This window comes from Flavobacterium sp. (genome assembly GCF_049240005.1).
Classification (GTDB): Bacteria; Bacteroidota; Bacteroidia; order Flavobacteriales; family Flavobacteriaceae; genus Flavobacterium.
The window spans coordinates 57,672-115,342 of sequence record NZ_JBMLTK010000087.1; the positions used below are offsets into that span (position 1 = coordinate 57,672).

At 39.6% G+C, this 57,671-nt stretch carries 34 protein-coding genes (2 of these 34 cut by a window edge); 21 read left to right on the plus strand and 13 right to left on the minus strand.

Annotated elements, in window-relative coordinates:
• The 17 genes from ACOVQQ_RS09180 to ACOVQQ_RS09260 all read left to right on the plus strand — a co-directional run.
• Positions 1-2,229 carry the 3' portion of a TonB-dependent receptor domain-containing protein gene (locus tag ACOVQQ_RS09180; protein WP_421817935.1) on the plus strand. Its footprint begins 555 nt before the window's first position, so only the last 2,229 of its 2,784 coding nucleotides appear in the window; its start codon lies beyond the left edge, outside the window; its stop codon occupies positions 2,227-2,229.
• A gap of 115 nt (positions 2,230-2,344) precedes the next feature.
• Positions 2,345-3,466, plus strand: a complete 1,122-nt coding sequence (locus ACOVQQ_RS09185; protein WP_421817936.1) for a hypothetical protein — start codon at positions 2,345-2,347, stop codon at positions 3,464-3,466.
• A 278-nt stretch (positions 3,467-3,744) separates the two neighbouring features.
• Positions 3,745-4,068, plus strand: a complete 324-nt coding sequence (locus ACOVQQ_RS09190) for a T9SS type A sorting domain-containing protein (protein ID WP_421817937.1) — start codon at positions 3,745-3,747, stop codon at positions 4,066-4,068.
• 108 nt (positions 4,069-4,176) lie between these two features.
• Entirely contained in the window at positions 4,177-5,889 is a 1,713-nt protein-coding gene (locus ACOVQQ_RS09195; protein WP_421817938.1) for a T9SS type A sorting domain-containing protein, read from the plus strand.
• Between the two features lie 86 nt (positions 5,890-5,975).
• Entirely contained in the window at positions 5,976-6,959 is a 984-nt protein-coding gene (locus ACOVQQ_RS09200) for an acyl transferase (RefSeq protein ID WP_421817939.1), read from the plus strand.
• Positions 6,960-7,513: 554 nt separating this feature from the next.
• Positions 7,514-7,792: a helix-turn-helix domain-containing protein gene (locus tag ACOVQQ_RS09205; RefSeq protein ID WP_421817940.1), complete on the plus strand. Its 279-nt coding sequence runs from the start codon at positions 7,514-7,516 to the stop codon at positions 7,790-7,792.
• Entirely contained in the window at positions 7,789-11,106 is a 3,318-nt protein-coding gene (locus ACOVQQ_RS09210; RefSeq protein WP_421817941.1) for a helicase-related protein, read from the plus strand. The genes ACOVQQ_RS09205 and ACOVQQ_RS09210 overlap by 4 nt, the downstream gene beginning before the upstream one ends.
• Before the next feature lie 3 nt (positions 11,107-11,109).
• Positions 11,110-12,255 carry a PDDEXK nuclease domain-containing protein gene (locus ACOVQQ_RS09215; RefSeq protein ID WP_421817942.1) on the plus strand — a complete coding sequence of 382 codons (1,146 nt, stop codon included), beginning with the start codon at positions 11,110-11,112 and terminating at the stop codon, positions 12,253-12,255.
• Entirely contained in the window at positions 12,248-15,841 is a 3,594-nt protein-coding gene (locus ACOVQQ_RS09220) for an Eco57I restriction-modification methylase domain-containing protein (protein WP_421817943.1), read from the plus strand. The genes ACOVQQ_RS09215 and ACOVQQ_RS09220 overlap by 8 nt, the downstream gene beginning before the upstream one ends.
• 142 nt (positions 15,842-15,983) lie before the next feature.
• A complete protein-coding gene (gene pruA, locus ACOVQQ_RS09225; protein WP_421817944.1) occupies positions 15,984-17,612 on the plus strand; it encodes an L-glutamate gamma-semialdehyde dehydrogenase in 1,629 nt (542 codons plus the stop codon).
• A gap of 148 nt (positions 17,613-17,760) precedes the next feature.
• A complete protein-coding gene (locus ACOVQQ_RS09230; RefSeq protein WP_421817945.1) occupies positions 17,761-20,604 on the plus strand; it encodes an SNF2-related protein in 2,844 nt (947 codons plus the stop codon).
• A 9-nt stretch (positions 20,605-20,613) separates the two neighbouring features.
• Complete coding sequence (locus ACOVQQ_RS09235) at positions 20,614-21,948, plus strand: AAA family ATPase (RefSeq protein ID WP_421817946.1); 1,335 nt, start codon at positions 20,614-20,616, stop codon at positions 21,946-21,948.
• Complete coding sequence (locus ACOVQQ_RS09240) at positions 21,945-22,628, plus strand: retron system putative HNH endonuclease (protein ID WP_421817947.1); 684 nt, start codon at positions 21,945-21,947, stop codon at positions 22,626-22,628. The genes ACOVQQ_RS09235 and ACOVQQ_RS09240 overlap by 4 nt, the downstream gene beginning before the upstream one ends.
• Before the next feature lie 48 nt (positions 22,629-22,676).
• Positions 22,677-25,706, plus strand: a complete 3,030-nt coding sequence (locus ACOVQQ_RS09245; protein ID WP_421817948.1) for a site-specific DNA-methyltransferase — start codon at positions 22,677-22,679, stop codon at positions 25,704-25,706.
• A 13-nt stretch (positions 25,707-25,719) separates the two neighbouring features.
• Positions 25,720-27,666, plus strand: a complete 1,947-nt coding sequence (locus ACOVQQ_RS09250) for an ATP-dependent nuclease (protein ID WP_421817949.1) — start codon at positions 25,720-25,722, stop codon at positions 27,664-27,666.
• Positions 27,666-30,827 carry a DEAD/DEAH box helicase family protein gene (locus ACOVQQ_RS09255; protein WP_421817950.1) on the plus strand — a complete coding sequence of 1,054 codons (3,162 nt, stop codon included), beginning with the start codon at positions 27,666-27,668 and terminating at the stop codon, positions 30,825-30,827. Before ACOVQQ_RS09250 ends, ACOVQQ_RS09255 begins: the two co-directional genes overlap by 1 nt.
• A 567-nt stretch (positions 30,828-31,394) precedes the next feature.
• Entirely contained in the window at positions 31,395-32,117 is a 723-nt protein-coding gene (locus tag ACOVQQ_RS09260; RefSeq protein WP_421817951.1) for a porin family protein, read from the plus strand.
• A 19-nt stretch (positions 32,118-32,136) separates the two neighbouring features.
• Here ACOVQQ_RS09260 and ACOVQQ_RS09265 read toward each other — a convergent pair whose 3' ends face one another.
• From ACOVQQ_RS09265 to ACOVQQ_RS09280, 4 genes are all read right to left on the minus strand, one after another.
• Positions 32,137-32,763 (minus strand): hypothetical protein, encoded by a 627-nt coding sequence (locus ACOVQQ_RS09265; protein ID WP_421817952.1) that lies wholly within the window; start codon positions 32,761-32,763, stop codon positions 32,137-32,139.
• Complete coding sequence (gene rpoN / locus ACOVQQ_RS09270) at positions 32,763-34,226, minus strand: RNA polymerase factor sigma-54 (RefSeq protein ID WP_421817953.1); 1,464 nt, start codon at positions 34,224-34,226, stop codon at positions 32,763-32,765. Before rpoN ends, ACOVQQ_RS09265 begins: the two co-directional genes overlap by 1 nt.
• Positions 34,227-34,298: 72 nt before the next feature.
• Positions 34,299-35,732, minus strand: a complete 1,434-nt coding sequence (gene asnS, locus ACOVQQ_RS09275) for an asparagine--tRNA ligase (RefSeq protein WP_094487558.1) — start codon at positions 35,730-35,732, stop codon at positions 34,299-34,301.
• 62 nt (positions 35,733-35,794) lie between these two features.
• Positions 35,795-38,224, minus strand: coding sequence for an efflux RND transporter permease subunit (locus ACOVQQ_RS09280; RefSeq protein ID WP_421817954.1), 2,430 nt, complete (start codon positions 38,222-38,224; stop codon positions 35,795-35,797).
• A gap of 173 nt (positions 38,225-38,397) precedes the next feature.
• Here ACOVQQ_RS09280 and ACOVQQ_RS09285 point away from each other — a divergent pair, with 173 nt between their 5' ends.
• Positions 38,398-40,668 carry a cation:proton antiporter gene (locus tag ACOVQQ_RS09285; RefSeq protein WP_421817955.1) on the plus strand — a complete coding sequence of 757 codons (2,271 nt, stop codon included), beginning with the start codon at positions 38,398-38,400 and terminating at the stop codon, positions 40,666-40,668.
• 27 nt (positions 40,669-40,695) lie between these two features.
• On the opposite strand, the gene ACOVQQ_RS09290 is transcribed toward ACOVQQ_RS09285, so the two are convergent.
• Genes ACOVQQ_RS09290 through ACOVQQ_RS09305 form a run of 4 tightly spaced genes read right to left on the minus strand, consistent with a single transcriptional unit; the run spans position 40,696 to position 45,377 of the window.
• Entirely contained in the window at positions 40,696-43,176 is a 2,481-nt protein-coding gene (locus tag ACOVQQ_RS09290; protein ID WP_421817956.1) for a DUF5686 family protein, read from the minus strand.
• A gap of 53 nt (positions 43,177-43,229) precedes the next feature.
• Positions 43,230-43,793, minus strand: coding sequence for a ribosome recycling factor (frr, locus tag ACOVQQ_RS09295; protein WP_298142865.1), 564 nt, complete (start codon positions 43,791-43,793; stop codon positions 43,230-43,232).
• 15 nt (positions 43,794-43,808) lie between these two features.
• The gene (pyrH, locus tag ACOVQQ_RS09300; protein ID WP_094487563.1) at positions 43,809-44,516 is read right to left on the minus strand and encodes a UMP kinase; all 708 of its coding nucleotides are present in this window, start codon (positions 44,514-44,516) and stop codon (positions 43,809-43,811) included.
• Between the two features lie 54 nt (positions 44,517-44,570).
• The gene (locus ACOVQQ_RS09305) at positions 44,571-45,377 is read right to left on the minus strand and encodes a patatin-like phospholipase family protein (RefSeq protein ID WP_094487564.1); all 807 of its coding nucleotides are present in this window, start codon (positions 45,375-45,377) and stop codon (positions 44,571-44,573) included.
• Between the two features lie 191 nt (positions 45,378-45,568).
• Here ACOVQQ_RS09305 and ACOVQQ_RS09310 point away from each other — a divergent pair, with 191 nt between their 5' ends.
• From ACOVQQ_RS09310 to ACOVQQ_RS09320, 3 genes are read left to right on the plus strand one after another with little or no spacing between them, the layout of a single operon-like run.
• A complete protein-coding gene (locus ACOVQQ_RS09310) occupies positions 45,569-46,129 on the plus strand; it encodes an RNA polymerase sigma factor (protein WP_421817957.1) in 561 nt (186 codons plus the stop codon).
• Complete coding sequence (locus ACOVQQ_RS09315) at positions 46,116-46,811, plus strand: hypothetical protein (RefSeq protein WP_421817958.1); 696 nt, start codon at positions 46,116-46,118, stop codon at positions 46,809-46,811. The genes ACOVQQ_RS09310 and ACOVQQ_RS09315 overlap by 14 nt, the downstream gene beginning before the upstream one ends.
• Positions 46,812-46,829: 18 nt before the next feature.
• Complete coding sequence (locus tag ACOVQQ_RS09320) at positions 46,830-47,867, plus strand: hypothetical protein (RefSeq protein ID WP_421817959.1); 1,038 nt, start codon at positions 46,830-46,832, stop codon at positions 47,865-47,867.
• A 552-nt stretch (positions 47,868-48,419) separates the two neighbouring features.
• On the opposite strand, the gene ACOVQQ_RS09325 is transcribed toward ACOVQQ_RS09320, so the two are convergent.
• The 5 genes from ACOVQQ_RS09325 to ACOVQQ_RS09345 all read right to left on the minus strand — a co-directional run.
• A complete protein-coding gene (locus ACOVQQ_RS09325; protein ID WP_421817960.1) occupies positions 48,420-49,202 on the minus strand; it encodes a class I SAM-dependent methyltransferase in 783 nt (260 codons plus the stop codon).
• Entirely contained in the window at positions 49,199-50,023 is an 825-nt protein-coding gene (gene map / locus ACOVQQ_RS09330; protein WP_421817961.1) for a type I methionyl aminopeptidase, read from the minus strand. The genes ACOVQQ_RS09325 and map overlap by 4 nt, the downstream gene beginning before the upstream one ends.
• Before the next feature lie 126 nt (positions 50,024-50,149).
• Complete coding sequence (locus ACOVQQ_RS09335; protein WP_421817962.1) at positions 50,150-53,704, minus strand: T9SS type B sorting domain-containing protein; 3,555 nt, start codon at positions 53,702-53,704, stop codon at positions 50,150-50,152.
• Between the two features lie 2 nt (positions 53,705-53,706).
• The gene (gene gpmI, locus ACOVQQ_RS09340) at positions 53,707-55,224 is read right to left on the minus strand and encodes a 2,3-bisphosphoglycerate-independent phosphoglycerate mutase (protein WP_421817963.1); all 1,518 of its coding nucleotides are present in this window, start codon (positions 55,222-55,224) and stop codon (positions 53,707-53,709) included.
• 77 nt (positions 55,225-55,301) lie between these two features.
• Positions 55,302-57,671, minus strand: the 3' portion of a protein-coding gene (locus tag ACOVQQ_RS09345; protein WP_421817964.1) for a DUF5916 domain-containing protein. It continues 30 nt past the right edge of the window; the window shows 2,370 of its 2,400 coding nt (coding positions 31-2,400); its start codon lies beyond the right edge, outside the window — the gene reads right to left on this strand; it ends in the stop codon at positions 55,302-55,304.

The window sequence follows — 57,671 nt, forward strand, 5'->3', positions numbered from 1 at the left end:
TTTATTCCTTCAGATCCAAATTTAAAAACGATTCCGTTACAGTTTATTCCAACGGATATTGTTCGAAATATTGATGTATTTAAGACGTTCAATCCGAGTTTATATCAGGATTTTGCGGGTGCATCTATTAATGTATGGACCAAAGATATTCCGTCGAAGGGTTACACCAAAGTAAGTATATCAACAGGTTTCAACACCGACACTTTCGGAAAGGATTTTAAGACGGACGGCAAAAGTGGATCCGATTATTTTGGATTTGGCTCGAAGAGTAGAGAAATACCAACGGTGTTTAATGAGAATAATCCGCGAGGATATACGGCTTCGCCACAGGAATCGCTTGGTTTATTCAATTCCTCTTGGACTCCAGAAGTAAATAGCGCACCGGTAACTGCAAACTTTGGACTCACCACTACAGATGTTTTCAACTTGTCTAACGATAGAAGAATAGGCTATCTTATAAATGTGAACTTTGGAAACAATTATTTGAATCAAACTGGACAGCGCAGAAACCTGAATACGGAAGGAACTGCTTTCAAAGATTTTCAAGTGGGAAGATTCACGTACACCACCCAGAAATCGGCTCTCTTATCTGTAATTTTCAAAAAATCAGGTAAATATGAGTTTTCAAACAATCTTATCTTTCTTCAGAATTCTGAAAATCGAATCGAAGAAATTCAAGGTGAGAACACAGACTTTATCACGATAGATCGACCGTTCTTCTTACGCGATGCTGTTTACTCTCAGAACACGAGTATAGGGTTACAGCACCTTGGAACATTATTTTTCAATGAGAAAAAATCGGAATTCAATTATGGAATTGGCATAACCAGGGGAATCAACGATATGCCAGACCGTAAAATTTTAATTACAGAAGGCGTTGGTGCCGATGCAGATTTTGTTACGTTTAACGGCGCTAACCCGTTCCGTTTTTTCTCAAACCTAGTTAATAATAACATCAACGCGAAAGCTGAATACAGTTTGAATTTCGGAAAGGGAGAAGACGAATTGTACCGCAATAATTTAAAGTTTGGAGTAAACTCTGACTTCACGAACTATAATTTTTTCAACCGTACTATTCGTTTAAATGGCGGTGGAAACTTAGCCGATACTTCAATGAATACGGATGATCCTCAGAGCTTCTTTAATCAAAATTTTCAAAACGGCTCTTTATTTTATCAGAGTACATCTGACCCAACTTATGAAGTTGAAGTGAACCAATTTATTCAAGCAGGTTACGTAACATATACAAAAACTTGGAAAAAACTGATCCTTGATCTTGGTGTTCGTATCGAGTATTTATTTAGAGAGACTAGATATAGAAACGAAACTGATGCTATTACCGCGCCAAAGAAAACAAGCACATACGATCCAATCGATTTTAATCCTGCTTTAAACTTAAAATATCTATTAACAGATAAGGCAAACTTGAGATTTACTGCGTCGAAAACCTCTACGAAGCCAAGATTTAGAGAAATCTTACCTTTTAGATATCAAGATGGAGACGGGAATTTCACTTTTGGAAACAAAGACCTTTTAAATACACAGAATTACAATGTAGATTTAAAATATGAGTACTTTCCAAATAATTCCTCTTTACTATCCGCAGCAATTTTCGGTAAAGTAATTAATGATCCGATAACGCGTTTACTTGAGGGAACTTCTACTGGATTTCTAACTTCGTATGAAAATTTTGACCGTGCAACCTTGTATGGTTTAGAAGTTGAGTCAAATTTCGGATTAGATCTACTTTTTAAGGAAAACGCTTTGGCAAAAAGATTTAATCTAGGTTTAAATGCGATCTTCATGAAGTCTAAAGAAGAAGCAGACCCTACAAAATTCCCTAGACTTACTTCATCAAGCCGATCTTTACAAGGTGCGTCGGACATTATATTCAACGGCGATATCGTGTATGATTTGATTAAAAACACCAACACCGAATCGAAAGTGTCGTTTATTTTCAACACCTTTTCGGAACGAATTTATGCTGTAGGTACAGACGGTGCTGCTGACATTAAACAAAAACCAATAAATACCTTAGATTTTACTTGGAGAAATACATTCAAGAAAAAGTACCAATTGAATTTAACGGTTCGCAATCTTCTCGATGCTGAAATACTTGCCACACAAGATCCAACAAGAGCAATTGCAAATCCAGATGCATTTAGCAACGTGAATAACAGACTCACGCAGGGAACTAATGTTAACTTAGAATTTACATACACATTTTAGCGGTAAACTTTTCTTAATAAAGTTTTGATTTACTGATAACTTAAGCTTAATGATAACCTAAAGTGCCTATTAGTAGTAGCGAGTACTTTTGTTCAAAATTAATAACAACATAAAAATGAAAACTAATTTTCTAAAAGTATTTACCCTTACACTAGCCATTGTAGCAGCTAGTTGTTCATCTGATGACAATGGACCGTCGGTACCTAATTTCGAAGGGACAGTTCTACAAGGTGAAATTGCTACAGACTTAAACATTCCAGAAGGCGATTACAATTTGAAAGGTGCTGTTGTTGTGAAGTCGGGAGCTACGCTTACAATAGAAGCAGGAACAACTTTTACAGTTACCGCTGCAGACCAAGCAATAGGCGCTAATTACCTAATCGTTGAACAAGGTGGAAAGTTGATCGCTGAAGGTACTGCAAGTGCACCTATCGTGTTCACAGCTGAGTCTGCTTCAGTTGGTGCTTGGGGAGGTATCATCTTAAATGGTAAGTCAACCTTAAACGTAGCAGGTGGTACTGAAATCGCAGAAGCCGGAGGGTTAATATACGGTGGAACTATACCTGCAGACAATTCAGGAATCTTGCGTTATGTGCGTGTAGAATACGCTGGTGCAGCAATTACAGGTGGAACAGCAGAGTATAATGCCTTCTCTTTCTTTGGTGTAGGAAGTGGAACTATCCTGGAAAATTTACAAGCTTACAAAGGTGCTGACGACGGATTTGAATTCTTTGGAGGAACTGTAAATGCTACTAACCTTGCAGCTTTTGGTTGTGAAGACGATAGCATTGACTGGGATCGCGGTTACACAGGAACAATTAACAATGTATGGGTTAAACAACCTGCAAACGGCGACTTCGCATTTGAATGTTCTAATTTACCAGGGGAATTTAACAGAACGCCACGCGCTAATGCAACGGTTAACAATGTAACTATCGTTGGATCTGGTAACGCTACAAAAGCTGCCTTCAATTTCAAAGAAGGAACAGCTGGAACTATTACAAATGTAGTCGCTACAAATGTTGGATACGGAGTAGATTTGAGAAATCAGTTAGACCAATTCACCGATTTAACATTGAAAATAAATAATGCGAACATTACTTTTATTACTGCTTTGACCAGAAACGGTATTGCTAACAGTACAGTTAATATCGACAGCATGGTAAGTGTAAATGCTAATGCAAGCGGTGCCAATGTTAGCCCATTTAACAACGGAACTTGGTTAAGAAACTTATAGTAGTTATTAGAATTAGTTACCAAAATGGCTGCTCTCGGGCGGCCATTTTTTTTGCACACACGTAAACACGATTACCCCCACAAGCGATTGCAGCAGAAATCTTACCACAACCGCCGCCTGCAGAATGGTACCCCGACAGCTATCTAGGGCAGCAAAAAGCGCGGTGCCGCGGCGGTACAGAGCGGCATGCGACCAAAAAAACAATCAATTATCCCAAAAAATTATTTTTGGAACGGATTTTGAAATAAAAATTGTAGTTTTACACTATCTTTTGCGTGATGAAAAAAATATACTTCATATTCGTTTTCTTTTTACTTCTTGCTGCGGGCAGTGTCCAAGCACAAGACGGTAAATCGGCATTGACCAATATCGAAGGTTTGAATTTTTATCCGAACCCTGTAAGCAATGGCAAAATTTACATTACCACTGCCAAGCAAAGCTTAGAGAAAGAGGTAACTATTTTCGACGTGCTAGGAAAGAAAGTGCTTAACACTACGCTAACGACTAAAGAACTTAACGTTTCTTCCTTAGCACCTGGCGTGTACATTATCAAAATCAGAGAAGCTGAGGCTACTGCCACAAGAAAACTGATCGTCAAGTAGTTAGCCAACCCGCCCAAAATCATAAATAACGATTCTTTTACACGGCTTTTTTGCATTACTGCAAAAATCGTCGTTATCTTTGCAGCATAAAATATTAATAAGTTTAAAATGAAAAAACTTTACACTTTATCTTTAGTGTTGTTTGCGGGTTTGACATCGTTTGCACAAGTTTTCTTTTCTGAAAACATGGGAACACCAACTGCAACTACAGCCATTGCAGCACACACCTTTCAAAATGCTGCACCATTTGTCTTTACCGGTACAGCAGATGCTCGTGCTACAGCAGCCTCGACAGGATATTCTGGAGCATCGGGTTCAGGAAACATATTTTTTAATGCCGATACTGAATTCTTTCAAATCGACGGGCTAAACACAGCTTCTTACAGTCAAGAAAACATAACGTTATCGTTTGGCTACACAGGAACTAGCGCATTGATATTGGAGCAATCGACAAACGCAACAGACTGGACTCCTATAACGTATACGCTTGCAACGGGAAGTGCTTGGCAACTTGTTGTAGCTGATGCAAATCAAATCATTCCTTCTGCTACTCTGTCACTACGATGGAGAGCTACTTCAACGGCTCAGATCCGAATTGACGACGTAAAACTTAGTAACGGTGGTTCAACTTGTACGTTAGCCCTAGGAGCTTCTTCAGCAACTTGCGATGCGAACACAGCCGAAGTTGACACCTACACGGCTACACTAGCCTTCACAGGCGGAGGAAATACCGCAGTGACAATTAGCACAAACGCAGGAACAGTTAGTGGAGATGATCCTTCAACTGCTGCTACAGGAACTATTACCGTTTCTGGAGTAAGCGAAGGTACTGCTCTTATTATTACTGTTACTGGAGGCGACTGTGATTTGAGCGCAACTATTGCTAGTCCGCAATGTAATGCCATTTTGGATTTACCAATTAACGAACCTTTTGATTATTCTGCAGGTGCGGAATTAAATACTGTAGGAACTTGGACTACATTCAATACCGGAGACAATCCAACCATTCAAGCAGGAAACTTGGCATATGCGGGTGTTGCAGAAGTAGGAAATTCTTTAACCTTTGCGGGTACTGGAGCTGAAGCAGCTTTGCGTTTTCAACCAGTTACTGCTGATTTCATCTATACTTCTTTCCTGTTAAATGTAACCGACTATTCTAACGTACCCGATACCGCAACTTCCGGAAATCCAACTTATTTCGCAACACTAAGTCCAGGCGGTACAAATTACGTTGCTCGTATTTTCATCCGTAAGGCTGGAAATCAGTTCAACTTAGGTGGTTCAAACTCAGCTAATATCGCTGACGGACAGTGGGATGCCAACAACTACGATTTAAACAACCCTGTTTTAGTTGTTGTAGGTTACGACTTCGCTAATAATGTTATCAAATACTGGTTTAACCCAACTGTAGCTGGTTTCAACGCGAATACTCCAGCAACTTTCGAAGTAGTGCCAGCAACAGCAATTACAACCATTAACGGATTCATCTTAAGACAAGATAGCGCCACTTCAACCCCAACCATGACTATCGATGCACTTCGTATTGGTTTAGCTCCTAGCGATGTTCTTACAAGAAATGAGCAAACGGCTATCTCTGGCTTAAAAGTATATCCAAACCCAGTTACAAATGGTATCTTAAACATCGAAACTGCTGCTAACGCAGAGCGTAACGTACAAATTTTCGATATCGTAGGAAAACAAGTAGTAAACCTTACTACTGCTACAAACAACATCAACGTATCAGCGCTGAGAAGCGGCGTTTACGTAGCTAAAATTACTGAAGAAGGTAAAACAGCTACCGTGAAGTTCGTAGTGAAGTAATTCCTTACCTCATAATATTTAAAACTCCGGTACGAAAGTATCGGAGTTTTTTTATGTACCCACTTAAACTTTTATAATTTTACCAGGTGAAAGAATTCCAAGGCAATCCGTTTACCATTCGCAGCAAAAAAGAGTTCGATAAACTCGCGCTCAAAGTATTTCGGTACCAGTTCGAAAACCAGCCCACCTACCAGCAATTTTGCACGCTATTGAAACGAACACCCGATGTGGTAAAAAACGTCGAACAAATTCCGTTTTTGCCCATTTCATTCTTTAAATCGCACCACATTATTACAACCGATTGCCAGCCAGAAATCGTTTTTGGCAGCAGCGGAACCACACAAACCGGCAAAAGCAAACATCCGGTTGCAAAAGTCGAGATCTACCGCGAGAGCTTTTTACAAGCCTTTCAGCTGCAATACGGAAACCCCGAAGATTACATCATCCTCGCCTTGCTTCCCTCCTACCAAGAACGCCAAGATTCATCGCTCATTTTTATGGTCGACGAGCTTATCGCACGTTCGCAACAACCCGAATCGGGCTACTACCTAAATCGAAATCAGGAGCTTATCGAAAACCTACTGGCGTACGACCGTTCCGGGAAAAATGTTCTACTCATTGGCGTTACCTATGCCCTGCTCGACCTCATCGAAACGCAAACGTTCAAGTTACAGAACACGATAATCATGGAAACCGGCGGCATGAAAGGTCGGCGTAAAGAGCTCGTGAAATCCGAATTGCACGAATTGCTCTGTGCCGGATTTGGTGTATCAAACATTCATTCGGAGTATGGCATGACCGAATTACTGTCGCAAGCCTATTCCCTTGGCAAAGGCATTTTCGAGTGTCCGCCTTGGATGGATGTGCACATACGCGAAGTACAAGATCCGTTGCAATTTGTGCCAGCGGGGCGCAGTGGCGGCATTAACGTCATCGATTTGGCTAATGTGTATTCGTGCTCGTTTATTGCCACACAAGATCTGGGAAAAAAATTCGAAAACGGTTCGTTCGAAGTATTGGGTCGGTTCGACAACGCCGACATCCGAGGCTGTAATTTACTGGTTCAGTAGTTTTTTTGGGCGGCATTTCGCGCCTTTCATTGCAATACAACCTCACGTTTGCGGTTCCGGGGCCGCTTTGTTACAGCTTCCGTTGGTCGCTGCACCAAAACTGCCGTCACACGCCACCGCGTCGGCTGTATTTCCATTGCAGTCACGGCCGCGAAAATCGTTACCACGCAACTTCACTGGCTTTAAACGTCTCGCTTTGTGAGACAAACCAATTGGTTTTACTTTTCAAAATTGAAAGTAGAAGTATTCTACAGATACCTTTCCTTGATAATCAATGCTATAGACAATTGAAACAAAAAGCAATTCTCTTTCAGAACTCTTTTAGGGTATGAGAATGTTTTAAAGTTTGATTATTTATCTAGGCTGGAAAGGCTATTCTTTAACTAAAAATAAATAGATGATTTGAGGATTTGTTACGTGGGTGGATATTGTTATTTTTGAAAAAGCGAGTTAGTTGCCATAGGAAAGAACTTGGAAAATTTTAGACTTTATCCAATATGAAAGCGAGAATTTAGATTTACTTTTGACGTATTAGTCCAAACAATTAAAACAAAATGCAAACATTTGGAGAGTATTTACGCGGCAAACGAGAACAAATAGGGCTTCCACTGAGGAAAGTGGCTGCTGAGCTTGACATTGACACTTCAATTTTAAGTAAAATTGAGAGAAACGAGCGAATGGCAACAAAAGAAATGCTTCCAACTTTGGCAAAGACTCTGGAAATTCAAGAAAAGGAAATACAAATAAAATTTATTCAATCCATAGTTTTAAGCGAACTTGGAGACTTGGAGTTTTTGGTTGATGGGCTTAAAAACGTATTGAAGAAAATATGAGTACACAGTTTTTTACTAATAGAGACAATAATAACCTTTTAACAAAATTCCAAGGAGTTCTTGAACACATTCCTAATCTTCATTCATTTGATGCTTTGGTAGGATACTTCCGTTCGACTGGCTATTTTAAGTTAAGGCCGTTTCTTGAAAATATCCAGCATATAAGAATTTTAGTTGGCATAAATGTCGACCAATTGGCGGCTCAGTATACTGCTGTAGGACAACAGTATTTAAAAGATCCCATTGAAACTAAAGAAGCTTTTTTAGAACGGCTCAAAACAGATATTGAAGAAGCGGAATATAATAAGGATGTTGAAAAAGGTATATTTCTTTTTATTGAAGATCTAGTTACAGGCAAAATTCAAATCAAAGCACATCCTGAAAAAAATCTGCACGCAAAAATTTATATTTTTAAACCTCAGAACTTTAATCCTAACTCAACGGGTACTGTTATAACTGGCTCTTCAAACTTTACCGATAATGGACTTGGAACAGCTGAAAAATCAAATTATGAATTTAATGTCGAACTGCGAAGATTCGATGATATTAAGTTTGCATCTGATGAATTTGAGAATTTGTGGCTTGAAGCTATTGATATTTTGCCCATTGACGTACAAGGACTTAAAAAAGTAACTTATTTAAACGATGAGTTTACCCCTTTTGAACTATATATTAAACTACTGATTGAATATTTTGGTCAGAGAATTGACTACGATCCTGCAAATGTTGATTTGTTATTACCTGACAACTACAAACGCCTAACTTATCAAGCAGAAGCAGCGATTGAAGGTTACGAAAAACTAACAAAGTATAATGGAGTATTTCTTGCCGATGTAGTAGGTCTGGGAAAAACCATTATTGCCTCCATCATAGCTAAAAAGTTTGTTTTTGAAAATGGGTATCATTCTAAAATATTAATTGTTTATCCACCTGCATTGGAAGCCAATTGGAGAAAGACAATTAAAGATTTTCACATATGGAACAATTGTTCTTTCATATCAACAGGAAGCTTACACAAGGTTATTGACAATGAAATACTAGATTATCCAAATGCAGACGAATTTGATTTAATCATAATTGACGAAGCTCATAAATTTAGAAACGACACTTCTCAGATGTACGAGAAGTTGCAAACTATTACAAAAACCGACAGACGGATTCCCGGTGTGGATGGTGATGTAAAAAAGAAAGTGATGTTACTAACGGCAACACCACTTAACAACCATCCTGCGGATATTGAAAATCAAGTCTATTTATTTCAAGACAAGCGAAATTCAAATCTACCAGCGGTCAAAGACTTGCAACAATTCTTTACACCATTAAAAGAAGAATATGATAAACTCAAAAAAGATGAAGTTTTAAACGTAAGAAAGGTCAAAGCAATTTTTGACAAGATTCGAGATAAAGTTGTTGAACCTTTGGTTATCAGAAGAACCAGAACAGATATTCTCAACAATCCTGAATATCTAAAAGACATCAAAGATCAAGGCATTGAATTTCCAGACATAAATCCCCCTAATCAAGTTAATTATGAGTTTGACGATAAGCTTTCTCGATTGTTTGATAAAACTATAACCCTTTTAACGGGATTAGATGAAAACGGTAAAGAGGTTGGAGGTTTAGGTTATTACAGATATAGAGCTATTGAATACTTGATAAACGAAGAAGATCGAAAACGATATGGTGATGTAGTCTCAATCTCTGGTCGACTTTCCGCCATTATGAAAACCTTACTAGTGAAAAGATTGGAAAGTAGTTTCCACGCTTTCAAAATGTCGTTAGATCGTTTGTTAAAAAACACAGACCATATGATTAAGATGTTTGAAGACGACAAAGTTTACGTGGCTCCTGATATTGACGTGAATAAATATTTAGACGAAGGCGATGAAGAAGGATTAGAAGCAAAAATCAATTCAAAAGGTGGAAATAATCAAATATATCAATCCAAAGATTTTAAAGAGACTTTTATCCCTTTGCTAAAACTTGACCGCAAAATGGTAGCTGAATTAGTGGAAGCTTGGAAAGAAATAAACTATGACCCTAAATTGGAGAAGTTCTTACTAGAACTGAAAAACACCTTTCTAAAAAAGACTGCCAACCATTCGGGCAAATTGGTAATTTTCACAGAATCCAAAGAAACAATGGACTACATTGAAAATGCTACCAATCAAGCTGGCTTTTCTAAAACAATAGGCATCAGTGCCAACAACAGAAAAGAAAAAGAGAAGACAATCCGCCTGAATTTTGATGCAAATCAAGATAAGGCAGATTGGCAAAATGATTTAGATTTTATTTTTACTACAGAAGTATTAGCCGAAGGCATTAACCTGCACCGTTCGAATGTTATCATCAATTATGATGTGCCCTGGAACTCAACCCGATTAATGCAAAGAATTGGACGTGTTAATCGTATTGGAACGGAAGCAAAGGAAATCAATGTGTTCAATTTTTATCCTTCTGACAAATCAGAGAACCAGATAAAATTAACACAAACGGCAATTAAAAAATTGCAAGCGTTTCATTCAGCCTTCGGAGAAGATTCTCAAATCTACTCGCAATTAGAAGAAGTGGGTGAAGCCGGTTTGTACGGTTCGAAACTAAAAGAGGAAATCAATGAAACTTTACTTTTTCTGCAAGAACTAAGAAGCTTCAAAAAAGACCATAAAAAGCATTTCGACGCCATCGCTAAGATACCGCAAAAGGCACGATTAGCTAGAAATGCTGAAAATGTAAAAACACTTCCCGTTACAAAATGCTCAATAACCTATTTAAAAAGCGAGGGGCATCCCGGAGTATTTTACAAAATAGATGAAACTGGAATTGTACACGAACTTAATTTTGTAGAAGTTGCCAAAATATTTAAGACTACCGACAAAGAAGCGGCGCTAAAGCCATTACCCGAGTTTCATCACGAGCAGGTAAATAAAGCAACAGAGCATTTCAAAACGGTAGTTAAGGTGTCAGAAAACCAAAAAGTAATCAAATCACAATTATCGGCTATTGAAAAACGAGTTTTGAATGTTTTACCAACGTACGCCGCACAAGTGAAAGACCCTTTTTACAAAAAAATTCTATTAAGAACCATTGATGAATTATATAAAGGTTCGCATAGGAAACTTCCAAATAATATTGATGCATTTATCAAAAAAGCAAAACAAGAAAAAATAAACAATTTGGAAATATGGGTAGATAAACTGTACAAAGAAGTATTGGCAGAATATAAATTCAGCGACACCCAATCTGATAGCAACAACTCAAAGGCGAAAAAGATTTTTGCAAAACCTCAAATTGTTATTTCAGAATCATTTGTTTAGGCTATGAAAAATTTATCACAACTCATATCCATCATCAATGATGTTCATTCTGAACTTCAAGCCTCTGCTGTAAATGCTGTCAACAAAGCGTTAACTATACGAAATTGGCTAATTGGCTATTACATTGTGGAGTATGAACAAAATGGTGAAGATAGGGCTGAGTATGGTGCAAAGCTTTTACCAAATTTAGCGGTTAAATTAGAGCACATAAAAGGGATTGATGAAAGAAGCTTGCGAAGTATGAGAAAATTTTATCAATCTTACACATATTTAGACGAAATAATTTGGGGGACAGTGACCCCCAAATTCCAAACAAGTTTAATTCGGGGTACGGCGTCCCCCAAATTCACAGAGGAACAAGCGTCCGCTTTGAAAATGAGGTCATTGACCCCACTTTCTGAAGAAAAACTTAAAGTACCAGCTAATGTATTAATTTCTAAACTTTCTTACTCTCATTTAGAATTGCTTCTAAATATAACACAACCCCTCAAACGAACCTTCTACGAAATCGAGTGTATCAAAGGAACGTGGAGCGTTAGAGAATTAAAAAGACAAATTGCCAGTTTGTATTTTGAACGAAGCGGCTTGTCTCAGAACCCCGAAAAACTGGCGGAGTTGGTGCAACAAAAAACAAAACCACAACTGCCCAGAGACATCATTAAAAACATATATGCTTTCGAATTTTTAGATATTGGTATAAAACCTATCGTGGAAGAATCTGATTTAGAAACTGCACTCTTAAATAATCTCCAGCAGTTTATTATTGAACTTGGCAATGGATTTTGTCTTGAGGCACGACAGAAACGCATTTTAATTGGCGAAACGTATTATTTTGTTGATTTGGTTTTCTATCATCGAATATTAAAATGTCACATTTTAGTTGACCTTAAAGTTGGGGCATTCGATCACGGAGATATTGGTCAATTAAATACCTATCTGAATTTATTTAAAGCAGAAATCACAGAAACAACCGATAATCCGCCTGTAGGCATTTTACTGGTAGCCGAAAAAGACCACGCCTTAGTAAAATACGCTACTGCTGGGATGGACGAAAACCTTTTTGTACAACAATATTTAGTGAAATTGCCAAGTCAAGAACAATTGGTAAACCACCTAGAAACCGAATTGAAACATTTCAGAAATGAATAAAGATACTTTAATACAACTCTTCAAAGCACCTTACAACCGGCAGGCGTTCATCGACAATGCTTTGTTGCCAACGTTTCGAGGCAAAGTGGCTAATCTAAAGATTTTTGATGCACAAGGCGTTCAGGAAAAGGTACTAAGCGCATCAGAGCAGCACTACGCCGTTTCCATTGTGAAATACGGTGAGTTTCAAACCTTAGATGCACTTCCAAGAACTGTAGAACTCTTTGAAGTTATTGTTAATAATAACAAGCAAATCGAAAGAAGCCGTGTGGGTTTGGGCGCGTTGGTAAAAAAGCACATCATCGGAAACAATGCCGTTTTGGTGAATTTTGCCTATCAAAGTCCTGAAAAAAGATCGTGGCGTTTTTCGTTTATTGCCCGTGATGGCGTATTTCAAGATGGCGAAATGCTAATCACCGATACACACCCTAAACGTTACACCTACGTTTTTGGCGAAAAAGATGAAACCTACAAAACAGCCCTCGACCGATTTTTTATTCTCGGCAATGAATTGGAAATTACCATCAACAAAATCAAAGATGCTTTCGGTGTCGAAGCAATGTCTAAAGCCTTCTTCGATGAATACCGTGATGTACATTATGCCGGTTTTGTAGATTATCTGATGCGTTCCCATTTTAAAAAATCGGCTTTCAATGGAAACGATAAAGACGTCCGGGATTTTGTAAAGAAATTATTGGGACGCATTGTGTTTTTGTACTTCCTACAAAAAAAAGGTTGGTTGGGTGCAAAAGACACATCGTATAAAAACGGAGACAAAAATTTTATGACCAATTTCTTTAAAAAAGCAGGTGCAAACGATGCTTTTTATACCAATTGGTTGTCTAAACTGTTCTTCGATGCGTTGAATAACGAACGCCCAAACGACGATTTCACGATGCCAGACGGCGAAGTGGTAAAAATCCCCTATTTGAACGGCGGTTTGTTTGAAAACGAATCTTCTAAATACGACTTTTTGACCTTCCCATCCGATTTATTCACCAATCTTTTTGAATTTTTCGACCAATACAACTTTACCATTTTTGAAGACAGTCCTGAAGAACATACCGTGGCGGTTGACCCCGAAATGCTCGGACATATTTTTGAAAACTTACTGGAAGATAACAAAGATAAAGGCGCGTTTTATACTCCCAAGGAGATTGTGCATTACATGACGCAAGAATCTTTGATTGAGTATTTACACACTCAAATTCCAGAGGCTAATCGCGGCGACATAGAACACTTTGTAAAAAACAAGGTTTCGACAACGCAAAGCCAACTCAGCGCAGCGCATAAAAAATTGATAGATCAAAAACTCGATGCGGTAAAAATTTGCGATCCTGCCATTGGCTCAGGCGCTTTCCCGATGGGTTTATTGCAGGAAATTTTTGGATTAAAAGAACGTATTGCTTACGAATTAGGTTACAAAGTTTGGAGCCCTGCTACGGTGAAAGAAAACATCATCCAAAAATCGATTTATGGCGTAGATATTGAGCGCGGTGCGGTCGACATTGCCCGCTTGCGTTTTTGGCTATCGCTTATTGTTGATGAAGAAATGCCCAAAGCTTTGCCTAACCTCGATTATAAGATAGTGGTGGGCAATAGCTTGGTAAGCAAGTTTGACGACACCGTAATAGAAATAGATTGGGATAGAAAAGGCAGTGTGGGTGAAGCCGACAAGCACGTGCAAGGCGTACAAAATGCCTTAAAAAATATTTCAGAAAAGCAAAAGCAGTTTTTTGAAAGTAAAAGCAACAGCCAAAAAGCCAAACTCAAAGCTGAAATAAGAGACCTAAAGCTAGATGTTTTGATGAACCAACTTTCGTTTAACAAAACCTTCTATCTCAATAAAAACCAGAAAGTAACCGACATGGGGTTTGGCCTGAAAGCCACCGACCACAAAAAGAATTTGGAAATAGATTTGCAAATGGCCGAGTTTAACCAAGCGCTTGCCAAACTCCAAAAACTAAAAGAAAACCCCGATTTAGATTTTAATCACTTCGACTGGAAACTGGATTTCCCCGAAGTCTTGAACCCTTTGGTGAATGAAGAGACGGGCTTTGATATTGTGATTGGGAATCCGCCTTATATCAAAGAATACACAAGCAGAGAAGCATTTGATGGTTTTAGATCTTCGCCTTATTATCAAGGCAAAATGGACATTTGGTATGGATTTGCTTGTAAAGCACTCGATTTATTAAAAGACCATGGTGTAGAATGTTTTATAGCACAAAACAATTGGATAACGAGTTCAGGAGCATCTAAACTTAGAGAAAAGGTTTTAAAAGAAGCTGAAATAAAACTATTTACAGACTTTTGGAACTATAAAGTTTTCGCGAGTGCCGGTATTCAAACAATGATTTATCTTTTGAAAAAAAGCTATCCTGAAAGTGAATATGAATTGAAATACTCAGTTTTGGAGGAAGATAAGTTGACAACCAAACAACTTTATAATTTCTTAGATTTCGATCTTAGAATTGGTTTTGGGAAGAAGTTTATTATCAAACATAGCAATACAAAGTTTGATTCAAAACAAATTGATTTTAATAGTGGTGACTTAGATGAGATCTTAGAAAAAATAAAAAGAAAACAAAATTTTTCACTAAATGAAAAAGAAATAGCCCAAGGTATTGTTCCCAATCCAGACGTAGTGAATTCTCGTAACATCGTAAAAATTCCAAATGATGTCGTTGTAAACAATAATATCAAAGTTGGTGACGGAGTTTTTGTATTAGACAAAGGAAGTCTAGACGGTATAGAAAATTATTTAAAGCCTATGATTGAGCCTAATGAGACAGGTCGATATTTACCAATCTGCAATTACTCAAAAGAAATTTTGTATTTGACAAAAGGAAATTATAATGGTAGTGTAACATCAATACAAAATCATCTTTCAAAATATAGGTATATTATGGAGGATAGGAGAGAGAACTTAAGCGGTAGATTAGAATTTTTTCATTTACATTGGCCACGAGAAGAGACTTTTTTTAAAACAGGTCCAAAAATATTGTCGATCAGAAAATGTGATAAGCCATCATTTACATTCACTGAAAAAGAGGTTTATCCAATGATGGCATTTAACATCATAAAAACTTGCAGGATTGATAACAGATATTTAACCGGACTTTTCAACTCCAAATTAATAGAATTTTGGTTGCGTTATAAAGGTAAAATGCAAGGGGCGAATTATCAAATAGACAAAGAACCAATATTAGATATGCCCATTGTAATTAATCAAACAATTACAATTGCTTCTTTGGTTGAGTTAATCCTATTCATAAATGAAACTAAAATAACCATTTTAAACTCTATCCCCAACAAACAAATTTCCGAAGCCTTCGAAGAAGTCATAGACGCTTTGGTTTTTGAATTGTATTTCCCTGAAGATTTTGCCGAAAAAGGCATTGCGATAGAAAAATATGCCCAAGACATTTTTAAACCCATAGAAGGTTTGAGTGAAGAAGAGCAAATAAAAGCGATACAAGAGGCGTACGAAACTTTGCGTGAAAAGGATAATCCGCTTCGCAATCAAATGGCGAAAATGTATGCTGAGCTTAACGAATTACTAGAGCCTATTTTAAAGATATAAAATGAAAACGCAAGTACAGCAATCACAAAGCCTTTGCAAGCACCAACAATTTCCCCACTCGTTTTAATTATCGCGCATAGGTTTATACCTTTGCACCACATTTACGAAAACGTTTTCAAAAACCTAAATACCACAACACCTCATGTTAAAAGGATTTTTCTCTGTGCCTACTCCGGTAAACGAACCGGTAAAGTCGTATAAACCCGGTAGTCCGGAAAAAGAAGCTGTATTGCAAGCGTACGAAACCCTGTGGAACAACCCGATAGATGTGCCTTTGTACATTGGCAGCCAACGCATTAAAACAGGAACTACACGAAAAATGAGCGCTCCGCACGATCATAAGCATGTAGTGGGAACCTATCATTTGGCAGAAAAATCGCACGTTGAGGCAGCTATCGATGCGGCATTACACGCAAAAGCTCAATGGGAAAATTTAGCTTGGGAACAACGCGCTGCCATCTTTTTGAAAGCAGCCGAGCTAATCGCGGGTCCGTATCGCGCAAAAATCAATGCAGCAACCATGATTGCACAGTCGAAAAACATTTTTCAAGCAGAAATTGATGCTGCCTGCGAGTTAATCGACTTTTTACGTTACAACGTGGCGTTTATGACGCAGATTTACGCCGACCAGCCAAAATCGGATTCGGGTGTTTGGAACCGTGTTGAATACCGCCCTTTAGAAGGATTTGTTTATGCCATTACCCCTTTTAACTTTACGGCTATTGCAGCAAATTTGCCTGCGAGCGCAGCACTAATGGGAAATACCGTGGTTTGGAAACCGAGCGACAGTCAGGTTTTCTCTGCAAAAGTAATTCTCGACGTATTTCAGGAAGCGGGCGTTCCCGACGGTGTTATTAACGTGGTGTTTGGCGATGCGCAGATGATTAGCGAAACCATTTTTAATCACGCCGATTTTGCAGGTGTTCACTTTACCGGATCTACGCACGTTTTCAAAGATATCTGGAACACCATTGGAACCAATATTTACAAATACAAAACCTATCCACGCATTGTAGGCGAAACCGGTGGAAAAGATTTTATTGTCGCACATCCATCGGCTAACGTAAAACAAGTTGTTGCGGGAATTATTCGCGGTGCGTTCGAATTTCAAGGACAAAAATGTTCGGCGGCCTCGCGGGCATATTTACCAAAAAGTTTGTGGCCGGCTATTAACGATTTGCTCGGAAAAGAATTAGCCACTTTAAAAATGGGATCGCCGCAAGATTTTAGCAACTTTATTACCGCGGTCATTCACGAAGGCTCGTTTGATAAATTGGTGAGCTACATCGAAAAAGCGCGTACGGCAACAGATGCCGAGATTATCTACGGCGGAACGTACGACAAATCGGTTGGGTATTTTATTGCGCCAACCGTCATATTAACAACAAACCCCAAGTACGAAACAATGGAAACCGAACTTTTTGGTCCGGTGATTACCTTGTATTTGTACGACGATGCCGAATGGAATAGTATGTTGCACCTCGTGGATACTACTAGCGAATACGCACTTACGGGAGCTATTTTTAGCAGCGATCGTTATGCTATTGCAGAAGCGACAGCAGCTTTGAAAAACTCGGCTGGAAACTTTTACATTAACGATAAGCCAACGGGAGCCGTGGTGGGTATGCAGCCGTTTGGTGGCGCACGTGCCTCGGGTACAAACGACAAAGCCGGATCGGCGATGAACTTATTGCGTTGGGTTTCGGCTCGAACCATAAAAGAAACGTTTGTTACGCCGGAAGATTACCGCTATCCGTTTTTGGGCGAATAGATTTTGTAGAAATAATAACTAAAAAATGAAGGTGCTAAATATCAAACATTAGCGCCTTTTCTTTTTAATATTGAACTTTTTTCAGATAATTGAGGTAATTGCAACTACAAGTGCTAATTTGCATTATTTTATTTTCATTTTATCTCAGATGAATCCTTATCAGGTTAAATACATCGCTTACGAGCTGACAAAGCGTTTTCCCTCTGGGAGCAATGAAAAGTTTAATATTGCGTTAATGGACGCTCAAGTTGACTTGAATCCACATCAAGTGGAATCGGCTTTATTTGCTTTTAAATCTCCATTGTCAAAAGGTGCAATTTTGGCTGACGAAGTTGGATTAGGAAAAACCATTGAAGCAGGAATTTTACTTTCTCAGTTATGGGCTGAAAGAAGAAAGAAACTTTTAATTATTTGTCCTGCCAACCTGAGAAAACAATGGAGCCAAGAATTATATGATAAGTTCTTCTTAGACTCATTTATTCTTGAGAACAAGAACTTTAATGAGTTTGTAAAATCAGGTAAGCGAAACCCGTTTGACCATAATAAAATCATTATTTGTTCTTATCAATTTGCAAGAGCAAAGGCTGATTTGATGCAACTCATTTCCTGGGACTTGGCTGTGATTGACGAAGCACACCGTTTGCGCAATGTTTACAAGCCGACCAATAAAATAGGAAACGCAATCAAAGAGGCATTGTCTCACTCAAGAAAAGCTTTATTGACGGCTACACCTTTGCAAAACTCGCTACTTGAATTATACGGGCTTGTAAGCATTATTGATGAACACACTTTTGGTGATATCAAAAGTTTTAGAAGTCAATTTTTAAGAACAGTTGAAGGAGAAAATTATCAGGACTTACGAGACCGTTTGAAATCGGTTTGCATCCGCAATCTTCGCAGACAAGTTCAGGAATACATTCGTTACACCAACCGAATTCCACTTACTATAAAGTTTGAGCCATCGGATGATGAACAGAAACTCTATGAAGCAGTAAGTGATTATCTGCAAAAGGAGTTGTTGTATGCTTTGCCTGCCAGTCAAAGGCATTTAATGACTCTGATTCTCAGAAAACTTTTGGCTTCATCTTCCTTTGCGATTGCAGGAACATTGAATAGCCTGATTAAGAAATTACATCAGGTTATTAAAGACCACCAAAAAGTGAGTGTGATTGATGAAGTTTCAGAAGATTATGAACTTTTTGAAGAGCAAGCCGAAGAATGGGAAGAGGATGAACAGACTGATGATAATTCTTTGACCGAAACGGATATTGAAGCCATTAAACTAGAAATTTCAGAACTAGAGAAATTCAGAGATTTAGCGGAATCCATTAAGCACAACGCCAAGGGAGAAAAACTATTGACCGCTTTGAAAGAAGGCTTTTCTAAAATGGATAAACACGCCAATAAGAAAGCTATCATCTTCACTGAATCTACACGAACACAGAATTATCTTTTCAATCTGTTGAGTGAGCAATATCCTAACAAGATTGTATTGTTCAACGGTTCAAACAATGATGAAACTTCTAACAAAGTTTACAAAAGTTGGTTGGCGAGCAACAAAGGAACTGATAAAGTAACAGGTTCTCCAACGGCTGATAAACGAGCTGCATTGGTGGAGTATTTCAGAAATGAAGCCACCATTATGATTGCAACCGAAGCGGCAGCCGAAGGTATCAATTTGCAATTCTGTTCTTTGCTAATTAATTACGATTTACCTTGGAATCCACAACGCATTGAACAGCGTATTGGTCGTTGCCATCGCTACGGACAGAAATATGATGTGGTAGTAGTGAACTTCCTGAATGTTAAAAATGCTGCCGACATACGAGTATTTCAATTACTTGATGAAAAATTCAAATTGTTTAGCGGTGTATTTGGTGCAAGTGATGATGTGTTGGGCAGTATTGAATCGGGAGTTGATTTTGAAAAGCGAATTGCTGAAATCTATCAGAAGTATAGAACGGAACAGGAAATAATTGAACAGTTTGATTTACTTCAAAAAGAATTAGACGAGCAAATCAACAGTAAAATGCTCTCTACCAGAGAAACACTTTTGGCAAACTTTGATGATGAAGTGTTGGATAAACTGAAAATCAGACTTTCTGAAAGTAGAGAATACATCAATAAATATGAACAATGGCTTTGGGCAGTTACCAAATTTGAATTGAACGGTTCTGCTTCTTTCAATGATAAAAACCTAAGCTTCAAACTCAAAAAGCAACCTTATTCAGATGCAACTTTCCCAATAGAATCTTTCAAATTGGGAAAACCAAATACCGAAGCACATGTTTATCGCATGGGGCATCCGTTGGCACAAACCGTTTTAGAAAAAGCTAAAGAGAAAGAATTACCTGAAACATCACTCACTTTTGACTTAACAGGTTACGAAGGAAATGTTTCAATGCTCGATGAATTGAAAGGTAAACAAGGCTGGCTTAGTGCTTTGGCTGTTAGTGTGGATTCATTTGAATCATCTGACTATGTAATTGCATTTGGTCAAACAGATGGTGGTAAACCATTGAATGAGGAACAAGCAAAAAGGTTACTCACTTTGCCTGTTAAACAAGCCAATGGAAACGCAACAAGCATTGATGAAAAACTAGTTGCCCTTCAAACAGAAAGTCATTTAGAAGCTTTATTAAAATCTATTTCAGAAAGGGACAACAACTACTTGAAATTTGAAACAGAGAAACTCACCAAATGGGCTGAGGACAGAATGAATGCTGCGGAATTAGCCATTAAAGAAACCAAAGCAAAAATAAAAGAGCTAAACCGTGAAGTGCAAAAAACCACCGACCCCATGGCTCAGTTGAAACTGCAACAACAATTGCAAGAAGAATCAAGGAAACAGAAAAAACAAAGGCAGGAAATTTTTAGCGTGGAAGATGAAATTGCAGAAATGAGAGATAAAATGATAGCCGATATACAAAAGCGAATGAAACAAGAGATTAATAAAATCCATTTGTTTACCATTAACTGGCAACTAATTTAAATTGAACTTATGAGAATAGATAAAATACAAATTGAAAATTTCAAAAACTTTGAAAAGCTCGAAGTTGAATTTGAAAAGGGCGTAAACTTATTTGTTGGTTCGAATGGAAGTGGAAAAACATCCATTCTTGAAGCAATAAATGTTGCGCTTGGTGGATTTTTTAGTTTGCAAGAACAGAAGATGCAAAGGATGATTGACATTACTGAGGCTCGTATGGTTCTGGTAAATGGTGAATTAACAACAATGCCCAAAACTTCTATTACTGCTTTCTCTGAATTAATTGAAAAACTCTGGACAAGAAATTTTAATTCAAAAACAAAAAATAATGATGTAAAATTCGTTAAACCAGCAGGCGAATACGGTAGCAAAATTTTAGATGGCTTCTACAAAACCAATCATGATGTTGCGCCACTTATCGCATACTATTCAACTCAACGACTTTTTAAAGATGCTAGTCAATCGGCTAAACAAAAATATGACCCTTTAGCCGGCAGAAGAAACGGGTATTTACAATGTTTGAAAGACAATGCCATTAAAGGAACTTTATTAGAGTGGTTAGGCAATGCTGTAACCAGTAGGGCTACTAAGCAAATCAAAGGGGTTGAACTCATAGATTTAGTTCTTGAAAACGTTGATCAAGCCATTACCAAAACACTTGTCTATTTCCGTGAAGACTTAAAAAAGGAGGAAATAAAAATATACCAAGAGCCAGATTTTGATTTTGATGTTTTCCTTCAACTTAAGCCTGATTTTGCTCTACCAATAAACTATTACTCTGATGGTTTTAGAAATCTCATTTATTTGATTATCGATATTATCTGGAGAGCTTCGCAACTAAATCCATGGTTAACCCTTGATGAATTGGCTGAGAAGCAGTTTGGTTGCGTAACGATTGATGAAATTGACTTGCACCTACATCCTAAATGGCAGGCAAAAACCATCGGAATTTTACAAGAGCTACTCCCTAATGTTCAGTTTTTTATCACTACACACAGTCCAACGGTTGTGGCTAATTTCAAGGAGCGAGAAGATGCTAAAAAAAACAGCATTGATTGTTTATTCATTTTGGAAAATAATGCCTTAAAAAAAATAAATTCTTCCTACTATGGTAAAGACATTAATAGTGTGTTGAAAAACCCAATGGGCGGAAGTATGAGAGCTAATGAGGTTATTGAACTTCTTAATAAGTTTTATTCAATCGCAGAAAATCCTGATGCTACCGATGAAGAATTGAGTTCTCTTTCAAAAATCGCCTTGATTCTAAATGATTTATTGGATGGAACTGATAAGGATGTTATTAAAGTTAATTCTATTTTAGAACTCTTGAATGCAAAAAAACAATGAGATTCATCCAAAAGCAAAATACAACTCCTTTACAATTCAGCAACATAGTCAATGGAGTTGCAGGCTATAATGCTTTATATAATAATCAAAAACAAGCTATACTTAGTATCTTAATTGAAGAGCAAAAAGGCTTGTGTGCTTATTGTAATCAACGAATTACTCCACAAACAGCAACTGTCGAACATTTAATTTGCCAGTCTCACAACATTGATTTTGATTTAAAATATTTCAATCAATTTGCTGTTTGTCGAGGTAATGAAGGTCAAATACTTACAAGTCATTGTGATAAGTTTAGAGCAAATGGAAGAAGAAATGATTATTTCGTTCCATACATTTTATTTCAACAGTGCAAAACAAATTCGTGGAATGAGTTGAATCCTTTTTTTGATGTAGAATACAGCACAAGAACACAGTTATATTCTGGTAGAATAATTCCACGCAACGCAAATGTAAACGGGTTTCCTAGTAACCATAATAGAGTAAAAGAAGCAATTGAAATATTAAATTTAAATGCAGAAATATTAATCAATGCAAGAAAAGCTAAATGGGAAACAGTAAAGCAAGTAAAAGATGAGTTAGGTCTTACTTGGCAAGAGTTATTTGACTACTATCTAAATTTGAATCCGATAACTGACTTTTCTGAGTTTGTTCTTTTAGCAATTCGTAAACAAGTACCTTAAACCATGACAAACTACGATAAACTCATCAATACACTCAAAGAAGTGTTCATGCTCGATAAAGCGGAACTTGATTTTGGTATTTACCGAATCATGAACCAAAAGCGAAAGGACATTGAACAGTTTTTAGAGGTTGATCTTTTACCCCAAGTTAAAGAAGTATTAAATAGCAGTAAAGCCATAGATGCTATTCAATTGAAACGTCAAATAGACAATGAAATTGAAATTGCCAAAAAATATGGCAACACCCAACCAGAAGAACTTCCCCAAGTGCAAGAGCTAAAGGCGCAATATGAAAGGATAGGTGATTTGACCTCCATCGAAAACGAGGTTTTCTCGCTGCTTGCCAATTTCTTTAAACGCTATTTCGATAATGGCGATTTTATCAGCATGCGTAGGTATAAGAAAGATGTGTATGCCATACCCTACGAAGGCGAAGAAGTAAAACTGCATTGGGCAAATGCCGACCAATACTACATTAAAACCAGCGAGTACTTTAAAGTATATCGTTTTAAGTTGAGCAATGGCAAAACCGTTTGTTTTGAATTGGTAGAAGCCAGCACCGAACAAAACAACAACAAAACCCAAGGCGATAAAGAAAGACGATTTGCTATTTATGCAGACAAGGTTTGTGAAACCGTTGGTAATGAATTTAAAATTTACTTTACCTATGAACCCACCGACAAAAAAGTAAAACAAAGCGAATTACTGGGACAAGCTTTTGATGCTCTAAAAACCCAAATACCGCAAGAGTTTTTGGATTTGCTTAGTTTGAAACCAACAGAGAAAGACAAGCAAAGAACCTTACTTCAAAAGCACTTAAACGATTATACAGCCCGAAACACTTTTGACTACTTTATACACAAAGATTTGGGTGGTTTCCTTACCCGTGAATTAGACTTCTACATTAAAAACGAAGTGCTGTTTATTGACGACCTGAATACCCGTGACGAACAGGAATTTTTGAAGCAACTGAGTAAGATAAAAGCCATTAAGAAGATTGGCGAAAAGATTATTGCTTTCTTGGCACAGCTTGAAAACTTCCAAAAGAAACTGTGGTTGAAAAAGAAAATGGTGGTGGAATGTAACTACTGCATTACGCTTGACCGTGTGCCCAAAGATTTGTACCCCGAAATACTAAACAACCAACCCCAAATACAAGAATGGATAAAACTCTTTGCCATAGACGAAATAAAAGCCGCAAAAGCAGGTGGCTTGTTTACGGAAGATAAAGTGGGATTTACCAACCCGCTTACACTGGAGTTTTTAAACCATAACCAGTTTTTGGTTTTGGATACAGCCTTTTTCTCTGAAACCTTTAAATGGCAATCGATAAGCAGTATTGAAAACTTTGATGATGCTTGTGATGGATTGATGATTAACTCGGACAATTTTCAAGCATTGAGTTTAATAAAGGCTCGATTTAGTCAGCAAGCTAAAACAATATATATTGACCCTCCATACAATACTAGTGCATCGGAAATTGTATATAAAAACAATTACAAGCACTCTTCTTGGTTGTCGCTTATGTATGATAGGTTAATTATTGGTAGAGATTTTTTAAGAGAAGATGGCATTAAAACAGTAACAATTGATGATGTTGAAGTAAAAGAACTTCATTTTTTATTAGAGTCGATTTATTCAAGAGAAAATGTTGCAGGTCTAATAGCAATTAGAATTAATCCGTCAGGTAGGCCAACCACAGATGGTCTGGCATTGTCCCATGAATATGCGATAATGGTCAAGAACACAGAAAAGTCAAAAGTAATTAAGATAGACCGTTCTGATGAACAGAAGAAGAGGTTTAATTTAAGTGATAAAGATGGAATTTATGAGCAAAGAAACTTTCGTAGGGAGGGTTCTAACTCGAACAGAGAAGATGGAAAGAGACAATGGTATCCCATATACGTTAACGAAAAGGATTTAAAGTTACGTGTGCCTGAAATGGAATGGAATGATGATACAGAGCTATGGTCAATCTTAGAAAAAGAACAAGAAGGAGAAAAAGTTATTTATCCAATAAACGATGAAGGAGTTGAGAAAAATTGGCGATGGAGTTGGGAGAATGTTAAAAAGGACTATTCGCAGTTCTATGCAAAATACCAAGGAGATAAAATACAAGTTTACTACAAGTATAGACCTAATGAAGATGGTACGACACCTTTAACTTTTTGGGCTGATTCAAAATACTCAGCTACTGAACATGGCACGAAACCATTAAAAGATTTATTTCCTATAAACAACTTTTCTTATCCGAAATCAATTTATGCAGTTGAAGATACCTTGCTCATAAGCGGATTAAAGAAAAGAAATGGTTTAGTTCTTGACTATTTTTCGGGTTCAGGAACTACTGGGCATGCGGTTATAAATCTTAATAGGGTTGATAATGGCAATCGCAAGTTCATTCTTGTAGAAATGGGTGAATATTTTGATACTGTCACAAAACCCCGCATTCAAAAAGTAATCTACAGCAAAGACTGGAAAGATGGCAAGCCTGTAAGCCGAGAAGGCATCAGTCATTGCTTTAAATACATGCGTTTGGAGAGTTATGAAGATACACTCAACAACTTAGCTTTAAAGCAAACCGAAACCCAACAAAAGGCTTTGGATATGAACCCTACATTTAAAGAGGGTTATATGCTCAATTACATGTTGGATGTAGAAGCCAAAGATAGTTTGCTTAATTTGGAGTGGTTTGTAAATCCGTTTAACTGTTACCAGAACATCACCAAAAACAACGAACTACAGCCCACCAAGGTAGATTTGGTGGAAACCTTTAATTACTTGATTGGGTTGGTAGTTGAAAATTATGCCAAACCCAAAGAAGGCTATGTAGTGGTAACAGGTAAAAATTTAGCCGGAGAAAAAATACTGGTAGTATGGAGAGATTGCACCCAACACAACAGTACAGCCCTCAACCAATTCCTAGAAAAGAGTAAATACAACCCACTCGATGCCGAGTTTGACCGCATCTACGTAAATGGCGACAATAACGTAGAAAACCTAAAAACCGGAGATGAACGCTGGAAAGTGGTGTTGATTGAGGAAGAATTTGGGAAGAGAATGTTTGAAATGAATTAAAAAATAGAAGTATATGCATATACATAAATTTCAAATCAAGAATTTCAAGTCCATTAAGGACATTACCTTGTATTTTAACAAGGACTTGAATATATTAACTGGAGTAAATAACTCAGGAAAGACAACGGTTCTAGAGGCTTTATCACTTTGGCAAGAGTGTTTTACTAAACTTATTTCTGAGGCCAAAAGAGGAGAAAAAGGCTACAAAAGAGGAGATTATGTATTAGGCCCTTCTTATAATAAGTACTTCCCGTTCAATGAGATCAATTCGGTGAGAAGTCCCAATTTTGAAGATATATTTCACCAAAGAGTAAAAAAGAACGAAGTCTTGTTAGCATTAACGCTAATAGATGAAGAAGACCTAGAACTTTGCATCCCATTCACCATATCAAGTTCTGGTAGTAACTATGTTATTTCTTTACAAAATTATAGCACCTATGAACACAGAGCGTTCAATGATTATTTTGCTAATTTACCAAGTCCAATATCATTAATTTATAGTACGCCTGTCGCACAAATAAATCTTGAAGAAGCTTTTGTGACCGATCCAATCATTAAGGAGCAGCTATTAGTACGAAAATCAGAAACTGTCTTAAGAAACAGGCTTTATAGAATTATTAGTGGACTCGATGCCGCTCTTAACGAGGCTTTTCTAAATGATTTGAATTATGTGCTTTACAATTCAGAGAAAAAAATCGAATTTAAATCCGAAACTAGTATCCAAAAAGATGCTAAAGCAATTATTCTTTTCAGAGTTGGTACTAAAGATGTATTTAAAGACTTATCCTTACTAGGAAGTGGTACCTTACAAATAATCGGTATTCTTCTGAATATTCATTTGAAATCTGAAAATAAGACGGATTTAAATATTGTTTTACTTGATGAGCCGGATAGTCATATCCACAGAGATATTCAACGAAGATTAGTCGAAGTATTCAATAAATACGGTAGTGGAGTGCAAACATTTTTATCTACACACAACGAATCACTAATTAGAAGTGCTGCTCCTCATCAAGTTTTCCATTTAGAAGGAAAACCTACTGGAGAAATAAGAAGTATTCATTTTAATATTGACCCAGGTCATTTAGGGTTGCACTTCAAAGGTATAATGCCAAGTAACTTATCTCCTGTAATTCGTTCTATTGGCAACACTACTGGTTTGGATTTCATAAATGCTTTAGAGGCCGATAGGCTTCTTTTTGTAGAGGGAGAAGATGATGCAAAAGTGTTTAGAATATTGCTTAACCAACAATTGAACAACAGAAAAAAATACATGTTTTGGGTTTTAGGAGGTATAAGCGAAGTATTTGAAAATATACTTTCCTATAAAGCTGTTTTTTCAGGTCTTAAAAATGGAACAAGCCTTTGGGACAAATCTGTTTTAGTTTTTGACAAAGATGAATTATCAAACGAGCACAAAGACTTATTTACTCAAAAATTCAAAGAAAAATTAGGAATTGATACTTATTGTGCAAGCTCTTATACTTTTGAGTCAACATTGTTTTCTGATTTAAGAAAAACAGCGAAACTATTATCAAAACTGATAGAAAAAGCAACAGCAACAATTGTTAGCGAGCAAGTTATTTTTGATGATTTAGAATCGAATTACTTGAATTATGATGTCAAATTAACATCAAAGTTCAATGAAGAATTTTTTAAAAATGCTTATTATAGGTTTAGGAAAAGTAAAGCTGAAAAAGCAAATGAAATTTTTGGAGAGCAAATAATCAGGATGGATGATTATGCTTATACACATTATCTACCCAATTATTTTAATGATGCAATTAGCAAGCAAGAGTACTTTAAGGTGATGGATAAGGTCGATGTAGAGTTTGTTATCAAACAAACAGTTGATAAACATGGGATAAACTTCTCTATTGAAAGTGATTTTATCGAATTAATCAAGTTGGTTGATAAATCTACATGGATTTCAGAATGGGATTTTCTAAATAGAATTTAATGGCAAAACTCAGTTCATCACTCGTACTCAATAAATACATTCTCAATCTGTTTGGGGTAACAGATTTGGAGATATTGTCGTCTGATTTAAAGGATTCGGCACTGGAAGGTTATGATGAAAACAATGTCTCTCATTTTCATCATGCTTTAGTAGCAAGGTTCTACAGCAATGCAAATCTTCCCAAGGAATTATTACTTCAATATGATCAAAATATTTTCTCACATACACAAACCATTTCAGCGAAAAGAACAGAACCCATCAAATGGAAATATTTTCAGTATTTGGCATTGCTTTTTACTGAAATCTATATAGATAAATACTTCACTGATAAAACAGCCCTAAAAAGTGAATTAAACACTTTCTTAGACTTCAATCACGGTAAGCATGGTAATGATTTTAAAGTCATCACTGAATTCAAATTAGAAACCATTGTCAACGATTTAAACAAACTGGCTTATTGGAACGCTACCGGTTCAGGTAAAACCTTGTTGATGCATGTAAATATTTTACAGTATAGGTATTACCTAAGCCAACATAACCTTGAAAAATCGCTGAACAGAATTATTGTGCTGACTCCTAATGAAGGACTTTCCAAACAGCATTTAAAGGAGTTTGGTCAGTCAGGCATGGAAGCGGAATTGTTTGATAAATCAGGCGGCTCTTTATTTTCAGGTCAAAAAATTGAAATCATTGACATTCACAAACTCGAAGAAACAAGCGGCAATAAAACCGTTGCAGTGGAAGCGTTTGAAGGCAATAATTTAGTTTTAGTGGATGAAGGTCACAGAGGTGCGGGTGGTACAGAATGGAAAGACAAACGCAATCGTTTGTGTGAAACAGGTTTTTCATTTGAGTATTCAGCAACATTTGGACAGGCTGTGCATGCTTTATCGGGAGCAAAACAAAAAACATTGATTGATGAATACGGAAAGGCAACATTATTTGACTATTCCTATCGTTATTTCTACAACGATGGTTATGGAAAAGATTATCAGATTTTAAACCTAAATGAACAATGGCATGAACCGGGAAAAGAAGAACGTGTTGTTCTTTATTTGACTGCCAGTTTACTCTCGTTCTATGAACAGTTATTGGTTTTCAAAGAGCATAGCAAAGCCGTAGAGCCATTTTTGATCGATAAACCATTAGCGATTTTTGTAGGTGGTAAAGTAACTAAAAGCATCAGTAAAGAAACGGCTTCTGATGTAGTGGAAGTATTAAAGTTCATTGAGGCATTTGCAAAGAATGACACACAATCTATTGAGCGAATAAAACTATTGTTAGAAGCCAAAGATGGTTTGAACAATGAATTAGGGCATTCCATTTTTAGAAATGCTTTTAAAGAAATTCGTAAATCAGGCAAATCAGCACAGTCGGTTTTTCAAGATGTTCTGAGAGAAGTTTTCAATTCTGATGTTGCTGGAGCTTCATTGCATATTGATAACCTTAAAGGGCAAGATGGTGAAATTGGTTTACGCATTGGAAACGGTGAGTATTTTGGTGTAATCAATGTTGGTGACGACAAAGGTTTATTGAAAATATGCGAAGCTCACAAAATGAACATTGGGGAAAGAGATTTTTCAAGTTCATTATTTCACGACATCAACAGTAAAACCAGTAAAGTAAATATCCTTATAGGTTCAAAAAAATTCAGTGAAGGTTGGAGCAGTTGGCGAGTAAGTACAATGGGTTTATTGAATATCGGTCGTGGTGAGGGTTCTGAAATTATTCAGTTATTTGGTAGAGGTGTTCGTTTGAAAGGTTATAAGTTTTCATTGAAACGCAGCACTGCTTTAGATGCCAGTTTAAAGCCCGATTACATTCCTGAAGTATTGCCAATTCTTGAAACACTTAATATTTTCGGTTTAAGAGCTGATTATATGCAGCAATTCAAAGATTATCTTGAAGAAGAAGGATTGCCAACGGATTCTGATTTTGAAAAAATTACCGTTGACATTCTGCCAACAATTTCTGATTTGTCGGAAAAGAAACTTAAATACATCAAAGTTAAAGATGGCTCCAATTTTAAACGGGATGTTTTTGTGGATGCTGTAATTACAGAAAAAGTTCCGCCAGTATTAGTGGATTGGTATCCGAAAGTTCAGGTATTAAAAAGTTCTAAAACCACCAATGTTTCAACGGTAGTAACGGTTGAAGAAGGTAAACTTGAAAATATTCATATTGCCTTCTTAGACTGGAATAAAATCTATTTTGAAATACAGAAGTTCAAAAATGAACGCAGTTGGTATAATGTAAACCTTTCAATTGAAGCATTAAAGGATATTCTGCAAAGTCCGGAATGGTATACCTTGCTAATTCCGTCTAGCGAGCTTGAATTAACTGATTATAGCAAAGTAAAACTTTGGCATGAACTGGCTCTTACGCTTTTAAAATCATTTGTAGAGAGACTTTACAACTATCAAAAAAACAAGTTTTACAGCGACAAAATAGAAGTTGCTTTTATTGATAGCACACATCCAAACTTTGAAGCTGAATACAACTTTCTCGTTAAAAAGACAGAGGACAGGCTAATCGGAAAGATTAAAGAATTAAAGGAAGTAGTTCGCAAAAAAGAATTTCAGGAAAACTTTAAAATCGACAGTGACTTTGAGGCTTTGTATGCCAATCTTCATCTTTATCAGCCATTAATTTATATTGACAAAGGCAGATATGAAGAAGTAATAAAAATACAACCGATTCCTTTGAATAAAGGCGAAAGAGATTTAGTTGAAGACCTAAAACAATATTTTGACACAAATACGGAGTTCTTCAAAGACAAACAACTGTACTTGCTGAGAAACATGAGTAAAAAAGGGATTGGCTTTTTTGAAGCAAACAACTTTTTCCCTGACTTTATCCTTTGGCTTGTCATAGGCAACAAGCAATACGTTTCATTTATTGACCCCAAAGGGCTTAGACAAATTCAAGGTTTGACAGACCCTAAAATTCAGTTACATAAAACCATCAAGACAAGTATTCAGCAAAAATTGAACGACCCGGACATTGAACTAAATTCATTCATTATTTCTAACACACCTTACAGCCAATTGAAACATTGGAAAGGACAAGAAAGTATTGAGGACTTTAATTCAAATCATGTATTTTTTCAAAGGGAGCAAAGAGATTTTTTTGACCTACTTTTTAGATCGATTTTAAAATAGTTAAAGATTGTTTGAATTGCGAATTAATCTGGGGTTCATGGCAATTGAGCTACATTTTTCTCGATTTTTTATGCACACACGTTAACACGATTTTTCTGCAACAGCGATTGGAAAAGCAAGCGTGCGCGAAAAAAAACGTACAACAGCACGCGGATTGTAGCGACCAGCGGAAGCTAGAAACCTGAGTTCGATTAAAAATCTTTGTCAGATCGCTTGGAATCAACAAATTGTGAAATCAGATGACAAGAGAATGGAACAACTTCCGCGCTAAAAAGATAAACGGCTGCCTACTTCGTTAGATTTTTTTGCGATACTACAGTATCCCAAAACAAATCTGCCTTGTAATCAACCATTTATCTGTTTTCTGACCGCAATTTTTAAATCGAACTCAGGTTATAAGACGTGTAGCTGTTGTTGTTGTTTTTAGCGCACCTTGACTTGGAAAGCGCGGTGACCGGCACAAGCATTTCCAGCGAACGTTTGCCGGGCAGTTGCCCAAATAAGCGACCTAAAATCGTAAAAATAGCTTGGAAACGCTTACATAAATGTAATATCTTCGCTAACAACATGGTTACACCGATAGGAATTATGCGACTTCGATATTTTGTGCTTTTTATTTTTTGCAGCCTTGTTGCAGCCGCGCAGGAGCTTCCGACGACGGTTGCCGACACGACCTTTTACTCGAAAGTTGATTCGCTGTATCGCGAAGACCAATTTTACCTGCGTATTACTTACAATTTGGTGAGACAAACGCCCGACGGATATTCGCAAAACGGTGTTTCGCCCGGTTTTGGCGGTGGTTTTCTGCGCGATTTTCCGCTGAACAAAAAGCGAACGTTTGCTGTAGCCGCCGGTATGGGCATTTCGTACAACAAATACCACCACGATTTGCAGGTGAGTGAGTTTGACGGTATACGAAACTACGTGATTTTACAAGACGTGAATTACGACCGCAATAAATTAGAACAAGTTTTATTGGAGTTTCCGCTCGAAATTCGATTTCGGAATTCAACACCGGAGTCGCATAAATTTTGGCGATTCTACGCCGGTGTGAAAGCCTCGTATTTGGTTTTTTCGAAAACAAAATTTGTTGGAAATGAAACGGTTACGGTAATCAATAATCCGGATTTTCGAAAGTGGCAATTTGGTCCGTACCTCTCGGCGGGCTACAATACGTGGAATTTTTACGCGTATTACGGCGCACAACCTTTATTCCGTAACGCAAGTATAGATGGGAAGCGCATTGATTTAACGACCTTAAATTTAGGTTTGATGTTTTATATTTTGTAGAAACACTTCGCTAGATCCTTTAAAACCAGAACAATAACAGCAATTGGGGTGCCGTTCCGACGATTAAACCCGCGAGTAATTCGCTTGGCGTGTGTGCTTTCATGAGGAGTCGCGATGTGGCTACAGCACCGATCGAAAAGACGAGTAGTACAATTATCGGCAACAAGTTTACCTGAAAAAAAAGCGAGGTTACCACAGCGAAAGTTGCCAGACCGCTTGTAGCAGTGAGGTGCAACGAAACTTTTAACTCTAGAAAAGTGGCCATTAGCGCCAACAGCGTACTGATTAAAGTTCCTAAGAAAAAGTAGTACAGCGGTAAGCCAAACTCGACCGAAACCGTGTTTTTCAATAAGATAAATACCAATAAACCATGAATGGCAAGAGGCATTTTACGCTGGTTGACATTTGCCAACATAATTGACTCTACTTTTTTGTAAGATCGCAGTAAGAAATAAACGGTTAGCGGAATAAGTACCGTAACTAATATTATTTGGATGTAAAACAAGTATTTTGCCTCGGCAGGATAATTGATGCCAATAAAAAAATCGTAGAAAGTAACGGCAAATAGCGGCGTAAACAGCGGATGGAACACGTATGAAAATCCGATTAGGATGTTGCGAAGTGCTTTTTTTAGCTGCTGATTCATTACATTTTCTTACGCATACGCGCCACGGGAATGTCGAGTTGTTCGCGGTATTTTGCAATGGTTCGGCGCGCAATGGGATAGCCGCGTTCTTTGAGAATTTCGGCTAATTGATCGTCGGGCAGCGGTTTGTGCTTGTCTTCTTCGCTGATTACGTCTTGCAAAATCTTTTTGATTTCTATGGTAGAAACGTCTTCGCCTTGATCGTTTTTCATGGCTTCGGAGAAAAACTCTTTGATGAGTTTCGTTCCGTAGGGCGTTTCCACATATTTACTGTTAGCCACGCGCGAAACGGTTGAGATATCAAGACCGACTAAATCGGCGATATCTTTCAAAATCATCGGTTTCAGTTTGGTTTCATCGCCATCTAAGAAGTATTCTTCTTGATAATGCATGATGGCGTTCATGGTTACAAACAGCGTTTCTTGGCGTTGCTTGATGGCATCGATAAACCATTTTGCTGCATCGAGTTTTTGTTTGATGAACTGCACGGCTTCTTTTTGTTGCGACGATTTATCGCGAGAAACCTTGTATGTCTGCATCATTTCTTGGTAATCGCGCGATACGTGCAAGCTAGGTGCATTACGTCCGTTAAGCGTGAGTTCGAGTTCGCCGTTGTTGATGCGAATCGCAAAATCGGGTACAACGGTTTCGGTGAGTCGGCTGCTGCCTGCGAACGAGCCGCCTGGTTTCGGATTGAGTTTCTCGATTTCGTGAATCGCTTTTTTCAACTGCTCGTTGCTGACACCGTATTTCTGGGCGAGTTTGTCGTAGTGCTTTTTCGTAAAGGCATCGAATTGGTTCTCGATGATATCGATGGCTAAATCAACGTATTCCGAAGGTGTTTTGTGTTTTAATTGAAGCAGCAAGCACTCTTGCAGATCGCGCGCACCTACGCCCGAAGGTTCGAGCTCGTGGATTACGTGCAGCATGCGTTCCACAGTTTTTTCGTCGGTATAAATGGCTTGGGTAAAAGCCAAATCGTCTACAATATCGGCGATGCTTCTGCGGATGTAGCCCATATCGTCGATCATTCCCACAAGAAACTCGGCTATGGCGCGCTCATTTTCGGAGAGAATGAAGGTATTGAGCTGATTGATAAGATCTTGATGAAAACTAACCGCTGCGGCGTACGGCGATTCGCGGTCGTCATCGTCGTCGCTGTAGTTATTGATTTGTGTTTTGTAATCGGGCGTTTCGTCGTTACTTAAATACTCATCGATGTTGATGTCGTCGGCATCGATGTGTTCGTTGTCGTCGTTATCGTATTCGTCGTAACTGTCGTTTTCGTAGGCGTCTTTTTCAAATTCGTCTTCAGTGCCGGATTCCAGTGCCGGATTCTCGTTCATTTCTTCCATGAGGCGTTGTTCGAACGCTTGGGTAGGAAGCTGAATCAATTTCATCAACTGAATTTGTTGAGGCGAAAGCTTCTGAGAGAGTTTGAGGTTTAGATGCTGTTTTAACATAACGATTATTGGTAGCCTAAATTTACGGATTTAGAAGCACGTGTGTCAAGCCGAAATTTATTTTTCCAACGATTAAAATTCTGCGTTTTGTGGTGTTCTTGGGAACGGAATTACGTCGCGAATATTGCTCATTCCGGTAACGAAAAGCACCAAACGTTCGAAACCAAGACCAAAACCGGAGTGAATTGCCGATCCGAAGCGGCGTGTATCGAGATACCACCACAATTCTTCTTGGTCGATTCCGAGTTTTTCCATCTTTTCGACCAGTACCTCGTAGCGTTCTTCTCGCTGCGAACCACCTACAATTTCCCCAATTCCTGGGAACAAAATATCCATAGCGCGAACGGTTTTTCCGTCTTCATTCAAACGCATGTAAAACGCTTTGATGTTTGCCGGATAATCGAATAAGATTACTGGAGATTTAAAGTGTTTTTCAACCAGGTAACGCTCGTGCTCCGACTGTAAATCGGCGCCCCATTCTTCGATCACGTAGGCAAACTTCTTGTTTTTATTGGGTTTACTGTTTTTGAGAATATCGATTGCTTCGGTGTACGAAACGCGCTTAAAGTTGTTTTCTAAAACAAAGTTCAGCTTTTCGCGAAGTTTCATTTCCGAGCGTTCGGCTTGAGGTTTTGATTTCTCTTCGTCTAACAAACGCGACTCGAGGAAGGCGATATCGTCTTCACAGTGATCGAGCGTGTATTTAATGACGTAACGAATGAAATCTTCCGCCAAATCCATATTGTCGTGCAAATCATTAAACGCTACTTCGGGTTCAATCATCCAGAATTCGGCTAAGTGACGCGAGGTGTTTGAATTTTCGGCCCGAAATGTCGGTCCGAATGTATAGACTTGCCCTAATGCCATCGCGTAGGTTTCCGCTTCAAGCTGACCAGACACCGTTAAATTGGTATGTTTTCCGAAGAAATCTTCTTTGTAATTGATGGTTCCGTCTTCTTTTCTTGGAATTTGATCTAGGTTTAAAGACGTTACTTGAAACATTTCGCCCGCTCCTTCTGCATCGGCACCCGTAATCACAGGAGTATGTACATACACAAAGCCTTTTTCTCTAAAATATTGGTGAATGGCAAAAGCTAGTGCCGAACGTACGCGCATGATGGCTCCAAAAGCGTTGGTACGCACGCGAAGATGCGCGTTTTCACGCAGGAATTCGAGACTGTGTTTTTTCGGTTGCATCGGAAACTTCTCCGCATCCGAATCGCCCAAAATTTCCAAACGCGTTACTTGAACTTCAAATTTTTGTCCGGCGCCCTGACTTTCCACCAAAGTGCCGTGCAATTGCAAAGCAGCACCGGTTGTGATTCGCTTTAAAGTTGTTTCATCGGTATTTTCAAAGTCGACAACACATTGAATGTTGTTAATTGTCGATCCGTCGTTCAATGCAATAAACTGGTTGTTACGAAAAGTTCGTACCCATCCGCGAACGCCAACCTCTGTATTTACAAGGGTTCCGGCCAATAAATCTTTTACCTTAGAATATTTCATAATCGGGCAATCTGTTAATTTGCAATAGCGCGCAAATATAGTTTAAAAAGTATTTTTTTATGCTAAGACGATAAATCGCGATGTCCGGGCATTTGATCGATTTCATCGTCGGTGCGTTCGGCAATCGGAACAATAGGTTCTTTAAATTCTTGTTCGTTTGCCAAGGTTTTATTGAGTGTTAATACCAGCGATGGAAGTAGCATTAAGTTCGATAACATGCCGAAACAAAGTGTTATCGAAACGAGTCCGCCGAGAGCAATCGTTCCGCCGAAGCTCGACAACATAAACACCGAAAATCCAAAAAAGAGCACAATCGAAGTATAGAACATACTTAAACCGGCGTCGTTAAATGTGGCATAAACCGATTTTCGAATTTTCCAGTTGTTGCGTTTCAGTTCTTCACGGTATTGCGCCAGAAATCGAATGGTATCATCAACCGATAATCCGAAGGCAATTCCAAAAACTAAAATGGTAGATGGTTTTAATGGTATATCCAAAAAGCCCATTAACCCAGCTGTCAATAAAAGTGGAAGCATGTTTGGAATGAGCGATACTAAAATCATTTTCGGCGAACGGAACATAAATCCAACTAACAAACAGGTCAGGAAAAAGGCAAACAGCAACGACGACATTAAATTATCGAGCAAATAGCCCGTTCCTTTCTGGAAGACAAAAGCTTTTCCGGTTATTGTTACGGTGTAGCGATCTTTCGGGAAAATTTTATCGATTTCTTTGCGGAGTTCGGCTTCGATGAGTGGAATTTTATCGCCGTTTTCGTCGCGCATAAATGTGGTTACACGAGCATAGCGCCCGGTTGAATCGACATAACTTTTCAATAAATCGGTTTTCTGGCTTCCGGAAGAATTCTTAATGTAGGTAAGAATAAACGCTTGTTCTTGAGAGGTAGGAAGTGCGTAGAATTGCGGATTTCCGTTGTAATACGCTTGCTTGGCGTATTTTATCACACCAACCACCGAGAGTGGTTTCGACAAGCCCGGCACTTCATCGATCGCTTGTTCGAGCTCGTCGATACGACGCAAAGTAGCCGATTTCATCACACCTTTTTTGCGCTTGGTGTCGATCATTATTTCCAGTGGCATAACGCCGTCGAACTCTTTTTCAAAGAACTGAATATCGCGGAAGAAGTCGGTATTTCGAGGCATGTCTTCGATGATACTGCCGCTGATACGCATTTTGTATATTCCAATGATGCTCAACACGAGTAAGGCTACCGCCGCGCTGTACACGGAAAAACGATTGTATTTTACGGTGCGCAGTATCCAATCCATAAAAGTTTTCACGGCACTGGAATCGAGGTGTTCGAGATGGCGATCTTTCGGCGGTGGAATGTAACTGTGTGCAATCGGAATCACAATCAAACACAAGACAAACAAGCCCATGATGTTTATTGCAGTTACGATTCCAAATTCCAACAATAATTGATTGTTCGAAGTAACGAAAGTGGCAAAACCAATAGCGGTGGTCAGATTGGTCATGAGCGTTGCCATACCCACTTTTGTGGTAACGCGTTGCAGTGCCTTAACTTTATTTCGGTGTACTTTAAATTCTTGATGGTACTTGTTGGTAAGGAAAATACAGTTCGGAATGCCAATAACAATTACCAAAGCGGGAACCAGCGCGGTGAGTACTGTAATTTCGTAGTTTAGAAGACCGAGTATGCCGAACGACCACATTACGCCAATAATCACAATGATGGCCGAGATAAGTGTAGCTCTGAAACTTCGAAAAAAATAGAAAAACAGTAAAGAAGTAACGAGCAATGCAGCACCGATAAAAATGCTGATTTCCGATAAAATTTTCTCGGCATTTAAGGTTCGGATGTAGGGCATACCGCTTACGCGAAGATCCACTTTCGTTGCTTTCTCGAAATTTTCCACCAGCGGAACAAAGCGTTTTAGTATGTATTGTTTACGTTCGGGCGTGTTTACCAAATCTTTTCGCATGTAAATGGCGGCGCGCACCGTTCCGCTTGCTCGATTGAGCAACAAACCTTGGTAAAACGGAAGTTTTGTAAACAGAACTTTTTGAAGCGAATCGAGATATCTTTGATTTTTCACTTTAGCCGCGTCGACAAACGATCGGAGTTCGAAACCTTGAATCGAGTCGTTTCGCGTGAGAACTTTCAGGTTGTTTGGGGCTAGAACCAGGCTAATTTCTTTGTCGCTTTCTAAACTGCTAATCAATTTTTGCCACTTCTCAAAGGCCTGTGGTTTAAACAAATCTTGCTGTTTAATTCCGATAACAATAAGGTTTCCTTCTTCGCCAAAGCGGTTCAAAAAGGCGTTGTACTCAACATTTACAGGATTGTCGGCCGGAAGTAAGTTTGCTTCCGTGTGCGTAAACTTGATATATTTCCACTGCAAACAGAGAAAGGCAGTTAAAACGGCCAAAGCTATGAGCATGAGTGTTTTATTTCGCAAAACAACCCGCGCAATTAACTCCCAAAAGCCCAAACTAAACCACTTAACCATCCAAAAAAATTTCGGCAAAGGTAGCGTAAAACTAAGGGTTATGGAATAGGAAAATGCGCGTTTTTACGGCATTTCTTAATCCGTTTACAATTTAAATTTCACGTAAAATGTTTTGAAAAGAAAATGTATATATTTGAAAACATCGACATTTGAATTTTTAGGTCTTTTTGTGAATGAAGAATTTTAAAAACACAGCTTTTTACATATTGATAACCAGCGGATTTTCAGCGCTGATATACTTCATTCTCATTGAAGGCAAAAAAATGCAAGGCTATGTTCCCAAGCCGGCGTTGAAAAATATTCCGGACCAGTGGGGACATTTCGTCGAATCGATGATCGAAAGTGTACGCGAACCTCTAGCGATACTTTTGCTCCAAATCATAACCATTATTCTAACAGCTCGAATTTTCGGATGGATTTTCAGAAAAATCGGACAACCCAGCGTAATTGGCGAAATGATTGCCGGTATCGTACTCGGACCTTCGCTCGTTGGCATGTATTTTCCGGAATTTTTCGAAGCCCTTTTCCCAGTGGCGTCTCTAGCGAATTTGAAGTTTTTGAGTCAGATTGGATTAATACTCTTCATGTACGTTATCGGAATGGAACTCGACCTAAGCGCGTTGCGAAATAAAGCCAACGATGCCGTAGTCATCAGTCACGCGAGTATCATTTTTCCGTTTGCGCTCGGAACGGCCCTCGCCTACTTCATTTTCACTGATTTTGCTCCAAAAGGTATTGCCTTCTCCTCATTTGCCCTCTTTTTAGGAATTGCCATGAGTATCACCGCATTTCCGGTGTTAGCACGCATTGTTCAGGAACGAGGCATTCACAAAACAAAGCTCGGAACCATCGTAATTACGTGCGCGGCTGCCGACGATATAACCGCATGGTGCCTATTAGCCACCGTAATTGCCATTGTTAAAGCAGGCTCGTTAATTTCGTCATTGTACGTGATTGCTATGGCAGTAGCCTACGTTTTTCTGATGCTAAAATTGGTAAAGCCTTTCTTGGCGCGCGTTGGTGCATTGAAAAACTCACGCCAAAGTTTGAGCAAGCCGGTAGTAGCTATCTTCTTGTTAACGCTCATTATTTCAGCGTACGTAACCGAAATTATTGGAATCCACGCCTTATTTGGTGCGTTTATGGCCGGTGCAATTATGCCTGAAAATGCACGCTTTCGCGGAATTATCATTGAAAAAGTAGAAGACGTTTCTGTAATCTTACTTTTGCCACTCTTCTTTGTTTTCACGGGTTTACGTACACAAATTGGTTTGATAGACGACGTGGAGTTATGGAAAATGACCGGTATAATCATCGTAGTAGCTGTTGCCGGAAAATTCTTAGGTTCGGCATTGGCAGCAAAGTTTGTGGGTCAGTCGTGGCGCGATTCGTTCACCATCGGTGCCCTGATGAACACGCGAGGTTTGATGGAACTCATTGTTTTGAACATCGGTTTAGATTTGGGCGTGCTTACCACCGAAGTATTTACAATGATGGTAATCATGGCGTTAGTAACCACATTTATGACGGGTCCGGCGCTGGATTTAATCAATTACATTTCGAAGAAAAAAGATTCGATTGTACCGGAAACGGTTACTTTGAGCGATAAATTCAAGATTTTATTGTCGTTTGGAAACGCCGAGCGCGGAAAGGCTTTGCTGCGATTGTCTCATGCGCTTACGCAGAAAGAACAGCAAACAAGTATCGTTACCGCGATGCACCTCACCTTGAGTAACGAATTACACACCTTCGAATTCGACGAACTGGAGAACAAAAACTTCAATCCGATTCTAACGGAAGCTAAAAATTTAAACCAGCCGATATTAACGATTTTTAAAGCGTCGAACGACATTGATACCGACATTGTCGAGATTTCGAACCAAGGCGATTACGATTTGCTGCTCATTGGCTTGGGACAGTCGATTTTTGACGGCACTTTATTGGGTAAGGTTTTGGGAATTACGACTTCGATCATTAATCCGGATCGTTTGTTGGATAAATTCACGGGAAAAGAAGGATTGTTTGCCAATTCGCCTTTCGACGAGCGCACGCGACTCATCTTATCCAAAGCAAAAATGCCGGTTGGAATTTTAGTGGAAAAGAACTTAGAACAAATCAACAAAGTTTTTCTGCCGATTTTCAGTGAAGACGATCGTTTTCTAATTGATTACGCTGCGCGATTGATTCGCAACGGCGTTTCTTCGGTTACGCTAATCGATCCAAACAACGTGGTCAAAAACAATGCGCAATTTTACGGAGCGCTCGACTTAATTGAACGCGATTTCCCGGGCAGTACCGATATGTTGGAAGATCGGATTCTAAAGAAAGAATTTTTGGCGCAGCAAGACATTATGCTGGTATCGTTCGAAAGTTGGCGAAAGCTTGTTAGTTCGCAAAGTGTTTGGTTGAGCAACAGTCCATCAACGCTGATTATGCGGGCGTAACTGTTGAAATAAAAATCGTACTTCAAACTAAAACCCTAAATTCAACATAAAACTCAGCTTTATTGCGATGTTATCCTCTAATCGCGGAAGTTGATTGGGTCCATAACGATAAAATGCGGTGAGGCCGAAGCCGCTGTAAATTTTATTCAACTCTACACCCGATTCTAAAAACCCTTTGTCGAGCGTTTTAAACGGAATGCCAACATGACGTTCTCGATTGCGCATCGTTCCTACAGCACCGCGCGTAACCAAGACAATTAAAGGTTTTATTTTTCCACTAATTTGCAGCGGTTTAAAGCCGTGTTTTACGTGTAATGCAGCAAACGAACTAGAGAAAAACTCATTGAAAAACATGGTTTCAAAGCTGTTTTTACCCGCGATAGTGATGCGCTGCAGTAATCTGTCTTTCGTTAAATTGTTTGGGGCTGTGTTGTACAAATGCGTTAAAGGCACTGCGCCAGATGCCATTCCGGCTTCGAGTAAAATAGAAAATCGCTCACCGCCAATAAACTTCTTCTGATAATCTACCCGAGCGTCGAGCTTCTGAAAATCAAAATTACTTCCAAAAATATCTTTAACACTTTTAGTTAGCTGGAACGTGAAACGCGGATACCTCTTATAAATTTCTACACGACCGGTGGGAGTTTGCATAAAATCAGAAAACGGATTCCATTGTACTGAAGCTTGGAACGTGGAAAGAGTAAAATTGTCAAATAATTGCCCGTTGTAATTAAACAGGTAATTAAAAAGCGGTGTAACTTCCATGTGTTGGAACTGCCAAATACTCTCGGTTTTGGGAATGATTTTCGTTTCTGCGTAAGCGCGAACCGACCTATAATTGTAAAAAGTAGAAATGTTAATTGGGCGCGGATCGTATAACTTGAAAACACGTTTATCGATCGTATAACTCGTACTCGCAATCTCTCGAATATCGTCTGAAAAACCAGCGCCAATCCAAGAGCTCGAAAACTTACCAATACGAACTGCAGTTCCTAAACTGTATTTCGCTTTTCGATCTTTCGTTCCAAAGGCATAGTAACCGTCAAATTTAATGTACTGTGAAAGTCGCTCGTTTGTTATACCACCAACGCCCAACCGAAAACCTTCAAAATTGTTGTAGCTCAGCAACTGACGCAAATCCATATCAAAAAACGAAAACGGCACGTATCCATTTAAAATCTTTCTACCAATGCGCAGCTTGCTTTCTATACCTTCGGCACGCACCAAACTGTCGAGTTTTCGATACGTTTCCGGACTTTTTTCGTCGGGATATCGTTGCATATACTCATTCCAATAACTTACCGGTCGGCGAACTGCTGCGTCGTTAATTTGAAGCGCAATTGCCGCCTTCTTTATAGTAACTTCAGTATTGAGCTTCGGATTTTCATAATGCGTTTGAGAAAGCAAATACGTTATATCGGTGAGCTGCTGTTTGCGCGTTCGATAAATCGGACTGTCTTCTGGATCAAACTGAAACGTCTCTCCGAGTACACTAATGTCTTTGTTGCTCTTTCCTTTAACAACTTTAAACTCCTTTTTGGATATGATGTATAAAGAACTCTCCGCATCATAGCTAAACTCGTAACGGGCCGTTACATCAAGAACGCCCTGAACTCTAAAGACCGCTGCCGCAATTGCAAAATTCTCTAAGTCACAATACAAAATCCCGCTTAATCCCTTTTTTCGCGACTTCTTATTTTCAAAATGCAAAACAGCGAGATTTCTTTTCGACAATTGAACGGTGTCTAAAACAGTAACTTGAAACAAATGCTGTTCGCTGGCATTTAGTGGCGAGGCGTATCTGGTTTGGAGTACTTCAAAATAATTTTCGTACACGGAAAACGATTGCAATCGGAAAGCGACCAATTCGTAAATGGGTGTTTGCAAACCCGACATACGCGCGGCTGTTATTGTTTCTTTAAAATTGCCTTTGCTCAATTGAAATTTCGAAACTTTTTCTGCTTCAAACAAATGTTGCTTTTGCACTAAAGCTTTAAATTTCACACTGCTACTGTCGATTTCCATACGCTTCTTACCCAGCCATTTGCGCTTGTAAACCGTGTCTAGTTTCGCATCAACGTCGGCAGCATTAGCAGTTACAACAACTTTGTTATACGCTTCGATTTCAAAGGTTTGCAGCTTTTTCAACGGATCGTTATTGCGTTTGTTTGCAATAATTTTTTGTAGCAATTCTGTTGCATTGCGGTTTGTCTCCGCTTGTTTCGGTTTGCTGTGCAATTTTATTTGTTTGGGAAACACGTCTGCAAAGCGATATTCTTGCGACTCGTAATCCAAGGCACTAATTTTAATTAGAGCAGGCAGCTGTTGTACCTCAATTTCGAAATATCCGTTAATGTCGGTTGCCGTTACCCGACTGCCGGCTACTATCGAAACTCCGCTCACTGCGCGTGCCGTGTTCGAATCGATTACTAGTCCACGCAACTGCTGCTGGCCTTGCGCTGTACACAACAGCAGCATAAAGAAAAGCGTGACACCTAGTTTTTGCATAAGCGGTAAAAAAATGTCCGCACTAAGGCGGACATTAGAGTAATTGATACGAATTAGACCTTCATGATTTCAGCTTCTTTAGCAGCTGTCAATTCGTCTATTTTTTTGATGTACGTATTAGTTAAAGTTTGCACTTCGTCTTCTGCCGACTTGCAAACATCTTCCGACATACCGTCTTTTTCTAGCTTTTTGATATCCGTATTGGCATCTTTGCGCACATTTCTCACGCTAATTTTCGCATCTTCAGCTTCTGCTTTAGCTTGTTTGGCTAAATCTCGGCGGCGTTCTTCGGTTAGCGGCGGAACACTGATAATTACCACATCGCCGTTATTCATTGGGTTGAAACCCAAATTGGCAATCATTATGGCTTTTTCGATGGTGTGTAACAAATTTTTCTCGAACGGTTGTACGGTAATTGTTCGTGCGTCTGGAATACTGATTTTAGCCACCTGATTTAAAGGTGTTTGCGATCCGTAATAATCTACAAAAACACTTCCGAGCATAGCCGGAGATGCTTTTCCTGCGCGAATGTTCAAAAATGATTTTTCCAAATGGGCAATTGCCGCATTCATGGATTCTTCAGCGCTGTCTAAAATAAAATCGATTTCTTCGTTCATAACAGTTTCTTGTATTTAAACGGTAACAACAGTACCTATGGTATCTCCTTTACAAATTTTTAGCAAATTTCCTTGTCCGTTCATATCAAAAACAACGATGGGAAGTTTGTTTTCTTGACTTAAGGTAAAGGCTGTCGTATCCATAACATTTAATCCTTTAGCCAAAACTTCTTCAAAACTCAAGGTATCAAATTTAGTTGCTGAGCTGTCTTTTTCTGGATCGGCGGTATAAATCCCATCCACACGTGTTCCTTTAAGAATAACATCGGCATCGATTTCTACGCCTCGTAGTACCGCCGCAGTGTCTGTGGTGAAATACGGATTTCCGGTTCCTGCACCGAAAATAACGATACGTCCTTTTTCGAGATGACGCACCGCACGGCGTTTGATATACGGTTCGGCTATCGCTTCAATTTTCAATGCGGTTTGCAAGCGTGTTAGCATACCTTTGTCTTCCAAAGCACCTTGCAGCGCCATTCCGTTAATTACGGTTGCAAGCATTCCCATATAATCGCCCTGAACACGATCCATTCCGTTAGAAGCGCCGGCAACACCTCTAAAAATGTTTCCACCACCAATAACAATGGCAATTTGTACTCCTTGATCGTGAATTTGCTTAATTTCATCAGCGTATTTTGCCAAAACTCCTGGATCAATTCCGTAAGCACGTGAACCCATGAGCGCTTCACCACTCAGTTTTAGCAAAATTCTTTTGTATTTCATAGCGTTTAAAATTGTTGTGCAAATATAGCGGAATTCCGTAATCGGCGAAGAAGCTTATCGCTCAAATGCAGGATGAATAAACTTCTGAAAATAGGCATCGCGCGCCGCTTGATAACCAATATCAAATATCTGACGCATTCGGTACGTTTTAGTCTCGAAAGTAGAATAAGCCGACAAATCGTCGGGCGTAATCACCCAATCGCAAATATTAAACTTTTGGTTGTTGGTATTCGCGCTAAGCAAATCGAATGCCCGCGCGGTTACGTGTTTAATAGTGCGTAAATCTTTGGCTTCGATGGCTTGTAACGGACTCACATACATGCCGATTAAGTAATCGCAACGACCTTGTAAAATATCTGCTGGGAAATGATTTAAAATCCCGCCATCGCTATACACTTTGCCGTTAATGACATGTGGAGAAATAATTCCCGGAAATGCCGCCGACGCCACCACGGCATCTTTAATTCGGGTTTTGGCCGAAAAAACCGTGAGCTTTCCGCGAATCATATCCGTTGCGGTAATGTGAATCGGAATTTTTAAATCGCCTATTGTAGCTTCTCCAAAAATGGCATCCAAATAACTGGCAAAAGCCTCAGAATCCATCAAACCCGCTTTTCGAAAAGTAAAATGACGCCAGTAAAAAAAATCAACCGACTGGAAAAAGCTGAGTATTTCCTCCGGAGTTTTTCCCCAAGCATACAGCGAAGCTACAATACTGCCCGCGCTGCTGCACGCAATTTCCGACGGAAACACTTCTACTTCTTCCAAAAACTTTAAAGCGCCGGCATGCGCCAAACCTTTGCTTCCGCCACCGGAAAACACATAACCTACTGCGCTTGAAAATTCAGCTAATGGTGTCATACGACTAAGAATTAAACGAAATTAGCCTAATTTTTGTAAGAGACTGCCGTTTCATTAAAAAAATCAACTTTTGCAAAATATTGATTTTTAGATTGTTGCAAAAAGTGTCTGAAAAAAATCAACTTTTTTTAATTGCTGATACAACCATTTCTGATCGAAAATCGTCTTTTAAAATATAAGCAAGATTAAACGTGAAGGTAATCAAATTACAGAACGAACTTGAGCAAGTCATTGAATTGGCACGCAACCGCAACCGACACGCGCAGCAGGAAATTTACAGCCGCTTCGCTCCGAAAATGTTGGGCGTTTGCCGCCAATACATCAAAGACGTTCACCAAGCCGAAGATGTAATGATTTGCGCCTTTCTTAAAGTATTCGAAAACCTGCCGCAATATTCAGGTGTCGGAAATTTTGAAGGCTGGATACGACGGATTACGATTAACGAAGCAATTTCTTACTTACGTGTTCAGAAAAAGGCTGTTTTTATAGACGATTTAAGTAGTGAAAGTTCATGGTCGGAAGAACAACAGCACGAGTTCACGGTGAATGAAATTCAGGAATTAATCGACGCCTTGCCCGACGGTTATCGAATGGTTTTCAACTTGTATGTAATCGAAGGATACAAACACCACGAGATTGCCAAGCTGCTCGACATCAGCGAAGGAACCTCAAAATCGCAATTGTCGCACGCACGACGTTTGCTACAAGAACAAATTATTAAAAGAAAGATGAGCAATCATGAAACCGCATAAACTAGAAGATCACATAAAAAAAGCGCTCGAGAATCGAGAAATCTCGCCTCGTCCCGAATCTTGGGATCGCTTAAACGCCATGCTTACTGCAAACGAAAGCAAGCCCGTTCGCAAAATTTTTCCGTACTGGAATATTGCTGCTGCAGTGGCTGTTTTTATCGGACTATTCAGCTTTTACCTGTTTCAATCGGAAGAAATAGTCGATGTAGCCTTGCCCGAAAAACAAGTTGTTTCTTCTGAAACAGCAAAACCAGCAGCTGGCGTTTCTGACGACACAGCAAGCAGCGACACCGTAAATCAAAACATACAGCAAAAACCGAGTTTCAATTCATCAATCAATCCAAAAATCAAATCAATCAATCAACAATCAAAGGCAGTGGCTGCTGTACCGCTGCAAACATCTACGCCAAATGCAAACGGCAGTGCAACCTTCGAAAATCAGTTGCAAAACGAACAAAATGCCATTGAGCAAGTAGCTCCAAGCGTTTCCGACGAAGCTCGAGTAGCCGCACTGTCTGAAAAAATCAAAAAGCGCACACGTTTTAAAACCAATCCCGATGCCTTGCTGCAAGCCGCTTCTCAAGAAACCGAACGACAGTACCAAAACCAGATGTTGGCCGCAGTTGCCAAACGATTCAACGAAGTAAAAGTCGTTGTCCAAAACCGAAACACACTAAAATAATCATCAATACACACTACCATGAAATCAATTACTTTGTACTTGGCCTTATTTCTCGCGTCTATACTTTGCAAAGTTTACGCACAAAGCGACTTTACCTCTAGACTGAATGACCTGTCGTTGAAAATGGAAAAAGCCATTACCGACGAAAAAGCGCAACTCGCTAATCAGCTTGAAGCTGTTAACAACCAACTGACATTCGGAACCATTACCGAAGCCGAAGCCGAAACCAAGAAAAAACAGCTTGCTACTGAAAGTGCAGCACGTTTAGACGAGAAACTCGCCGAAATCGATCAGGAGCGCAACAGCTTAATACAGAACAAAATCGATGGAAAAACAGAATTCGCTAAAAGCGATTCGACCAAAACAAAAAATTACAAGTTTCAATTAAGCAGCAAGAGCTTGAGAAATAAAAACGGCGAACTGCGCACCACCACTCAATTTGTATTTGCCATCGGACTCAACAATGTGGTTACCAATGGCTCTATTGCCAACTCCGATTTTCGCGTGTACAAATCACGTTTCTACGAATGGGGATTTACCTACAACACACGCTTGGATAAAAACTCGCAGCTGTTTCACCTAAAATACGGTTTGTCTTTGCAATACAACGACTTGCGACCAACGGATAACCGCTACTTTGTAGACAACGGAGAAACAACCGACCTAGTAGTTAACCCAGTACAACAGCAGGATGCGCGCTTTAGAAACGTAAACTTGGTGCTTCCGGTGCATTTTGAATTAGACTTCTCAGGAACTCAAGAAAAAGACGGGAAAAAGATTTTTAATTCGCACAACTCTTTCCGGCTTGGTTTAGGAGGTTATACCGGTTTGAACGTACGCTCTAAGCTGGTTCAAAAATTCGACACCGACGGCTACGAGTCAAAAGTGGTTACTAAAGGCGATTGGAATACCAATAACTTCATCTACGGACTCAGCGCGTACATTGGCTACGGCGAAATAAGTTTGTATGCCAAGTACGATTTAAATCCGTTGTTTCAGAACAATGCTGTCGATCAGCGCAACATTTCCATGGGAATTCGCTTCGATATGAATTAAAATTTTGGGTTAGTTAGTTTTGAAAAGGCACTTGTTTTTTAGCAAGTGCTTTTTTTATGGGCGGCTGTTCCGGCTGTTCGCTCCAAGCTTGCCACCGCAACACGGCAAAAGGTAAAACCGCAGTAGCTTCTGCTAGTCGCTCTGCGTTTTTTGCTTTTGCACGCGCCGCACTTGGCAAGGCTTTTTGCTGCCATCCGGGCCGCAGCAATCGTTTCCCGCATGTCGTTTTCCAAAAAAATAGTCGAAAAAAAGCCGCGAATTTTAACAACCGTAATATTGCAATATTACCAAGATTAAAAAATTGAAAAACAATTACATAAACGGCATTTATACACGTTTTCGAAACTAACTTTTCATAAATTAATATTTTTTGATTACGTTCCGCGCGGCCGTGATGGCAGTGAAAATATAAGCGTAACGGCGGCGTGTGATGGCGCTTTTTGAACAGCGACCAACGGAAGCTGAGCAAAAAGCAGCCGGAACCGCCCGACGTGCGATTTTATTGCAACGAACAGCGCGAAATGCCGCCCAAAAAATTAAAAAAGTGAATGGCTAGGCTAGGTGCGGCTTTAAACAAAGTGGAATGATTTCGTTGGCCTGCAGAGCATAGTTTGAAATCTCTGCGGCACTGAGAAAATCGGTTGCAGCAATTTCTCGAACTTCGAATCCGGCTTTGCGCAGTTTGTCGAAGTAATCGCGACCGTAAATTCGAACGTGGTCGTACTGACCAAAGATTTCGGCACGTTGCCGCGGATCGGTTATGCTATCGTCGGTAAACGTTACGTCTCGGTTCAAATCTTGTGGAATCTGGAAAATGCCCCAGCCGCCGGGTTTAAGCACGCGGAAAAGCTCCGACATGGCTTTTGTATCGTCGGGAATGTGCTCTAACACGTGATTACAAAAAATGATGTCGAAAGCATCGTTCTCAAACGGAAGCTTGCAAATATCGGCTTTAACATCGGCAAGCGGCGACAGCAAATCGGTGGTTAAATACGTCAAATTAGCTTGCTTTCTAAATCGTTTGTAGAAGGCTTGCTCCGGCGCAAAATGCAGCAACTTTTGCAGTTCTGTGTTGGTGAAGAAGTTCGTTTGTCTTTGCAGATACAGCCACAGCAAGCGGTGCCTTTCGAGCGATAAGGTACCGGGGGCCAACACATTATCACGCTGTTTCCCGTATCCGTAAGGCAAGAATTTCTTAAACTGCTTTCCGTCGATTGGGTCTGTAAAACCTGGTCCTTGCAACCACCACGCCAAAACGGGTCGTGCTACGTAGCTCAACCGAATTAAGAGCGGTCGCGGAACTGCGTTGAGCAAAAATTTGAAGAGTTTTTTCATGCTTCCAGAACCAGTGGCTGTGTACGGAACGGCGCTTCTTCGTCGGATTCGATACCTAGTGCTTTGTAGATATACGCAAATGTCGATAGCAACTCCGGTTTCCCATTTACCAAGGCAATGTTGTGTTCGAAATGCGCGCTTGGCTTTCCGTCGGCGGTAACTATTGTCCAACCGTCTTTGAGGTACTTTACGTTTCGACTGCGCATATTTATCATTGGTTCGATGGCTACAACCATGCCTTCCTGAAACATTTTTCCTTTGCCGCGTTTGCCGAAGTTTGGCATTTCTGGCTCTTCGTGCATTTTTCGTCCGAGGCCGTGTCCGACTAAATCGCGCACAACACCGTAACCAAACGATTCGGTGTAGTTTTGAATGGCTGCTCCCACATCGCCAACGCGGTTGCCTGCACGAAACGCTTCGATACCGATATACAGCGACTTTTTAGTTACTTCGAGTAGCTGTAAGGTTTCGGGAGCCACGTCGCCAATGGCAAATGTGTACGCGTGATCGCCGTAGAATTCGTTCATTAAAACGCCGCAATCTACCGAAACAATGTCGCCTTCTTGAATAGGTCTGTTCGTTGGCAAACCGTGTACTACTTGTTCGTTAACGCTGGTTAATAATGTCGAAGGACAGCCGTATAAACCTAAAAAACCAGGCAAAGCATGATGATCGCGTATAAAGGTTTCGGCCAATTTATCGAGTTGTAGCGTAGTAACGCCGGGTTTTATTTCAGCAGCTATCATGCCTAAGGTTTTGCTTACCAATAAGGCGCTTTTACGCATAAGCTCAATTTCCTCGGCTGTTTTCGAAATTATCATTTAAAAAAATTTTTGCAAAAGTACGCAATAACTAGGTTCAGCAAATAGGGTGGCAGGATTTCGGCCTATGGCTGCGACTGCACAAGCTGAAAGCGCTTTAAAGTTCTGAAACCAGCTGATTCAAACTTAACGCTTCAAGGTAAAATGCCCGCTAAATGTACCTCGGGTATTTTGTGTGGCATATTCTGCTTTAAACCAATAGTCGTCAGCAGGTAATGGAGCGCCGTTATAGGTGCCGTCCCAACCGGTTTGGTTTTCAGAAAGTTCGCGAATTAGTTTTCCGTGTCGATCAAAGATGAATATGTTATTGAATCGCAATCCGGTGCGACCTTGCAAGTTCCAAACGTCGTTAACGCCATCGCCATTTGGTGTAAAGAACTTCTGATAATCGACGACGGCAAGACTGGTAAAAACTTCGCCACAACCAAATTTATTGCGAACGGTTAGTATGTAAAGACCTTCGCGCACGTTTTCGAAAGTCGGGCTATCCTGCCAGCCGTAATTACCGAGCATGTATTCGTAATCGTTCGATTGCGGAGCTGCGAGCGCAGTAACCGTATTATCGATTTCAAAAGCAACTAAAACTTCTGGGGTTACGCTTACCGAGGTCGGAATAAGAGTTTCTCGCGCAGTAAAATTGAAAACAGAACTACACAAAGGCGGCGTGGTAATGTTGGTTGCTCGTACAGAGTATTCGCCAGCTTCGTCCGTTAAAAAAGTTGGGCCGTTTGCGCCTAAAATTAAATTTGCTGGATTGGCATCGAATCCGCGATACCATTGAAACAAGTGATCGGCAGCTGCCAAACCTGTATCGATAAAAGCCTCACGAGTAACAGTTCCTGTTTCGGTGACACAAATTTTGTACGGATAGCTGTTTAGTTGATTTTGCGGATACGCCTGTACAATTAACGGAAGTTCTAAAACGGTAAAACAAGGAATATTGTTTTCGGTATCCGAATTAACGGTGCTAGTTACACGAACGTATATAGTTTGTGTGTTTTGAATGGTATTTCGGAAAGCTTCGGGCGTGGCTATAAAATCTTCGTTTCCTGCAAGCGCATCATCTTGATTGATGTAATAACGAACAATCGCCTCGTTGTTTGGAGTTGAAGCTAAGACCGCTGAGAGGCGTTCGGTCAGATTAAAATCGGCATATCCGCTATCGTCGCAAATGTATAACGGCTCCGGATTTTGGGTTGCTCCGGGATTTAGATTTACATCTAATTCCAGTGTGGTTTGCGACGGACAATTGTTATTTGCGGTATCGTTTACGAGTACAATTACAGTTGTTGAACTAGTAACAAACGCGGTCGGATCGGTGATGGGAACGTTGGCGTTAAAATCGGCCTGACTCGCAAAATACGTGACAATTAAATTCGGATTACCGCCTGTTATTTGGTTATTCCGGATGGTCAAATCGAAGCTTGCCGTAGTACTTCCACAGACGCCAATCGGATCTGGCGCAACTAAAACAGGATGATTAAAATTGTCGATTTGAAACGGAATAATTGCCAAACACTGGTTTGTTTGCGTCCGAATTCCAGCAAAGACCGTTGTTGTGCCTATGGGTAAACTTAGGTTTGAATTTTTATTTAACGTGGGGCCATTTGCTTCTGCGGCAGCAAAAGAAGGATAATAATTGATAACTACATTTTGGGTTTGAAAGGCCAAAATCTCTGCATCTTTTGAAGAAAGAACGAAAACATCGTTGTTGCATTTCGTGACATTTGCGATGCTACCCTGTTGTGGCGGCGTATTTACCAGCAAGTTAAACGTTGCAATCCCTTGGCAATTGTTCCCGGTTTCGATACGAGCAAAAATTTGGTTTAACCCGACGGGGATTTGACTCGAGTTATCCAGCGGGTTCGCTTCCACCGAAGCATCGGAAGCCGAAGCATAAAAAGCAATGTCTACATTAAACGTTGGGAAATAGGTGTTTTTAATAAACTGCCGGCGTTGCTCAAAATCTGCCAGTCCGTAGTTTTGATTAATCTCCGGACAAATCGCAACCATCGCAGGATAGGTATCAATAGTTGTAGGATTAACCTGCAAACTAATCGTTCCCACATTGGACGGGCAAACTGGATTTTGCGTAGGAATACTTCCGATTACGTAGATTGTTTGATTGAAAGGTGTTGTATTTGTAAACGTTTCCGGCGTAGTTATTTCGTCGGTCAACGCCGCATCGCGAAAATATCTAAGCACAATTTGCGAATTTCCCTGATTTACGGCAGCAGCAGCTTCTGTAAGATTTGTAACAGCAATTCCATCTGTGGAAGGAACGATGTAGTCGCACTGCTCCAGTGGCGTGCTAACTGCCAAAACAGGAAGCAGATTTAACGTAACTGTGGTTTGTGCAGTTGATTGACAAATTGCATTCTCTGTTACGCGGACTTCATAAGTAGCTGTTGTTCCGGGAGGCTGAATACCGCTGTTTACGCTTAAATTTGGGTTTGTAGCTCCAGCAATAGCGGCTCCATCTTTGAACCATTGATAACTGACATTAGTTAGATTGGCTAAATTGGTTACGGCTGCGGTTAAGGTTGCTGTTGCCGATTCGCAGATAGTTTGTGTCGGAATCGGGTTGATAATTGGCGTATCGTATATCATTACCACATTTGAAATCACTTCCGGACAAGAATCGTTGCTCACTCTTGCAGTATATTGCCCAGGTGTTGTTGGTGTGAATGAATTTCCGTTTGCGCCAGCAATTTGTGTCGCACCATTGAACCATCGGATTGTTAGCGGAGCCGGATTTGGCGTTACATCTTGGAGTGTGATTATTGGCGCGTCGCTTAGACATGTAGCAGAGGAAGAAAGTTGTACTTGAGGAGCATCTCGAAAAGTCAAGGTAATTTCGTCCGAACTAATGGGTAAATTGTTTTGATTAATTGTTGGATCGGTGCTGTCATAAGCTGTTAAATCTATTCGATAAACTCCTGAGGAACTTGCAGTAATGGAACTTTCCGATGAAGGAGAAGCCAATGTTTCGGTGATAAGTACATCATCTTTGTACCAACGAAAGTTGAATCTTAAGTCCTGTGGTAAACCCTCAAAATCCGAGGTTTCAACTTTTGCATAGAGGTTTACCGTTTCTGGGTTGCAGTAATTTAAATCGGTTATTTCTTGATCATTAATATCGGCAATCTCTACTGAGGACAAGAAGCTACAATCGGAACTTCCCGAGCCGCCCGATTGAGCGATAGAAATTTGCCCAGGAACATTAGCAAAATTGTCAACCACTAAAATGTAATATTCACCAGAAATGGCATTTGGAAAGTTGACTGTTTCAATCGCTGAAGCAGAATAACTACAATCTACCTCATTTGCAGGCGTTAATTGTGGACAAAAGCCAGTAAGCGAACTGAATGGTCCCCAAAGCACAAAATCCACATCAGCAGCATTTCCATTGTTTGAAACTTGGGACACTTGCAAAACAATTGGTCCGGACTGATTAATTAAAATGAAGAACCAGGTTGGCCCTGCAAATTCTGTTGGAATACATGTTGTTTGAAAGGCCTCACCACTATTGTTTTGCGTTGAATTTGCAAAGGGAATCGAGGTGGCACACGATTGGTACAACTCAGGATCTGCTTGCAACTGCGCACAAGAGCCTGCTCCTTCTTGCGAAAAAGAAAGGCTACAAATAAAAAAGGCTAACAAACAACAAAAACTTCTCATACTTAAACTAAAGGATTACATGTCATGACCTCTGGTTGCGCGACATTCATCAATTTTAGAATGGTTGGAGCAATATCTCCTAAAATTCCATTACTTATGGTTTTAATATCTGGATCTATGGCAATTATTGGAACCGGATTTGTAGTATGTGCTGTATTTGGCGAACCGTCTGGGTTTATCATCGTTTCGCAATTGCCGTGATCTGCAATAAGTAGCGTAGTGTATCCATTTGCTAAGGCAGCGGTAACTACTTGTTCCACACATTTATCAACCGCTTCGCAAGCCTTAACAGCAGCTTCAAAAACGCCGGTATGCCCTACCATATCGCCGTTGGCAAAATTCAGACAGATAAAATCGGCCGATTTTGCTCGAATCTCCGGAACGAGCGCGTCGGCTAATTCAAATGCACTCATTTCTGGCTTTAAATCGTATGTAGCTACTTTTGGAGAATTCTTAAGAATACGTTTTTCTCCGACAAAAGGTTCTTCGCGACCGCCGGAAAAGAAAAAGGTAACGTGTGGATATTTCTCGGTTTCTGCAATTCTGATTTGTGTCTTTCCTGCATTTTGAAGCACTTCTCCCAACGTCATCGTAATATTATCTTTATCGTAAATCACATGAACATTCGAGTAGCTGTCGTCGTAATTCGTCATCGTCAAATAGTACAAATCCAGTTTGTGCATATTCTGTTCGTGGAAATCCTGCTGCGACAGTGCTTCGGTTAATTGGCGTCCGCGATCGGTTCTGAAATTGAAAAACACCACAACATCGCCAGATTCAATTGTTGCCACGGGTTTATGATCGTGGTTTATCAATACATGCGGCAATATAAACTCGTCGGTAACATCGGCTGCATACGAAGATTGAATGTCCGACAAAACATCTGTAGTCGGTTTCCCTATACCATTTACCAATAAATCGTAAGCCAACTTTACACGTTCCCAGCGTTTATCGCGATCCATTGCGTAGTACCGACCCACAACGCTTGCTAAACGACAATGTTTTCCTTGTAGGAACTCTTGCAATTGAGAAATGTAGGTTAGCCCTGATTTTGGATCGACATCACGACCATCGGTAAATGCGTGAATGTATGTGTTTTCAAGACCAAACGATTCGGCAGCTTCAACTAATCCGCGCAAATGCGACGTATGCGAGTGTACGCCACCATCGGAAACAAGACCAAGAAAGTGCACTTTTTTATTAGTTGCTTTCGCATAAGAAAAAGCTTCAAGCAATGGTTTTTCTTGCTTAATCGTGCCGTTTGCAACTGCTAAATTTATTTTTGCTAAATCCTGATAAATAACTCGACCCGCTCCTAAATTCATATGCCCCACTTCGCTGTTGCCCATTTGGCCTTCTGGCAAACCAACATGCAAGCCGTCGGTACGCAACTCTGCGCTTGGATATTGTTTATATAAGTTATCGATAAAAGGCGTTTGAGCGTTGTCGACTGCCGAAACTTTTGGGTCTGGCGACTTCCCCCATCCATCTAAAATCATCAAAATAACTCGCTTATTCATAGTTTATTCATTAAAGAACCGCAAAGTTAGCCGAATAATGCAACTAAAATGTTAAACGTTAAAAAAGTAAAGAAATGTTAGAACCAATTTTTGGCCGCGTTATAGTCGATATAATAGCGAAAACTAACTGAAAATATATTTGCCATATTTTCGGCAAATAAATTCTGGAAGCTGCGACCGTAATTTTGCGATAAATCGTTTCGGTAATCTTGGGCGCTGTTTCGAAACAAAACTGTTATTTGACTCGCAGGTGCAAACCACCAGGTGTACGATAAATCGAGGTTAAAGGCACCAAAATTATCGTCGATACCCTCAATAAAATCAGTTGCAGTTAGAAACCCGTCGTCGCGCAAGGTAAAATTTGCTTTGTTGCGCGAAGTTAACCAGTAGTGACGTGCAGTTAAATTAAAAGTCATTCGGTTGTTCAACGCATAACGACCTGTTAAATCTGTAGTTATAGTCTTGACGGTTCGGCGTGTGTAATAAATACTGCCCGCGTCATCAACAAAACCAATGGACCCCAAATCATTGATACTGCGAACATAAGAGGTGCCTGCAATCAACAAACAGCGATCGCTCACACGTATTCTAGGCGACACAGAATACACGTAATCGATACGGTTGCATTCAAAGTATTTGCGATAATTCAATCGCGCATCTAACGCAAACGTTCGATTGTAATTGCTAGAATAATAGGCGTTCAAAATGTACGAACCAGGCACATAATTAAATCGGTTTTCTACCTGTGGCATGTAAAAATCATAGGCTGTCAGCGGATTGTACTGCGCCTCAAAAGAATAAAAATCGTTTGCACGCGAAGTCGCCGAAATACTTACGTTGTGGTAATAGTCTTGTACTCGTCCGGTATTGTTTTGAAATTCAACGGAATTTCGGAATGCTATACTCAAACTATTGAACCAGCCCGTTGGATTTAAAATACGGTAACTCCAGTCGACGTATGCATTGTGATAATTCGTCTGGAACAAAATTCCCAAGTCGTTTACTACGTAGTTATCCGACAGGTATTTGCCAAATAAAGAATACCGCCACTTGCCCGAAGTTTTCTCAAAATTCAAACTCGTTTTAAAACCATCCACATAAGTATCTCCGAAAATGCTGCTGTATTTAAAATCGCCAAAAAGATTGTACGAGTTGTCTTTCGTATATAAATCAAAGTTTAAAGCACTAACTGTAGCATCGCGGTAAAAGCCATTGCGCAAAACCGACGTATTGGTATAGGTTACCGAAGAGTTGTTGTTAAATCGTTGGTCGACAACAAAAACATTATAGTTGGTTAGCGGCTCTATAATGGCACGCCTTGTGGCTCCTGTTTCGTTGTTGGTAAATGTCCCGTAAGTTTCTTCGGTTATGGCATTTAAAACTCCAATACCCAAACCGCCTTTAGTTCTTCCCGATATTTTTAACGCATTTAAAAGATCAACGGCTGCTGGCTGATCGCTAAGCGATTCGACACTCGGATCGAAATCTCGTGGCCGAAATCGTGCCGGACCGCCAATCCTGCGTGTATAAAGCAAGTTCGCCTTTGAAAATAAGTCGGTACCTTCCGTAAAAAAAGGTCGGTTTTCGGCAAACTGCTGCTCAAACGGCGTTAAGTTTAGGATGATGTTGTCGAAGCGTGTTTGTCCGAAATCTGGAACCAAAATAGCATCTAAGGTAAAGGCGTCATTAATCCCATATTTTATATCCATTCCGGCTTTAACCGTATTAGCAATTCCGCCCGGCGTATCTTCGTAATAATACGATGCATAGGGTATAAAAAATAAACGCGTCGGTGTTTTTACATCTTTAATACCCCGAAGCAAACCGTTCTGATTTCGTGTCGTTGCAATTTTAGCATCAACAAAATTCCAAGTGTACACTTGTCGGTCGCGACGAATTTCTCTGTAAAAGTTCAATCCCCAATTTTGCACCAGTTCTTTCGAAAAGCGCAAGGCAGCGTACGGAATTTTCATTTCCACTGTCCATCCCGATTCGGTAAGCTCCGTGGCACTATCCCAAATGGCGTCCCACGACATATCCTGACTAAAGTTTGAAACATTTACCTCGCCGTCTTCGGTAGCGAGTCGATCGAGCTGCACGCCCGATGCGGTTACAAAAAACTGGAAATCTTGTTGGCCGTCGTTAAATCCGTTCAAAAACACGCCAAAAATATCGGCAGTACCTACCACATCACGCTGGGTGATTTCTTTTAAAATAAGCTTCGGATCATCTTTTAACGTGCCAGCAATATAAACTGCCTCGTTATCGTACAAAAAACGTACTTCGGTGCGCTTTTCGGCTGCTATTGCTTTGCCATTATCCGGTGCAAACATGACAAAATCTGTAGCAACAGGAGCTGTTTTCCAAGCCTCTTCATCCAGTTTTCCGTCGACGGTAATTCGTGCATTCGTTCGCACCGCATCGATACTCTTCTGCTGAGCAAATCC

Excerpts from the sequence above, each read along its gene's own strand:
- ACOVQQ_RS09185 (WP_421817936.1), top strand. The coding sequence starts at position 2,345 with ATGAAAACTAATTTTCTAAAAGTATTTACCCTTACACTAGCCATTGTA.
- ACOVQQ_RS09190 (WP_421817937.1), top strand. The coding sequence starts at position 3,745 with ATGAAAAAAATATACTTCATATTCGTTTTCTTTTTACTTCTTGCTGCG.
- ACOVQQ_RS09195 (WP_421817938.1), top strand. The coding sequence starts at position 4,177 with ATGAAAAAACTTTACACTTTATCTTTAGTGTTGTTTGCGGGTTTGACA.
- ACOVQQ_RS09205 (WP_421817940.1), top strand. The coding sequence starts at position 7,514 with ATGCAAACATTTGGAGAGTATTTACGCGGCAAACGAGAACAAATAGGG.
- ACOVQQ_RS09210 (WP_421817941.1), top strand. The coding sequence starts at position 7,789 with ATGAGTACACAGTTTTTTACTAATAGAGACAATAATAACCTTTTAACA.
- ACOVQQ_RS09215 (WP_421817942.1), top strand. The coding sequence starts at position 11,110 with ATGAAAAATTTATCACAACTCATATCCATCATCAATGATGTTCATTCT.
- ACOVQQ_RS09220 (WP_421817943.1), top strand. The coding sequence starts at position 12,248 with ATGAATAAAGATACTTTAATACAACTCTTCAAAGCACCTTACAACCGG.
- pruA (WP_421817944.1), top strand. The coding sequence starts at position 15,984 with ATGTTAAAAGGATTTTTCTCTGTGCCTACTCCGGTAAACGAACCGGTA.
- ACOVQQ_RS09230 (WP_421817945.1), top strand. The coding sequence starts at position 17,761 with ATGAATCCTTATCAGGTTAAATACATCGCTTACGAGCTGACAAAGCGT.
- ACOVQQ_RS09235 (WP_421817946.1), top strand. The coding sequence starts at position 20,614 with ATGAGAATAGATAAAATACAAATTGAAAATTTCAAAAACTTTGAAAAG.
- ACOVQQ_RS09240 (WP_421817947.1), top strand. The coding sequence starts at position 21,945 with ATGAGATTCATCCAAAAGCAAAATACAACTCCTTTACAATTCAGCAAC.
- ACOVQQ_RS09245 (WP_421817948.1), top strand. The coding sequence starts at position 22,677 with ATGCTCGATAAAGCGGAACTTGATTTTGGTATTTACCGAATCATGAAC.
- ACOVQQ_RS09250 (WP_421817949.1), top strand. The coding sequence starts at position 25,720 with ATGCATATACATAAATTTCAAATCAAGAATTTCAAGTCCATTAAGGAC.
- ACOVQQ_RS09255 (WP_421817950.1), top strand. The coding sequence starts at position 27,666 with ATGGCAAAACTCAGTTCATCACTCGTACTCAATAAATACATTCTCAAT.
- ACOVQQ_RS09260 (WP_421817951.1), top strand. The coding sequence starts at position 31,395 with ATGGTTACACCGATAGGAATTATGCGACTTCGATATTTTGTGCTTTTT.
- ACOVQQ_RS09265 (WP_421817952.1), bottom strand. The coding sequence starts at position 32,763 with ATGAATCAGCAGCTAAAAAAAGCACTTCGCAACATCCTAATCGGATTT.
- rpoN (WP_421817953.1), bottom strand. The coding sequence starts at position 34,226 with ATGTTAAAACAGCATCTAAACCTCAAACTCTCTCAGAAGCTTTCGCCT.
- asnS (WP_094487558.1), bottom strand. The coding sequence starts at position 35,732 with ATGAAATATTCTAAGGTAAAAGATTTATTGGCCGGAACCCTTGTAAAT.
- ACOVQQ_RS09280 (WP_421817954.1), bottom strand. The coding sequence starts at position 38,224 with ATGGTTAAGTGGTTTAGTTTGGGCTTTTGGGAGTTAATTGCGCGGGTT.
- ACOVQQ_RS09285 (WP_421817955.1), top strand. The coding sequence starts at position 38,398 with ATGAAGAATTTTAAAAACACAGCTTTTTACATATTGATAACCAGCGGA.
- ACOVQQ_RS09290 (WP_421817956.1), bottom strand. The coding sequence starts at position 43,176 with ATGCAAAAACTAGGTGTCACGCTTTTCTTTATGCTGCTGTTGTGTACA.
- frr (WP_298142865.1), bottom strand. The coding sequence starts at position 43,793 with ATGAACGAAGAAATCGATTTTATTTTAGACAGCGCTGAAGAATCCATG.
- pyrH (WP_094487563.1), bottom strand. The coding sequence starts at position 44,516 with ATGAAATACAAAAGAATTTTGCTAAAACTGAGTGGTGAAGCGCTCATG.
- ACOVQQ_RS09305 (WP_094487564.1), bottom strand. The coding sequence starts at position 45,377 with ATGACACCATTAGCTGAATTTTCAAGCGCAGTAGGTTATGTGTTTTCC.
- ACOVQQ_RS09315 (WP_421817958.1), top strand. The coding sequence starts at position 46,116 with ATGAAACCGCATAAACTAGAAGATCACATAAAAAAAGCGCTCGAGAAT.
- ACOVQQ_RS09320 (WP_421817959.1), top strand. The coding sequence starts at position 46,830 with ATGAAATCAATTACTTTGTACTTGGCCTTATTTCTCGCGTCTATACTT.
- ACOVQQ_RS09325 (WP_421817960.1), bottom strand. The coding sequence starts at position 49,202 with ATGAAAAAACTCTTCAAATTTTTGCTCAACGCAGTTCCGCGACCGCTC.
- map (WP_421817961.1), bottom strand. The coding sequence starts at position 50,023 with ATGATAATTTCGAAAACAGCCGAGGAAATTGAGCTTATGCGTAAAAGC.
- ACOVQQ_RS09335 (WP_421817962.1), bottom strand. The coding sequence starts at position 53,704 with ATGAGAAGTTTTTGTTGTTTGTTAGCCTTTTTTATTTGTAGCCTTTCT.
- gpmI (WP_421817963.1), bottom strand. The coding sequence starts at position 55,224 with ATGAATAAGCGAGTTATTTTGATGATTTTAGATGGATGGGGGAAGTCG.